This is a genomic window from Aestuariivirga litoralis (genome assembly GCF_015714715.1).
Classification (GTDB): Bacteria; Pseudomonadota; Alphaproteobacteria; order Rhizobiales; family Aestuariivirgaceae; genus Aestuariivirga; species Aestuariivirga litoralis_A.
This window is the reverse complement of the sequence record NZ_WAHS01000001.1, coordinates 1,572,874-1,628,722: the sequence shown is the minus strand read 5'-3', so window position 1 is coordinate 1,628,722 and position 55,849 is coordinate 1,572,874. Positions and strand designations below refer to the sequence as shown.

Genomic DNA, 55,849 nt, shown 5'->3' with positions numbered 1-55,849 from the left:
AGCCGACCTCTGCGCTCTCTGCCACCGAAGTCGAAGTGCTGTTCCGCGTGGTGCATGACCTCACGGCAAAAGGCGTCTCCATCGTTTACATTTCGCATCACCTCGAAGAGGCGTTGCTGATCACCAATTACGCCGTGGTGCTGCGCGATGGCGCGATGACGGCCTATGCACCGCGCAAGGATATTGATCTCGAATGGATCGTGCGCAACATGGTGGGCGAGAATTTCGATCTCGGCTCACCGCCGACTGGCTACAGGATGGGCGATGTGGCGCTCTCCATCGAAGACTTGACGGTTCCGGCGGCCGGGGGCGGTTACAATGTTGTTGATCACCTTTCGCTCTCGGTGAAATCCGGCGAAATTGTTTGCATCTATGGCCTGATGGGCGCAGGCCGCACCGAGCTTCTCGAATGTGTGGCAGGCCGCCTCAAGCCGGCATCCGGCCAGGTACTGCTGAAAGGCGAAGACGTTGCGCATCTGCGCATCGCCGAACGCATCGACAAGGGCCTCGCTCTTGTACCGGAAGACCGGCAGCGCGATGGCCTGGTGCAGACCATGTCTGTCGGACAAAATCTTTCACTCGCTTCGATTCGTGCTTTTGTCGAACGCCTCTTCGTTTCCAACCGCCGCGAGCAGGATCTGATCAGCGGCGCCATCAAGAAAGTGCATATCAAGACCGATGGTGGGCGCGCACCCATCGGCTCGCTCTCCGGCGGCAACCAGCAGAAGGTTGTCATAGGCAAGATGATGGCCACCAACCCGAAAGTGCTGCTGCTGGATGAACCGAGCCGCGGCATCGATGTCGGTGCCAAGGCGGAAGTGTTCAAGCTTCTGGCAGCGGGCGCCAAAGAGGGCCTGGCCGTCATCTATTCCACTTCGGAAGTGGGCGAATGCCTGAGCGTTGCGCATAGAATTATTGTTCTGCGCCGCGGCAATATCTCCGCCGAATTCACATCAGATACCACCAAGGAAAAAATCATGGCCGCTTCTGGCGAAGCCAAGGCGGCTTGAGGAAATTGAACCCATGTCGGATAGCAAAGTGACCAGCAGCAAGACCGGAACGGCCAAGCGCAAGCTGGATATCGGCGAGTTGTTCCTTGAGGGCCGCGCCTTCTTGGCGCTGATCGCAATCGTCATCGTGTTCTCGTTGCTGTCGCCCAACTATTTCACCGTGAGCAATTTCCTGATCATGGCATCGCATGTGGCGATCTATGGCCTGCTGGCCATCGGCATGCTGCTGGTTGTGCTGAATGGCGGCATCGATCTTTCGGTGGGCTCCATCCTCGGCCTGTCCGGCGTGATCGCCGGTTATCTGATGCAGGGCGTGCAGATCAAATCGCTCGGCATCATTCTGTTTGAACCTGTCTGGGCGGTGGCCATTCTGACATGCATTGCAGGCGCCTTGATGGGTGCGGTGAATGGCGTGCTGATTGCCTATTTCCGCGTGCCGGCTTTCGTGGCCACTCTGGGTGTGATGTATGTGGCGCGCGGCGTGGCGCTGCTGATCACGAATGGCCTCACCTTCAACAATCTCGGCGGCAAGCCCGAACTCGGCAATACCGGCTTTGACTGGCTGGGTTTCAACCGCCTGGTCGATGTGCCGATTGGCGTGCTGGTTCTGGGCCTGATTGCCATCTTGAGTGGCCTGCTTCTGTCGCGCACGGCTTTCGGCCGCTGGCTCTATGCGTCGGGCGGCAATATGCGCGCCGCTGAACTGTCCGGCGTTCCGGTAAAGCGCGTGCAAATGTCGGTTTACATGATGTCCGGCGTGTGTGCGGCCATTGCGGGTCTGGTGCTGTCCTCCCAGCTCACCTCCGCAGGCCCCACCGCCGGCACCTCTTACGAACTCACCGCCATCGCTGCGGTGGTGATCGGTGGTGCTGCCTTGACCGGTGGCCGCGGCACGGTGCGCGGCACCATGCTGGGCGCCTTCGTCATTGGCTTCCTTTCTGACGGCCTCGTCATCATCGGTGTCTCGTCTTACTGGCAGACGGTGTTCACCGGTGCCGTCATCGTGCTCGCCGTGCTTCTGAATTCCATCCAGTACAGCGGGAGAAAAAGATCGGCCTGAACAGGCCCACCACTTTCGTTACCGGGCGAGCCAGAAAAAAAAGAGGCTCTTTGGAAACGGAAACGACCGCCGGGCAAACCGGCAGATTAAAGGAAAACCCAAGGAGAAAATGATGTCTAAAACCGCAATCCGCATGCTTCTCGCCACCGCCGCAGTCTCGGCGATGCTCAGCAGCCAGGCTTTCGCTGCCGGCCTGATCTCGATCATCGTCAATGATCCGGCCAACCCCTATTGGCTCACTGAAGGCAACGTGGCCAAGGCCACCGCTGAAAAGCTGGGCTACACCGCCAATGTCGGCGCGCACAAGGGCGACACCAACGCCGAATCGACCATGATCGACACCGCGATCACCAACAAGTCGGTCGCCATCATTCTCGATCCGGCCAATGCTGATGGTTCGATCGGTGCGATAAAGAAGGCGGTTGCCGCCAACATTCCGGTATTCCTGGTGAATGCCGAAGTGAACCAGGAAGGTCTGGCCAAGGGCCAGCTTGTGTCGAACAACGCACAGGGTGCAGCACTCGGTGCCACCCAGTGGCAGAAGGCCATGGGCGACAAGGGCAACTACGTTGAACTGTTCGGCAACCCTGCCGACAACAACGCTGCCACCCGCTCCAACGGCTATGAAACCGTTCTGACCCAATATCCAGACCTGAAGAAAGTCGGCAAGGAAGTCGCTGACTGGGACCGCACCAAGGGCCACGACAAGACCCAGTCTCTGCTCCAGGCCAATCCTGACATTCAGGGCCTGATCAGCGGCAATGACGAAATGGCCCTCGGCGCCATCGCTGCGCTGAAGGAAGCCGGCAAGCTCGCCAATGTGAAAGTTGGTGGCTTCGACGGTTCGCCAGACGCAGTCGCTTCGGTGAAGGCTGGTGAAATGGCCTACACCGTGCTGCAGCCAGTGGCCGTGTTCTCGGAGAAGGCCGTTGAACAGGCCGATGCTTTCATCAAGACCGGCAAGACCGGCGCTGAGACTGAAAAGCAGCTGTTCGATTGCCTGCTCATCACCAAGGACAATGTGGACAAGTACACGGCACCGTTCACCCTGTCGCAGTAATTGAGCTAGTGATGTGGCGGGCCTCGATCTCCCTCGGCGCCCGCCATTTCTTTGAGTTTTCCTCATGCCAAGCCTCCTCGGAATTGATTGCGGCCTGACCGTCACCAAGGCGGTGGTTTTTGATGTGAGTGGCCGCCAGCTTTCCGTCGCGCGCCGCCGCATTCCGCAATTGATGCCGAAACCCCATCACGTGGAACGCGACATGCATGTGTTGTGGCAAGGTACCGCCGAGGCCATCAAGGAAGCCATCGCAGCTTCTGGAAGGCCAGCTTCGGATATTGCTGCGGTTGCCGCGACCGCCCATGGCGATGGGCTTTATCTTCTCGATCAAGACAAGAAGCCGTTAGGTGCTGGCATACTTTCACTCGATAGCCGCACGGCTGAGATCATTGCTGAATGGAACAGCAATGGCGTAGCCGAGCGCGCGCTGGAACTCACTGGCCAAATGCCGACGCCACCTGCCTATTCATCCTTGCTGGCCTGGATCAAGAGGCACGACCCTGAGCGCTTCGCGTGCATCGGCCATGTTCTCTCGTGCAAAGATTATCTGCGCTTCTGCCTGACGGGGCAGGTTGCCACTGATCGTACCGAAGCGAGCGTCTCATTCACTGATGTGAAGACTCAGAAATATTCGGATGAGGCACTGGCACTGTTCGGTCTGACGAATTTGCGCAATGCGCTGCCACCGGTTTTTGAATGCGCACAAGTGGCGGGGCAGGTGACTGCTGAAGCGGCGACATTGACCGGCCTCGTTGCGGGGACGCCTGTTGCGGCGGGCTTGCATGATGTCACCGCCTCGGCCCTTGGCATGGGCGGGCACAAGCCCGGCACAGTGGCCATCGTGGCCGGCACTTACTCGATCAACCAGGTTGTCTCCGATCATCCGGTCACCGGCGCAGGCTGGCTGTGCCGCAATGCCGTGACGCCCGGCTTATGGAACAGCATGGCGATCTCGCCAGCATCATCGGCCAATTATGATTGGTTCCTTGATACGCTGGCGAAACACGAACGCGACGCTGCAGGCGCATCGATCCATGAAATTGTCAGCCGTGAAATTGAGGCGGCACTGGCAAAGCCCTCGTCGGTGCTTTTCCATCCCTATCTGTTCGGCTCACCCTTCGGACCTGATGCGAGTGCCGCCTTCTTCGGCCTGCGCGGCTGGCATGATCGCGGCACCATGCTGCGCGCGGTGCTGGAAGGTGTGATCTTCAATCACCGCCTGCACATCGATGATCTGCGCGGGGCGTTCTCCTTCGCTGAGGCCCGGTTGACAGGCGGCCCCACGCGCAATCCGCTGTTCAACCAATTGTTCGCCGATATTCTGCAAATGCCAGTCACCGTGACTGAGACTGATGAGGCCGCATCATGGGGTGCCGCGCTGTGTGCTGGTGCTGCTGTAGGTCTCTATCCATCACCCTTGGCTGATCCGCGCGATCTCGCCGCCATCAGTAGGGTGTTCCAGCCTGATCCCGCCCGAGCGGCGGATGTGAATGCGCGCTACGCCTTGTTCCTTGATATGGCTGCAGCGATGCAGCCTTTCTGGCAGCGTCTTGAGGCGCTGTCATGATGCTCAAAGAGCAACAGCAACGTATCAAAGCGCTGGCCAAAAATGGCGTCGATGTTCTGATCATTGGCGCGGGCATCAATGGCGCGGGGCTCTACCGTGATCTTTGCGAGCAGGGCGTTACTTGCCTGATCGTGGACAAGTCCGACTTCGGTTCCGGCACCAGTGCGGCACCCTCCCGTCTGATCCATGGCGGCTTGAAATATCTGGAAACGGGCGAGTTCAGCCTGGTCGCGCAATCGACCTATGAACGCAACCTGCTGCTGCGCAACGCGCCCCATTGCGTGGAACCGCTGGAAACAGTGATCCCGATTTTCTCCTGGGCCAAGGGCATCGGCCCGGCACTGAAAACATTGTTCGGATGGAAGGCCACGGCACGTTCGCGCGGTGCATTGTTGATTAAGACGGGGTTGATGCTCTATGATTTCTACGGTGCCAAGGCGCGCGTGATGCCGCGCCATGCCATGTGGAGCAGGGCGCAGGCCTTGCGCGAAATCCCATCGTTCACGCCGCGCATCGTGGCGGCGGGCACTTACTATGATGCCAAGATCAGCCGGCCCGAGCGCCTGGTCTGGGAATTGATCAAGGATGGCTTCACGGCCCAACCGCTTTCCGCAGCGATGAACTATACCGCCATCATGGATACCAAGAATGGCGCTGTGTCATTCACGGGTACGGATGGCTTTGCCTTCACGGTGAAGCCAAAAATCGTGGTCAATGCCGCAGGGCCCTGGATTGATGCGGTGAATGCCAAGCTGGGCGCGCCCAGCAAACTGATCGGTGGCACCAAGGGCTCTCATATCATTCTGCATCATCCGCAGCTTTTGGCCGAACTCAACGGCCGCATGATTTACTTTGAGGCTGATGATGGCCGCATCCTTCTGGCCTATCCCTATGAAGGACATGTTCTGGTGGGCTCCACCGACCAGAAGGCCGATGATCCTGATAATGTGAAATGTGAAGACTGGGAGATCGATTACTTCATCGCCAGCCTGCGCAGCCTCTTGCCCGCGCTGGATTTCACGCACGAGCAGATCCTCTATGCCTATAGTGGCATTAGGCCCTTGCCCGCATCGGATGCGAAATCCGTGGGCCTGATCAGCCGCGATCATTCATCGCCAGCAATCGAACCGGATGGCACGCGTAGCTTCCCGATCATCTCGCTGGTGGGCGGCAAATGGACCACCTTCCGGGGCTTTGCCGAAGAAGTGGCTGATGCATTGCTGAAGCGCCTGTCGCGCCTGCGTGTCGTCTCGACAGCCAGTCTCGCCATCGGCGGCGGCAGGGATTTTGTAGTGGGCAAAGCTGATGCGCAAAATGCGCGTTACGGTTCCACGGCCAAAGAAATCTCCAAGACTGGTGAAGCTCTGCAGGATGCAAGCAGCTACCTCCTTTCAGAGTTTGAATGGATTGCGCGAAACGAAATGGTGCAATCGCTTTCTGACCTCGTGCTGCGCCGAACAGTCTTCGGCTTGGGCGGCGAAGTAAGTTTGCGCGATCTCGAAAGCGTCGCCGATGTGGCAGTCTGCGAACTGGGCTGGTCCAAGGCGCGGCGCGCTAGCGAACTGAAATCAGCGCTTGAAATCCTCACGGTGAAACACCGCGTGCGCCTCTTGCCAAGCGCGTCACCCAAGCCCAAATCAAAAATGATAAGGAGCACATGATGGCCCGCAAGATCCCATGGATCGGCACATCCTGGAAAATGAACAAGCTGCGGGCGGATGCGCAAAGCTTTGCCCGTACGCTTGCCGCTTCTCCGGTGGCGCAGGCGACGAATTGCCAGCCCTTCGTCATCCCGCCATTTCCTTACATCGCTGAAGTGGCGCAGTTGCTTTCCGGCACCAAAGTGAAAATCGGCGCGCAGAACATGCATTGGGCCGATCAGGGCGCATGGACCGGCGAAGTGTCTGCACCCATGGTGAAAGATTGCGGTGCCACTTTGGTCGAACTCGGCCATTCCGAACGGCGCGCGCATTTTGGTGAAACTGATGAAACCGTGGCTCTTAAAACCCAGGCCGCTTTGAAGCATGGGCTCACCGCACTGGTTTGCATCGGCGACACCAAGGCTGAATTTGATTCAGGCCAAACGGCAGAAGCCCTTGAACGCCAAGTGCGCGGCCTGCTCAAATATGTGAGCAAGGAAGCCAGCGGCAAAGTCATCATCGCTTATGAACCGGTCTGGTCGATCGGCGAAGGTGGCACGCCGGCCACACCGGAATTCGCCAATGAACAGCACATCAAGATCGCCGCTCTGGTGCAGAAGCTCACCGGCGGCTCTCTCCCCATTCTCTATGGTGGCAGCGTCAACCCGCAGAACTGCGTGGCCCTGGCCAACCAGTCACATATTGATGGCCTGTTCATTGGTCGTTCGGCGTGGGATGCCGCCTCATATATTTCCATTGTTCAATCAGTCACGGAGTCACTCTCATGAAAATCGCGGTAGCCGGAGACGGCGCAGGTAAGCCCCTTGTTGATGTGATCGAAGCGCATCTCAAAACCCACACCAAGCACGAAGTCACCAATTTGAGCGCTGCGGGCTTTTATGCCGATCTGGCCTCAGGCGTAGCCAAGGATGTGCTTGCGGGAAAATATGACCGCGCCATTCTGGCTTGCGGCACGGGCATTGGTGTTGCCATCTCGGCCAACAAAGTGCCGGGCATTCGCGCCGCGCAAACACATGACACTTATTCAGCAGAACGTGCTGCAAAATCCAATAATGCGCAGATCATCACCTTGGGTGCGCGTGTGGTCGGCCCGGAACTCGCCAAGGCGATTGTGGACATGTATCTCGCATCGGACTTCGATCCCAAGGGATCATCTGCCGGCAATGTCGAGGCCATCAACAAGCTGGACGCGGCCAAGGCACCTTAATCATCTTAAGTAACGAACAAAATTAGGGTCAACCGTAAGCATTCCATTGTGAACTTTTCAACCATATGCAATTGCGCGCCATGCTTGTAAGAATAGTGGCTTACGTCAGTGCAGGAGTTGAAAATGGAGAGTGTTTCGGATCGTCTTATGCGTTTGGTCGAGAAGCAGACCGGCAGGACCTTCACCGATTTGAAGCCCACCACCACGCTCGAGGAAATGGGTGTTGACTCATTTGATTTCATTGAGCTCGTGTTTCTCATTGAGGACGAATTTCATATTGAAGTTCAGGCCAATGCCAACGAACTTGGCGAAAATCTGAAGACCATCGGCGATGTCGTGACCTACGTGGAATCACTGGCCGTACAGCCTGCCGCTTCATGATGCGAGACATCGCTGTCACTGGGCTTGGCGTGATTGCGCCCGGCGGAACGTCGCTGGATCAGTTCTGGGATAACGTATCGGCCGGCCGTTCGGAAACCACCGAGCCACTCTCCATTCCGGGAAGCCCGTCGCGTGTTGCCGAAGTGCGAGACACCTCTTTCCTGGCTGCCTTGCCGGTAAAGGCGCAGGCGATGGACCGCAACGCCCAGTTTGCTGTTCACGCCGCCGGCCAAGCTCTGGCCATGGCTGGGATCAAGGCCAACAACGTCAATCCGGCGCGCGTCGCCGTAATCATCGGCAATGGCGGTGCAGGGCTTGTCACGCTCGATGAGCAATTCCAGCGCCTCTATGCCGACGGGAAAGACCGCGTCCATCCGATGACGGTTTCGAAATCCATGTCGAGCTCCAGCGCCAGCTGGGTGTCGATCGCCTATGGTTTGCGCGGCCCCACTTTCGTGATCGCCAGTGCCTGTGCATCAGGTGCCCATGCCATCGGCATTGCCGCGGAATTGATCAAGTCCGGAATGGCTGATGTGGCCGTGGCCGGTGGTGCGGAAGCGCCGCTCAACCGGGGCACGATTAATGCCTGGGAAAGCATGCGCATCCTGGCGCCGGATATCTGCCGGCCCTTCTCCAAGGGTCGCGTAGGCCTCACTTTGGGCGAAGGCGCTGGCCTATTGGTGCTGGAAAGCGAACAGCATGCCAAGGCTCGTGGTGCAAAAGTGCTGGCCAAACTGGCCGGATTTTCCTGCTCCGCCGATGCCGCAGATATGTTCAACCCCAGCGCAGACGGCATGTCCTTCGTCATGCGTGATGCGCTTGAAAAAGCCAATGTGGCTTCGCGTGACGTCAGCTATATCAATGCGCATGGCACCGGAACCCAGGCCAATGATCTGACTGAGACGGCGGCGGTGAAGGCCGTGTTCGGAAATTCTGCACCACCGATGAGCAGCACTAAAAGTGTAACGGGCCATGGCCTCGGCGCATCAGGTGGCATTGAAGCGGTGACCACCGTTCTGTCGATGATGCATGGCGTCATTCCGCCCACAGCGAATTATCTGGAGCCGGATCCGGAATGTGATCTGGACTATGTCCCGCTGCATTCCAGAACAGCAGATGTGCGCGCCGCGGTCTCGAATTCATTTGCCTTTGGCGGGCTGAACGCTTCGCTGGTCTTTACGGCCTGATCGCCCAATCCAGATCTTCCAGCAGGGCCGCGGCAGTCTTCTTCGCATTTGAATAGCTTTCCGCGCAGATTCAGGGCGTTATCGCTTCCGTCAGCAAGGCCGAGGGCGATACGGTCACCCGCGGCAAAGTGGTGGCAGAGCTTGCCAATGATGACCTGAAGGCGCTTGTCGCACAGGCGCAGTCTTCAGTGGACGTAGCAGCCGCGCGGTTGGCGCTCGTTGAAAAAGGCCCACGGCCGCAGGAAGTGGCGCGTGCCCAGGCCCAGTTCAAGGAAGAACAGAGCAATGCCAATCTGTTCGAAGTTCAGCTGCGCCGCCGCGAAGTGCTGGCGCAGAAGGGCGCCATCTCGCAGGAGCAGCTGGACGAAGCGCGCCGCTCGCTGGCAGCCAGCCAGCAACGCATGGCCGCGGCCCAGCAGCAGTTCGATATCCTGAAGCAGGGATCGCGCCGTGAAGAGATCGTAGAAGCGAAAGCCTCCTATAATCTTGTTGTCGACAAACTAACCGAGGCGCAGGCATCCCTCGCGAAATCCCAAATCAAATCCACCATCGATGGCGTGGTACTGCGGCAATATCTGCATCCGGGTGAGGCCTTGGCCACGCAGACCGGGCCCGCAGCCATCATGCAGATCGCCGACACCTCGCACCTTAAAGTGCGTGTTCAGATCGACGAGAATGACATCAGTGGTTTGAAAATCGGCCAGAAGGCCAAGATCATGGTGCCCGCTTTGCGCGGCAAGACGCTGGGAGGCACGATCACTAGCATCAGCCCGCGCCTGGGTGCAAAAACCGTAACTGCCAACGCAGCCACCGAAAAGCGAGACACACGCGTGCTGAAAGTTATCGTGACACTGCCCGCCGGTGTGCAATTGCCCGTCAACCTGCGGGTGGATGTGGTGATCGATCTGGACAGCGTGCAGCAGCCCGCCGAACTGCGTGTCCTAACTAATAAGAAACATACCTGAAATTCAGGCGATAGATAGCGCCATTCGAACGGAACTTCGGCGGGTCCAGGCGGTTCTCATCAAGGTGCTGAACAGCACTGGAATGGAGTTGGCAGTGGAATGGCACTTACTCGCAAGCGCAAATTGAAATCGGGCACGCCCGTTTGGCTCTTATCGCCGCCCAGGATTATATCGCACGGCCTATCCAGCGCAGCGTCACATGACATTGCAATTATCGGCACCGGCATATCTGGCGCTTTGATGGCAGATGCTCTGCAGCGGGTGGGCTTTTCGGTTCTGGTTCTCGATCGCCGCAACATCATGTCCGGTTCCACGCCCGCCAGCACAGCTTTGTTGCAATCCGAACTCGACGTCCCTTTGACACAGTTGGAGAAGCAGCTTGGCAAGTCTGACGCCGCACGGGCCTGGATCAGATCGGCTGAAGCCGTGCGCAGCCTTGAAGCGCGCGTGAGTGATCTTGGCATAGACTGCGATTGGAAACCGCGTGAAACCATTTATCTGCCAGGCAATGTTCTCAATAATGATGAGCTGAAACTTGAATGGGCGGCGCGCGCGGCGATTGGAATGCGGGCGCGTTATGTAAACCGTAAAGGCCTGGCCGATTTTTCCGGGCTCTCGAAAGCAGGCGCCATCATCACACGGGGTAATGCCGAGGCTGATCCGGTAAAGCTTGTGCAGGGCCTGTGGAAGCACTTCACCAATGAGGGCGGAACCTTGGTGAACCACACAGAGGTGGTCGATGTGGATCAGACACGGTTGCGCGTGCGCCTCACCACGGCTGATGGAAAGCATATCATGGTGAAGCATGCTGTGTTCTGCACAGGCTATGAGGTTTTGGAACGGGCGCGGCCCAAGGGTTACAGGATCATTTCTACTTGGGTATTGGCCACCAAACCGCAGCCTCGGAAAATCTGGAAAAGCGGCAGCCTGATCTGGGAAGCGGCCGACCCCTATCTCTATCTGCGCTCCACCGCAGACGGACGCATTATTGCCGGCGGAGAAGACGAAAGCTTCTCGAATGAGGAAAAGCGGGATGCTTTGACCCCCGCGAAAGTGGCGCGCATTGCCGCCAAGGCGCAGAAGCTTTTGCCGGAGGTGGATTTCACGCCGGAATTCGCCTGGAGCGGATGCTTTGGCGAAAGCCCCAAGGGCTTGCCTGCCATCGGACCCATCCCCGGCCTTTCGCGCTGCTATGCGGTGCTGGGATTCGGCGGAAACGGCATCACCTTCAGCATGCTGGCGGCCGAACTTGTCTCACGCCATATTCAGGGATTGAAAGATCCGGACGCGGAATTGTTTGGCCTTTAAGGCTGGTCGAACCCCGCATTCAAATTCTGAATTGTTGCGCGCGCACCATGGTCCAACAACGACTTCGCTTGTGTGATCAATAGCGAAATGAATGCCTCATGCTGCTTCAGGTCAGCGCCGAAAATTTCCTTCACCTGCAGCAAACCCCGCACCAATTGCTCCGCATCGCCACCGGCTTGTTCAGCAATCCTGCCCAGCTGCGTGGCAAGCGGGTCGCGCACGTCAATCACTTGTCCCTTCTCGTCGCGGCCCGTAAGGTAGCGCATCCATCCGGCCACACCCAGCGACAACCGGCTGACGGATTGCCCGTGGGAAAGGCGCTCCCTGATTGTGCCGAGCAGGCGCTGCGGCAGCTTCTGGCTGCCATCCATCGCGATTTGCCAGGTGCGGTGCTTCAGGGCTGGGTTTGAAAATCGCTGCAGCAACGCGTCACGATAGGCATTCACATCACCCAAGCCGGGCGGCAAGGTGGGCATCACCTCTTCTGTCATCAACCCATGGATCAAGGTTCGGATGCCGGGATCACCGATGGCCTGGCTGACGAATTCATGGCCCATGAGATAACCGAGATACGCCAGCGTGGAATGGCTGCCATTCAACATGCGAAGCTTCATGTGCTCAAAGGGTTTCACATCTGACACCATCTGCGCGCCTACCCGTGCAAAGTCCGGCCGGCCTGATGAAAAATCATCCTCGATCACCCATTGGCTGAAGGGCTCTGTCACCACCGGCCACGCGTCTTCCACCCCCGTTCTTTCGAGAACGTCCCGGCGATCTTCATATGTGGTGGCGGGGACAATGCGGTCCACCATTGTGGAAGGAAACGAAACATGCCTTGCAATATATTCTGCCAGCGCTTTGTCGCGCAGTGCGGCAAAGCCAGTGACCACGCGCGCTACGGTTTCGCCATTGGCGGGAAGATTATCGCAGCACAGAACCGTGAAGGGTTGAAGGCCAGCCGCGCGGCGCAGTTCGATTGCTCGGACCAGAAGGCCGGGTGCACTCATTGGCATTTCCGGATGGGCGAGATCATGCAGGATATCGTGGTGGCCGGGATCGATCTGGCCGGTTGTCGGATCATGACAATAGCCTTTCTCGGTCACGGTCAGCGAAACGATGAGCGTGTTTGGCGCACAAAGAGCCGCCATCAAGGCGTCATGCTGGGTATTTGCATCCAGCACATCCAGCAGGCTGCCGATCACCTTGATCTCGGTGCGCTCAGTGCCCCGGACGACATGGCTGTAAAGAAAATCCTGCGGTGCGAGAGCGTCTCGCGTATCAGGCCTGCGCAGGGACGCACCGGTGATGCCCCATGCGGGATCAAAGGCGAGTACATCGTCAATATAGGCGGCCATGTGCGCCCGGTGGAACGCACCGATGCCCAGATGCACGATGCCGGACGTGACAGCGCTCCTGTCATAGGGCAGGGGTTTTCCAAGCGTGGCGAGGGACAGTCTCTGGGGCAAAGGAGTTCAATCAATTTCCATCAGTCTTCCTTTTCGGTGGCCTGGCGTGGCAGGTCAAGGAGCATTGACGCCAAGCCAACTTGTGGGAGACAATGTGAAAATGAGCGCCATTGTTTTTGAACCTGATGTGAAAGTCCGCTGCCGCCAGTCCACCATCGGCTGCATAGGTGCCGGGATGATCATGGCGGAATGCCATCTCGCGGCTTACAAGGAAGCCGGCTTTAAAGTGGGCGCCATCGCATCGCGCACCAAGGCGAATGCGGAAAAAGTGGCCAGCCGTTGGGGCATTCCCCTTGTGCACGATACGCCGGAAAAATTGATCGAAGACAAATCGATTGAAATTCTGGATCTGGCTTTTCCGCCCGACTTGCAGCCAGCCCTGATCCGCCACGCCCTTAAGCAGCCGCATATCAAGGCCATCCTAGCGCAGAAGCCACTGGCCCTTTCGCTGAAGGACGCTATTGACCTGCGTGAGGAAGCCAAAAAGGCGGGCAAGATTGTCTCGGTCAATCAGAACATGCGTTACGACCAGTCGATGCGCGTACTGAAGCAGGTGATCGATAGCGGCGCGTTGGGGGAGATCGTCTTTGCCCAGATCGACATGCACGCCATCCCGCACTGGCAGCCTTTTCTGAAAGATTATGATCGCCTGACCTATTCCAACATGAGTGTGCATCACCTTGATGCGCTGCGCTTCCTGTTTGGCGATCCCACTGACATCACGGCGCTCACCCGCAAGGACCCGCGCACAACCTTTGCACACAAGGACGGTATTGTCGTTTCCACCCTCAATTTTCCTTCAGGTGTTATGGCGGTTTCGCTGGAGGATGTCTGGTCCGGCCCGCGCCAGGAGGGTTACGACAACGACCAGCATATCCATTTCCGGGTGGAAGGAACCGAGGGCGTGGCCAAGGGTTCGATCGGCTGGCCCAATGGCGCCCCCTCTACACTGAGCTACAATTCAGTGAAGCAAACCGCCGGAAAATGGGTCACGCCCAGTTGGAACACCATGTGGTTCCCGCAGGCCTTTATCGGCGTGATGGAACAGCTGCAACATGCAGTGGCCAGCGGTGAAGCACCTGCGCTTTCGATTGCCGACAATGTGAAGACCGTGGCGCTGGTGGAAGCGGGCTACCGCTCGATGGCCGAGCGGCGCACGGTTCTGCTGTCTGAAATCTCAACCGACGGCTAGAGCATCGGCCTCGATTTCGACTTCGTAGTTGCCGATGAGACCTGCCACTTTGACGAGCGTGTTGGCTGGCATGATGTTTCCGAACACACGGCCATGCGCCAGCGAGATCGGCTCACAATCGGCTTCGTCAACGATATAGATGCGGGTGCGCACCACATCTTCGATCCGGCTGCCCGCCGCCGTGAGTGCGCCTGCGATTTTGTCCAAGATATAAGTTGTTTGGGCGGCGGCATTGCCGGGCGCCACGCAGCGCCCATCGGTGTGAGTGGCTGTGGTCCCGGATACAAACAATGTGTCGTTCACCCGCATCGCACGGCTGTATCCGGCCATGGGTTCCCATGGGCTGCCGGATGACACGCGCGATCCATCGCGGTGTTGCAACGGAAATTTCGGATAGGCTGAAGGTATTGAACTCAAATGATGGCTGAGATCGCCCGAGGCAGTGAGAAAAGGCGGCTTGCGGTATTCATCGCCGCAATCACCGGGAATGGGCGTCATGCGTGTGAACACGGCTTCCAACGCTGCGTGATCTTCCGGCAGCAGCGTGAAGCCGAAAACCTCTCGGTTATCGTCATGATGCACATTCTCGCCGATCCGCGCGCCGATGATGATGGCGGCCACATGCGCTTGTTCCAAGATCCAGCGCGTGGCCACGTTGGAGAGCGAGACCTTGTGCTTGGCAGCGATCTTCGACAACGCGGTCAGCAGTTCCTGATAAATCGCCCAGCCGCCCGCTGCATCAATGAAGCGCTTGTATTTAGACTTGCTCCAATCGGCGATGGTTTCAGGCTCCGGCTTGCCCAGCCATTTTTCTGAAAGGAAGCCACCGTTCAGCGTGCCGTAAGCCAGCAGCTTCACGCCGCTCTCGGCGCAAAGCTTGGCAAGCGCGCCGCGCCCGCGCCGGTCCAGCACAGAGAATGAAACCTGGTTGGAGACAATCGGAATGCCATCAGCCAAAGCCAGTGCCAGATGGGCCGCATCAAAATTGGTAACACCAATGGCGCCGATCAGACCTTCCTCCTGCAGCTTCTTCATTTCATGCAGCGCGTCGAGCCATGCGGGATGCTCGAATGTCCACCAATGGAATTGCAGCAGGTCCACCTTCTTGACGCCCAGCCGGTCCAGCCGCTCTTGCACGCCAGCCCGCACGATGTCCGCAGTCATTATTCCGGGCGCGGGACACCATTTGGTAAAGGCCAAAGGCCTGTCGCCGTCCTGATAACGCTTCAGCAGCGTACCAGTAATGATCTCCGACGTTCCGTAATGATCGGCCATGTCAAAGGCGGTGAAGCCGGCCTTCACATAGTCTTGCAATGCATCAGCCCCGACCTGCGGATCAATGATCTTGCCGTCGCGTTCAATGTCCGCCACTTGCCACAACCCGCACACAATGCGCGGCAGCGAGAGCCCGCCCGCCAGAGTGGCGCGCGGAAGGTGTTTCATCGAAGTCATGATTTTGCTTTCTCAATATGGCGCGAAATAGTGCGCAACTCGCCCAATACGCCGCGCGGCCGCAACAGCAACACGGCGCAGATGGCAACGCCGATCATCACGATCTTCAACGCCGCGGCGCGGGCTTGTTGGTCGGGTGGCACTAGCGCAGAAATAGCAGCACCCGATGCAGCCCAAATGGCCCAGACCAGAACAGCGCCGAAGATTGCGCCGCGATTATTGCCGGAGCCACCGACAATCAACATGGCCCAAACCTGAAAGGTCAGCATTGGCACGTAATTCTCAGGAGAGATGAAGCCGATGAAATGGCCTTGAATGGCACCCGCCAGCCCCATGATACCGCCGCCCACCGCAAAGGCTTGCAGCCTGAAGCGCACGGCCTGCTTGCCCAGTGCCAAAGCGGCCTGCTCATCCTCGCGGATGGCGCGCAGCACGCGGCCCCAAGGGCTGCGCATCAGATGCTCCAGCGCAAGGTAAACCGCGAGCGTAACCGCCGCGACCAGAGCAAGACTGGCAAGGCCGAACCACAAAGGATTACCGGCCAACGATGGGAATGGCCGGGGGATGAAGCCAATGCCGAAGGGACCACCAGTCAAGGACTGCAGATTGAGTGCCGCGAGTTGTATCACAACGGCAAAGCCGAAAGTTGCAATCGCCAAATAATCCGCGCGCAGCCGCAAGGTGAGTGCACCCAGCAGTCCGGAAGCTATTGCGGTGACGATGGCAGCGGCGATCCAGCCCACAAAAATCGGCAGGTCAAATCCCCCAAAGCGGGCAGGGTCATCCGGCGTGGTGAGCAGCGCGGAAACATAGGCGCCAATCGCCACAAAACCGGCGATGCCCACATTGAACAATCCGGTCTGCCCCCATTGCACATTGAGGCCAAGGCACATCACGGCATAGGTCAATGCCAGTGTGAGGAAGAAGGCGCCATAGCTCACCAGCTCGATCATGATGATGCCTTTCCAAAAAGGCCTTGTGGCCTTGCGACCAGGATCGCAACCAGAATGAGGAAGGAGACCGCAGCGCGCCATTCAGCGCCGACAAATTGCACGCAGAGTGCTTCAGCCAGCCCCACGATCAAACCCGCAGTCATCGCACCGGGCACACTTCCGATGCCGCCCAGAATGGCCGCCGCAAACAGAGGCAACAGCAGATCGTGCCCCATATGCGGCCTGATCTGTACCAGCACGCCAGCCATCACGCCGGCAACCGCCGCAAGGCCTGCGCCGAACACCCAGACCAGCCGGATGGTGCGAGACACATCAATACCTGCCAAACCGGCCAGAGCCTGGTTCTCGCTCACCGCGCGCATGGCTCGGCCCGCTGCCGTGCGTGTCAGCACCAGATGCACACCAATCACCAGCACCACCGCAAGGGCAAGCCCCAGCAACTGGTCCGGCGTGGCGCGTGCGCCCGCAAAGATCGGCGCGGTGATCTGCAATTCTTCGGTGAAGTAGCGCGGCTTCGATGTGAAGATGAATTCGAGCAGGCTGCGGATCGTCAGCGCCGCGCCAAAGCCCGCCATGACCAGAATGATGATGGCACCCTTGCGCGCCCGCAGCCGTGCGAATAGCAGCTTGTCAATCAGCAAGGCCAGCAGGGCAGTGAGAATGATCGAGGCCACAAGAGCAATCGGCAATGACCAACCGAAGGAGAAGGGGCCGATGGGGGCTGAAAGGCCGGGCATGAAGGAGCCCAGCGCGCCTGCCACGGCGAAGGCAAAATAAGCGCCCCATGAAATCATGTCGCCATGGGCGAAATTGGCAAAGCGCAGGATTGAGTATGTGAGCGTGATGCCGATGGCGCCGAGGCCGATCATGCTGCCGGAGATCAAGCCATCAAGCAGGGTTTGTGCGATCATGCCCGCTTCCCCTTGCTGGCATGGCTGCCAAGGTAAAGCGCACCGAGCTCTGTGTCGTTGCCAAGTTCACTCGCCGTGCCCTGATGGCGCAGTACGCCTTCAACCAGGATCACGCCACGATCTGCAATCGCAAGCGCTGCTTTCACATTCTGTTCGACCAGCACAATGGTCACGCCGCTTTTGTTGATGTCGCGCAGCATTTGAAAAACGCTGCCGACGATCTTGGGCGACAAGCCTGCCGATGGCTCATCAAGGATCAGCACATGCGGCTCCACCATAAGTGCGCGTGCCACCGCCAGCATTTGCCGCTGTCCACCCGAAAGCGCACCCGCACGTGTGCCGGGCCGGCTGGCCAGATCGGGGAATGTGTCATTCAGCTTCTTGATGCGCGCCGCACGCAGACCCTTGGGCAGAATATCGGCGGCGAGTTGCAGATTTTCCGCAATGGTGAGACTGGCAAAAATGTTTTCCGTCTGCGGCACGAAGGCCAGCCCCTCGCGAATGCGGTTATGCAGCGGCGTGGAAGTGATGTCCTTGCCATCCAGCATGATCTTGCCACCGAATACCGGCACAGTTCCGGCAATGGCTTTGACGAAGGTGGATTTTCCCGCGCCATTAGGGCCGAGGATGGTGACCAGCTCGCCTTGTTTTATCTCCAGATTAATGCCGCGCACGATGGGCAGATCACGTTCATAACCGGCAACCAATCCCGCGGTGGAAAGAATGGCGCTCATGCCGCCCCCCCGAGATAGGCTTCCACCACCGCCTCATTGCGCGATACATCCTGCGGCTTTCCCTCGGTGAGGAACTTGCCCTGCGCCATCACCACCACGCGGCTGCACAGCCGGGTGATCATGTCCATGTTGTGCTCGATCAACAGGATCGATTTGCCTTGTGCATTCAGATCAAGAACCCGGCTCATGATGAATTCAAGAAGTGCAGGGTTCACACCCGCCGCCGGTTCATCGAGCAGGATGATCGAAGGATCTGCCATCAGGATGCGCGCCAGTTCCAGAAGTTTGCGCTGCCCGCCGGACAGTACGCGCGCCGGCTCCTGCGCGAGATGGGTGAGCGTAACGAACTCCAGAAGCCCGCGCGCCTTTTCAAGTGCGGCACGCTCCTGGGCGGCCACTTTGCCGAGTTGCAGAAAATTGGCGAACAGCCCTTCGCCCGCTTGGCCCTGCGCCCCAGTCAGCACATTTTCCAGCACGGTCATTTCCGGAAACGGTTTGGGGATTTGAAATGTGCGCCCCAATCCAAGGCCGATGCGGGCTGAAGCGGGGCGCGCTGCCGCTTCCGCGCCATTAATAAGAATGGAACCCGACTGCGGCCGGAACGCTCCTGCAAGCATATTGAAGAGCGTGGTTTTACCAGCACCGTTGGGGCCGATCAGACCGAGGAGTTCACCGCGCTGCAGGCTGATAGACATGCCGTCAACCGCCCGCACGCCGCCGAAATTTAACGCCAAGTCGCGCGCCAGAATGGACTGATGAGCCTTATTTTGCACTGCTTCCTGCATTTGGCCGTTTCGTGCCACCCAACGATCCCCAACAAGTTTGATCACAGATCACACTTTACTCGGATCGAGTTTGCAACTAGTTTTTTCCGCTGATGAGGACATCCGATGAACCGGCATGAACCGAGTGAGAAAGTTGTCGCGCTGAAGGGCAAACGCTTTGCCCCCATCGTGCGCGAGACTGTCAACGACAAGGTCTATGCCGAACTGCGCCGTTCGCTGATCCATGGAGAATTCTCTACTGGGGAGACTTTGCGCATCGCGGACCTTGCCGAAAAATTCCAGACCAGCACCATGCCGGTGCGTGATGCGCTGAGCCGGCTTGTCTCTGAACAGGCGCTGGAAGCTTTGCCCAATCGTTCCGTGCGCGTGCCGGTCACCACACGCGACCGGATTGATGACCTTGCCCGCGCGCGCTGCCTTGTCGAGGGGCAAGTGATCTTGCTGGCCATGCCCAATTTGACGCCGGCCGATTTTACCAAGCTCAAGCGCCTTAACGAGGAGTGCGAAAAGGCGTTTGGCGCACGTGACGAAAACAGCGTGCTGCTGGCCATCGAGACCAACCACGCCTTCCATTATCATATCTATCATGCCGCACATTCGCCGGTGCTGATTCCTATTGTTGAGAGCCTCTGGCTGCAATCCGGACCTTATGTACGCCAATCCGCAGCCCTTCATGATGAGCGCAACGACCCCGCAGGCACCGCGCATCACTGGAAACTGATCGCTGCATTGGAGCACGGCGATGGACCCGCTGCAGTGACGGCCCTCACCAACGACATCACCCGCGCTTTCAACCTGATCCGCGCGCAGTTTGAAAAAGACCAGCAGGCAAGGGTTGCCCATCATGGCTGATGCGAACGACGATTCATTCGAACTCTATGACCTGAAGGTCGAAGTGGTGGCCCCTCCAGGCGGACCCATTTATTGCGGTGCCAAGGTAGGGGATCATTTCGAGCTGCGCGGTGAAATGCTTTATCTGCCGCCGGGCCAGGGATTCTCGATCTATTCCCTAGGCTCGGTTTTGGCACTGCTGGCGGCGAAGCAGCGCGTAACGCATCCGCATGACTGGATGTCCACTGATGCCGATATTGCCTGCCCAGACCCGAACTGTTCCTCCAAACTGCGTATCACGCGACTGGGCCGGCGCACATTCAAGCACGCGGACACCACCGCCGTGCCCTTGCCGAATGATCTATAATGCAGCGGATTAAACTGGCCAGCGACTATGAAATCTCCCGCGTGATCCGCGGCGGCTGGCAATTGTCCGGCAGCCACAGCAACAATGTGAGCGATGACCCGGTGGCCGATATGGTGGCCTTTGCCGATGCGGGCATTACCACTTTTGACTGTGCTGACATCTATACAGGCGTTGAAGAACTGATCGGCAATTTCCGCGCGGAATATCTGAAGCTGCGCGGCGCTGAAGCTTTGGCGCTTGTTAAGGTGCACACCAAATTCGTGCCCGACATGGCCAAGCTTGCCACCATCTCGAAAGCCTATGTGCAGGATGTGATCGATACATCTCTGCGCCGCCTGAAAATGGACTGCCTGGATGTGGTGCAGTTCCACTGGTGGGATTACGGCATCGACAACTGGCTGCAAACGGCGCTTTGGCTGGAAGAGTTGCGCAAAGCCGGCAAAATCCACCGCATTGGCGGCACCAACTTCGACACACCGCATTTCCGTGCCATCAGTGAAACGGGCGTTCCGATGTCCTCCATGCAGGTGCAATATTCGTTACTGGATCGGAGGCCGGAAAATACTTTCATTGCCGAAGCGCAGACGCGTGACTTGGCGATCTTCTGCTACGGCACTGTGGCGGGTGGTTTCCTTGGCGACAAATGGCTGGGCGCGCCTGAACCCAAGGCGCCGCTCGAAAACCGATCGCTGGTCAAATACAAACTCATCATTGATGATTTCGGCGGCTGGGCGCTGTTCCAGGAATTGCTAGCTGCGCTGTCTGGCATCGCCAAGAAGAACAAAGTCGACATCGCCACAATAGCCAGCGCTGCCATGCTGCAGCGGCCGGGCGTTTCATCTGTCATCGTCGGTGCGCGCAACCGCTCGCATCTTGTCACCAATCTTAAGGTCGCCGACATTCAACTCGCGGCTGAAGATCTTGCGGCCATCGAAAAGGTGCTGGCGAAATCCACACCGCTCGAAGGCGATGTCTATGCGCTGGAGCGTGATGTGACCGGCCGGCACGGTTCGATCATGAAATACAATTTGAACGACGAAGCAAAGGAGAAGAGGGCTTAATATTGGGACCGTTTAGGAATTTTCGTGAAGGCTCATGCCGGCTGTGTCCGGCACAACAGGGAGAATAGAGCTATGAATAAGTTTGTTACGTCTATCGCATTGCTGGCGGCCGTTGTTGCCGCACCAGGTCTGGCGCGCGCCGCTGATTGCGACGTCACTATCGGCATGGTGCTTGAACTCACCGGTGAAGCTGGTGCTTACGGCACCGCCGGCGCTAAATCGGTCGAAATGGCACTCAAGGATTTCAATGATGCCGGCGGCCTGGGCAATGGCTGCAAGGTGGTCACCGATACGCGCGACAGCCAGACGCAGGGCACTGTTGCCGTCGATCAGGCAACCCAGCTGGTCAACATCAAGAAGGTTCCGTTGATCATCGGCGGCATCATTTCCCCGATGTCAATTCCGATGCTGACCTCGGTGACAGCGCCGGCTGGCATTGTGCAGATCTCGCCCGCCTCGTCTTCCCCCACGCTGACGGCTCTGGGCCGCGACGGCAAGACCAATGGCGTGTTCTTCCGCACCATCACTTCGGATGCGCTGCAGGGCACGGCCGCTGCCAAATACGCGCTCGACCAGGGCCTGAAGAAGATCGCCATCATTCACGTCAACAATGACTTCGGCGTAAACCTCGAAAAGGAATTCGAGGCGGCCTACAAGAAGCTTGGCGGCACCATCACTTCCGTCACCCCGTATAACGAAAAGCAGCCGAGCTATACCTCGGAAGCCAATGCCGCGATGAAGGATGCGCCTGAGGCGCTCTATCTCATCAGCTATCCGGTCGATGGCGCCACCATCGCACGCGCCTGGATTTCCGGCGGTGGCCCGGCCAAGTTCCTGCTCAATGACGGCATGAACTCGTCGGACTTCGTCAAGGCGGTTGGAGCCAAGTTCCTCAACGATGCTTATGGTACATCGTCGGGCACCACCGAGTCAGACTCGACCAAATACTTCAACGCCAACTACGAAGCCTTCTCGGGCCTGAAGCCCGACGCTCCTGCGGCTGACCGTTCTTACGATGCGGGCGCTATTGCAGCGCTTGCCATCGCCAAGGCGGGCAAGGCCGATCCTGCTGCTATCAAGGCCGCCATTCCGATGGTGACGGCCGCCGATGGAGCGCCCATCCATGCTGGCAAGGAAGAGTTCGCCAAGGCGCTGGCATTGATCAAGGAAGGCAAGTCGATCCGCTATGAAGGCGTGATCGGCCCGATCGCCTTTGACCAGTATGGCGACATTACCGGCCCCTTCCGTCTGTGGAAGATCAAGGACGGCGAGGTCACCACGGTGGGTGAAATGGGCGTTGATGAAGTGAACAAGATCAAGGCCTCGCTGAAGTAATATCGAAACCAATGATCCGCGGCGACCAAGTCGTCGCGGATTTTTATAGCGCCGTGCGCACCCGCCAGAGTTCGGGAAAAAGCTCCACTTCCAGCATCCGCTTCAGATAGCTCACGCCGCCTGTGCCACCCGTGCCGCGCTTGAAGCCGATCACGCGTTCCACCGTGGTCACATGGTTGAACCGCCAGCGCCGGAAATAATCCTCAAGATCAACAAGTTTTTCGGCCACTTCATAGAGCTGCCAGTTTTTCTCCGGTGCCTTGTAGATTTGCGCCCAGGCCGCCATCACCTCTTCACTGAACTGATGCGTCTGCCGCACATCGCGCGCTAACACGGCGTCAGGCATTTTCACACCACGCCGGTGGGCCAGGCGCAGCACTTCATCATAAAAGCTGGGAATGGCCAGTTCGGCCTCGAGCTTCTGGAGCAATTCGGGTCGGTGGCTGTGCGGCTGAAGCATCGCGGCATTGCGATTGCCCAGAATGTACTCGATCTGCCGGTATTGCAGCGATTGAAAGCCCGAAGACTGGCCCAGCTGGGTGCGGAAGTTGGTGTAGTCCGACGGCGTCATCGTCCGCAGCACATCCCAGGCATTGTTCAATTGTTCGAAGATGCGCGACACGCGGGCCAGCATTTTCATTGCTGGTGCCGGATCATCTGCCGCGATGAGCAAGCGCGCGGCGGTCAACTCGTGAATGGCAAGGTTCATCCACAATTCGGATGTCTGGTGCTGGATAATGAAGAGCAGCTCGTCATGCGCATGGCTGAGCGGCTTCTGGGCGTTTAGAATTTTATCAAGGCCCAGATAGTCGCTGTAAGACATGCGGCCATCAAAATTCATCTGGGCGCCTTCGCCGGCGGGATTGTAATCTTGGGTCATGATCCTCGTTCATAACGCAAGCGCGGCGTGGCTGGAAGCGCCGGATTTTCTCTACTTGATGTGAAACGCCTCGGTGTGGCCGTCCACTGCAATGTCCTGGCCATTGATCATGAAAGCCTGGGGCGAGGCGAGGAACAGGGCGAGGTCTGCCACTTCGCTTGCTTTCACAAAGCGCTCCAGCGATTGCGTCACCACATGTTCTTTGGCGACTGTTTCAAACGAAACGCCGCGCAGTTTGGCTTCGCCCTCAATCACCCGGTCGATCCGCGCACCTTTGACTGAGCCGGGGCAAATGGCATTTGCGCACACCGTAAGGCCCAAGCTCGGAGGGCGTGGCAGATGTCGAAGACATCGACGCCGCAATCGTCAATGGCCCCGGGCTTAGATGGGCCACCGTAGGCCCGCACATGGCCTATCATCTGGGCGGGGGCCCCGGCGGGATAGAACACTATTTGAAACATCTGGGCCCCAGCCAGGAACGGCGCTGGGCCACGCTGGGCAACCCCGCACTCACCGATCATGTCTGCAAGGCGATCGTCGAAGGCGTTGGCCGTGAAGCGCAGGGCCGCTCCATCGCAGAGCTTGAAGCCGAGCGCGATAGAAACATCCAAGACATTTTGAACACACGCAAAGGATAGAACATGGCCTGGGATTCAGAACCCGTTATCATCACCATTGCGCCGGTGGGCGCCGAAGTAACGCGCGATAATCACCCCAGTGTGCCTTACACGCCAGCAGAAATTGCGGCCGCCTCGCTCGATGCGGTGGCTGCCGGGGCCAGCGTGGTCCATCTGCATGCGCGTGAGCCGGACGGGAAACCCAGCGGCGATCCCAAGCTCTTTGCGGAAGCCATCGCACTCATAAGAGCAAAGGCAAATCCCATCATCATGGTTTCAACCGGTGGTGCGGTCTGGATGACCATTGAACAGAGAACGCTCTCGCTCGAAGCGAACCCTGATATGTGTTCGCTGGAAACAGGTTCGATGAATTTTGGTGATGATCTCTTCCTCACGTCCCGGCCGGACAGTATCTCGTCCGCAAAGCTCGCCTATCAGAAATCCATCGTGCCAGAGATCGAGTTGTTCGATGTCGGCCATGCTGTTGCAGCATCCCGCATGTTGGGCGAGGGGCATTTGAAAGGCCCGCTCAACGTAAACCTGGTGCTCGGCGTGCCGGGCGGCATTGATGCAGTGCCTGAGGCCATTCCGCATCTCTTGCGTCCCTTGCCGGGTGATGTGCGCTGGGCCGTCACCGCAGTGGGCCGCCACCAAAGGCGTATGCTCGCCGTTGCCATGCTGCTGGGTGCTTATGGCGTACGCGTCGGCTTCGAAGACAATGTCTATTTGCGCAAAGGCCAACTGGCCAAATCCAACGCAGAACTGGTGGAAGACATTGCAGCTTTGGCCCGCCAACTGGGTCGCCAGGTGGCCACGCCACAACAGGCCCGGAGCATCCTGCAAGTGAAATAAGCCCTCATCTTTGGGAGTTGATCTTAAAATAGCTGGGCGCGCTGTGCAGGAGCAGATCAACCCAATTCAAGAATCAGATTGTCGCAGTATTGACGGTCTGGAGCACTCACTCCATCGTTGACTGAGTATCTGCTTGCGCCTTCTTTTCCCGAGCAAGGTAGCTCTGATAGCGAAATGCCGCCGTCCGGTAGGCATCCAGAATGGAAAGGCCATAGACCAGAAAGCCACCGATATGGCGGCCGAAAAAATCGGCCTGTGGCGGCATGAGCCTGAAACTAAGCCAGCCCAGAATGATCATGAAGAAAATGAAAACCAGCCCGCGTGAAGCGAGGCCCAGCAGGACATGGCCGAAGCCAGGGAAAAGGGCTGCAGCCAAAAGCAGGCGGGGATGCATTGGCTTGTCAGATGTTTGCATGTGCTTTCCCATTTGAGATCTCTGCCCGCACATCGTCCTCCAATTGAATGAGCGCATCCAGCAATTGCTGGGCCAGGCTTTCACTCACAACAGGCGCACCAAAATCAGCCTGACGGAAAACGCCGTAGCGCGCGCGATTGGCTTCGGCCAGCAACACCACGAAGCGCAAGCCTTTCGGATCCACCAGAAGTTCCTTGGTGGTTTCGTCGCGGAATAATGGTGCCTGCTTTTCCAGCGATTGCCATGGGATCAATCCGGCTGGCTGGTCCGAACGCGCTGAAACCTGCGGCGGAAACCCGGATGGAGATGGCACCTGGTGCGTCAACAAATCGAAATTGGAAAAGGCGGTGGGCGCAGTCGCGCGGGCCATCAGGTCAATCACTTGGACCACCGGTTGGGGTGCTGGCCTCGTCACCATCAACCACAGGCCGGGCAGCTTGCGCGCCGTCATGCTGTCAACGATCACCTTGAACTGGAAAAACCTGTCTCGATAAATGCCATCCAGTTTGTACACGCCACTGGCGTCGCCAGCCGCAACCGTCGCATCCGCCAGCAGAGGCATCACATCTGCAAAGATCCGCTGCGGCTCTCGTGCTTCGCTTTGCTGTGCACGGCGAAAGCTGCTGATCCAATAGACAGCCAAAATGATTGCCACCGCGATAACGGCGATGAATTGAGTGCTGGCCCAGTCGAAGCTCATGGAAGGGATGATCGCCAAAGAAAAGACCCGCCGCAAGGGCGGGTCTCGAGTTCACAGGTAAAATCAGTAACCCTTCGGCTTGGGCCAGGGCATGGTGAACTGGTCACCGCGCCGCACATACTTGTAGCGGTAGAAGTGGAACCACAGCGAAACCACCAGATAGAACACTGTCATCGCCGTCAACTGCGCGCCATAGCCCAGGAAGATCGCGAAATAGGTGATCACGCAGAGGACGAAGAGCACGATGGCCGGGATCGGGTGGAACGGGTGAGTGTAACCGCGCCGGATTGAACCCAGGGGCCACTTGTTCCTGAACATCATGATGTTGATGCTCATGAACGTATATTGCAGCACGCCGGACAGGATCGAGAAGGTGATCGCCTGGTTCAGGTCCGAAATGAAGGCGAAGGCCAGCGCGATCGGCAGCAGGAACAGGATTGACCTATAGGGCGTGCGGTATTTCGGATGCACCGCCGAGAACCAGGTCGGCAAGTAACGATCACGGCCCAGGGAGAACCAGGCACGCGCGGCATCGTTGATGCAGCCATTGGCGGAAGCGATGGCAGAAAGCAGGGTGGCGAAGAACATCATGTTCTCCAGCAGTGGGCTGCCGGTAAGTTTGCCTGCATCCCAGAGCGGATAATAGGTGATGCCCAGATATTGCCACGGCATAAGGCTGGCGCAGACATACCAGGTCAAGGCGGCACCGATCAGCAGCGTGATCATGCCGGACATGGTGCCCAGCGGCAGCGCGCGCGCCGGCGAGCGCACTTCTTCTGCCGCCTGCGTCGTGCCTTCGATGCCGAGATAATACCAGATGCCGAAGTGGAACGCGGCGATCACACCCAGCCAGCCATAAGGCAGGGCGTTGTCAGTCGTGACCATTTCCCCGAGCTTCAACACAGTGCCCTGAGACCAGGGCATCACACTGAGGAACAGGATGACGATGGCCACATAGGCAAGTGCAGTGATGACGAAGTTCACATTGAGCGTCATCAGCACGCCGCGGTAATTCAACCAGGCCAGACCGACGATGGTCACGGCAAGGAAGGCATTATGCGTAAGCCCCTCGGTTCCAGCCTTCGCCACGATCGTGTCACCGACGAGAATCGCGTCGGAAACTTCGAGCATAGTGTAGGCAAAGACCAGATAGAGCGCCACGTTGAAAGCCATCAGCGGGCCAACGATGTGCTTGGCTTGTGCATATTGGCCACCGGCGGCGGCCACTGTCGAAGTCACTTCTGAGTCGATCATGGCGACCGACGTATAGAGAAGGCCGATTACCCAGCAGACGATGAGGGCAGCAAGCGTGCCGCCCTTGTCGGCCGAGAAATTCCAACCGGTATATTCACCGACGAGAACGATGCCGACGCCGAGCGCCCAAACCTGGGCGGGCCCCAGTACACGTGAGAGGGAAATTCTTTGCGGAGCCGATCCAGCTGTTGCCTGTGACATGTCCGTTCCCTCAGATCTTGTGCTTTTCGGATGCCGCTTCGATCTCGCCTTCGCGCGAGGATGTCAGCGTTTCTTCCGAATAGGTTGAGTCAATCTTGTACCAGTCATAGAGCATCCACAGTACGAGCACTGCAGACACCACCCAGCAAATATATGAAAGAGTCATCCACATGATTTGGCCCTCACTTCGTGTTGCCGAATTTCTCTTCGATCACATCGCGGTATTCTTTCGCGGATGCCCGGAAGAGAAAAATGAAATAGCCAAGAACCACTACGACCATGATCAGGAGCTGCGTCCAGTCGATGGAATAGTGGAAGTGATTCTGGATCACGTCATGGGCCGCAGCCGCATCGGCATAGCCCAGCTTCACCCATTGTTCGACTTGCGCAGGCGTCTGCTTCAGTGATTCCCAGGTCGGGTTGTCGATCTTGTCGATCGATTTGGAAACGCCGGCCCAGCCCATTTTCAGCGGCAGCCAGAGTGCCACGAAGATGGCGATGATCAGGCAAGCCACGTCAAATAGCTGCAGGATGCGAGGCTGTTCAGGGGGAGTGTATTTTGCCATGGATCAGGCCTTTCCCTGCTCGGAGGCATCGAGATGCTTGATGTCGAGGCCATAGATGAAATGCTTGTCTTCCGCGTAGTGGCGCACCATCGCGCTGATCGAAGCGGTATTGAAAATCAACACGGCCGCGGCGGCAAGAAGCGCTACGATCCTGACACCGCTATCGGGGATGTAGGGCCAGGACATGAAAAGTACGAAAAGAATGGCGATCCAGAGGAAGGCCACGAGGATCCACGCCGCCCGCACATCGGATCGGTACATGGCCTCAATACGGTCATCGAGGTCAGACATTTCATTTCCTCCGCAGTCCCGGCTATTGTCCCCGTCAGACCGGTCTGCCCATTTATTATTTTCTGCGAGGCAACTTTATTTGATGGCAGGAAATATCCACTGGAGCGCTTTGTCAAGGGCTGGTAAACAAAAGTGAAGGATATTCAATTGCGCAAAAATGAGGCAGACAACCGGAGCGCGTTCCAAAACCCGCATAAAGCGGACGAAGGACAGGGGCGTTACCTTGAGGAAGCCATTGGGCGCGAGGTCCGGCGCTACCGTGAAAAGGCCAATCTGACGATTGCTGATCTGGCGCGCTCGGCTGATTTGTCTGCCGGCATGTTGTCCAAAATTGAAAATGGTGCCACCTCAGCCTCGCTCGGAACGTTGCAGGCGTTGAGCAAGGCTCTGCAGGTTCCTTTCACGGCTTTGTTCAAATCCTATGAGGAAATCCGCGACGCCACTTTCGTCAAAGCCGGGCAGGGCCTCACCATTGAACGCCGCGGCACGCGCGCCGGGCACCAATATCAATTGCTGGGGCATACAACCCATGGCCCGGTGATGGTGGAGCCCTATCTCATCACCCTGCGCCACGAATCGGACGTCTTCCCCACCTTCCAGCATGCCGGCATGGAGTTCCTCTATATGCTGGAAGGCAATGTGCTTTACCGGCACGGCGAGAAAACCTACGATATGCATCCGGGTGATGCTCTTTTCTTTGATGCCGAGGCACCGCATGGGCCGGAAGAGATGCGCAAGCTGCCGGCGCGCTATCTCTCCATTATCAGCTATCGCCGGGACGAATAGCAGACATTCCTTTCGTGAAATAAATGTTCCTGTCAGTTGACGGGGTCTTTTGCACTGCTATCATGGGGTCAGACCAAGAGGTGACCCCATGTGTGGAATTGTCGGACTTTACCTGAAGAATCCCAAGCTGAAGCCCAAGCTGGGCAAGATGTTCAAACCCATGATCTTGGAGATGACCAGGCGCGGGCCGGACTCCGCCGGCGTGGCCATCTACCGCGATCCGGTGAAGAAAGCCGAGACCAAGTTTTCGCTCGCCCATGACGATGCCGCCTTTGACTGGAAGAAGCTGGGTGCGGCCCTCGGCAAAGCGCTGAAGAGCACGGTGAAGACCGAGAAAATCGGCAATCACTGCATCCTGATCACGTCCGCGAAAGAGGAAGCAGTCACTCAATGGCTCAGCCAAAATCATCCGGCAGTGCGCGTGGTTGGCTCCGGCCACACGATTGAGATTTTCAAGGAAGTAGGCCTTCCGGCTAATGTCTATGAAAAGTTTGAACTGGATAGCGCCTCGGGCACGCATATGATCGGTCATACGCGCATGGCCACCGAAAGCGCCGTCACCACCGCAGGCTCGCATCCCTTCGCCACCGGCGCTGATCTTTGCCTCGTGCACAACGGCTCGCTCTCCAATCACAATCGGCTGCGCGAGAACCTGAAAAAGGTTGGCATGAAGTTCCAGACCGAGAACGACACCGAAGTGGCGGCTGCCTACATGACGCACAAACTACGCTCAGGCGCGACACTGAAAGAAGCAATGCAGGACAGCCTGAAGGATCTCGATGGCTTCTTCACTTTCCTGGTTGGCACGCAGGATGGCTTTGCCGTGGTGCGCGATCCCATCGCCTGCAAGCATGCGGTGATCGCCGAAACCGATGACTGGGTGGCGATGGCCACCGAATACAGCGCCATTGCGCATCTTCCCGGTGCCGACAAGGCGAAGATCTGGGAACCTGAGCCCAGCACCGTTTACGTGTGGGGCGGCGAGGGGAAGGCGGCAGCATGAACCTGCACGAACTTGACCTCGGCAAGATTGGCGTGCGCGGTATCAATGCCGCACTTCAGGCCCTGCCGCTCAACACCAACGAAAAACACTGGGTGGTGCAGAACCCGATGGGCCAGCATTCGATCGCGGTGGGCTTGCAAGCGCCCGTGCAAATCGATGTGCGCGGCCATGTCGGTTTCTATTGCGGCGGCATGAACAAGGATGCGCAGATCACCATTCACGGCCATGCCGGTGTCGGCGTGGCGGAAAACATGATGTCCGGCCTCGTCTGGATCAAGGGCAATGCCTCTGAATCAGCCGGTGCCACTGGCAATGGCGGGCTTCTGGTGATTGATGGCGATGCCTCGTCACGCTGCGGCATTTCGATGAAGGGCATCGATATCGTGGTGGGCGGCAATGTCGGCCACATGTCGGCCTTCATGGCGCAGCGCGGCAACCTTGTTGTCTGCGGCGATGCTGGTGAAGCGCTTGGAGACTCGATTTACGAAGCGCGGCTCTATGTGAAGGGCAAGGCGCCCAATCTGGGTGCAGACTGTATCGAGAAGGAAGTGCGCGCGGAGCATCTGGAAGATCTGGCCAAGCTTCTGGAACGCGCAGGGCGCAAGGACCGCCCGCAGGATTTCCGCCGCTACGGTTCCGCCCGCAAGCTTTACACCTTCAACGTCGATCACGCCGACTCTTACTGAGAGCCATCATGGACCCTAACGTTCCACGCACACTGCCCCGCAAGTCGGCCACTTTCGACGATCACACTTTGTCGGAAATTCGCCGTGCAGCCACCACCGGCATCTATGACATCCGCGGCGCCGGCGCTAAGCGCAAGCTGCCCAGCCTCGATGATCTTTTGTTCCTCGGCGCATCGATCTCACGTTACCCGCTGGAAGGCTACCGCGAAAAATGCGGCACCGACGTTGTGCTGGGTTCGCGCTTTGCCAAGAAGCCATTGGAACTCAAAATTCCGATCACCATTGCCGGCATGAGCTTTGGCTCGCTCTCCGCCAATGCCAAGGAAGCACTGGGCCGTGGCGCATCAGCAGCCGGCACCTCCACGACAACGGGCGATGGCGGCATGACGCCAGAAGAACGCGGCCAGTCCCGCCATCTTGTCTATCAATATCTGCCGTCGCGCTACGGCATGAATCCCGATGATCTGCGCAAGGCCGATGCCATTGAAGTGGTGGTGGGCCAGGGTGCCAAGCCGGGCGGCGGCGGCATGCTGCTGGGCCAGAAGATTTCGGACCGCGTGGCCGCGATGCGTTGCCTGCCCAAGGGCATCGACCAGCGCTCGGCTTCGCGTCATCCGGATTGGACCGGGCCTGATGATCTTGAAATCAAGATTCAGGAACTGCGTGAAATCACCGCTTGGGAAAAGCCGATCTATGTGAAGGTCGGTGGTTCGCGCCCCTATTACGACACGGCGCTGGCTGTAAAGGCGGGTGCGGATGTGGTCGTGGTTGACGGCATGCAGGGCGGCACGGCGGCGACACAGGAAGTCTTCATCGAACATGTCGGCATGCCCACGCTCGCTTGTATTCGCCCTGCCGTGCGCGCGCTGCAGGAATTGAACATGCACCGCAAGGTGCAGCTCATCGTGTCGGGCGGAATCCGCAATGGCGCTGATGTGGCCAAGGCCTTGGCTTTGGGTGCAGATGCTGTGTCAATCGGTACCGCAGCATTGGTGGCGCTGGGTGACAATGACCCGCATTATGAAGATGAATACCAGAAGCTCGGTTCCACCGCCGGTGCCTATGACGACTGGCACGAAGGCCGCGATCCCGCGGGCATCACCACCCAGGACCCCGAGCTGATGAAGCGGCTTGATCCGGTCAAGGCTGGCAAGCGCCTTTATAACTATCTCAAGGTGCTGACGCTGGAAGCGCAGACCATCGCGCGCGCTAACGGTAAATCGCATGTGCATAATCTGGAGCCCGAAGACCTTTGCGCGCTTACTATCGAAGCTGCGGCCATGGCGGGTGTTCCACTGGCCGGCACCAGCTGGATTCCGGGACAGGGAAATTACTAATTCGCACCAACGACAATAATAAGAGAGGGAACTATGGCGACTGATCTTGAGGCCTATGCCAAGAAAAACGGGGTTAAGTTTTTCCTGTTCAACTACACGGATCTTTTCGGCACGCAGCGTGCCAAGCTGGTGCCTGCCGAAGCGGTGAAGAAGATGCAGAAGGCCGGTGCCGGTTTTGCCGGCTTTGCCACCTGGCTCGATCAGACGCCCGCCCATCCTGATATTCTCGTCATGCCCGATCCTGAATCAGTGATCCAATTGCCCTGGCGGCCAGAAGTGGCCTGGATGGCCGGCGATCCGTGGATGGAAGGAAAGCCGCTCGCACAAGCCCCGCGCCATGTACTGAAGACAGCCTCCGCTGCGGCTGCCGCGAAGAACATGACCTTGATGGTGGGCTGCGAACCGGAATTCCATCTGATCAATGCCGACGGCTCCGCCGTTTCCGATGCGCGCGATGCGCAGGAGAAACCCTGTTACGACCAGTCCGCCATCATGCGCCGGCTGGATGTGATCGGCGAAATCTGCACAATCATGAACACGCTAGGCTGGGGGCCGTATCAGAACGACCATGAAGACGCCAACGGCCAGTTCGAGATCAACTGGAACTTCAATGAAGCTGTGACCACGGCGGACCAGCTGGCCTTCTTCAAATTCATGGTGAAGTCGATTGCCGAAAAGCACGGCATGCGCGCCACCTTCATGCCGAAGCCTTTCATCAATCTCACCGGCAATGGTTGCCATGCGCATATTTCAGTGTGGGACAAGGCGCGCAAGAACAACCTGTTCGAAGATGACAAGGATGAAAAGGGCCTCTCACCTTTGGCCTATCAGTTCATTGGTGGCCTGATCGAGCACGCAGATTCACTGGTGGCGATCACCAATCCCACGGTGAACTCTTATAAACGCATTAACGCACCGCGCACGCTTTCTGGCGCCACCTGGTCGCCCAACACGGTGACCTATGGGGGCAACAACCGCACCCATATGGTGCGCATCCCCGATGCGGGCCGCATCGAGTTCCGCCTGCCCGATCCATCAGCCAATCCCTATCTCATGCTCACCGGCATCCTGGCCTGCGGCATGGATGGCATCGATCGCAAGCTTGATCCGGGCAAGCGCCTGGACATCGACATGTATACGCAAGGCCACACGGTCAAGAACGCCAAGAAGCTGCCGCTCAATCTGCTGGACGCTTTGCGCAATCTGGAAAAGAGCACGGTGATCCGCAGGGCTTTTGGCGACGAAGCCTTTGATGGCTACTTGAAGCTCAGGCACAATGAGTGGAATCAATATTGCCGCCACCTCACCCAGTGGGAACGCGACACAACATTGGACTGCTAGTTGAAATATTCAGTCTTTTCTCTGCTGCGCCAATCTCTGACGGGCCACAAGAACTGGCCTGCGGCCTGGCGCGACCCTGCACCCAAGCCTGCCTATGACATCGTGATCGTGGGCGGTGGTGGCCATGGCTTGGCCACCGCCTACTACCTCGCCAAGGAACACGGGCTGAAGAATATTGCGGTGCTGGAAAAAGGCTGGCTGGGCTCGGGCAATATCGGCCGCAACACCACCATCATCCGATCCAACTACATGCTGCCCGGCAACAACCCGTTCTACGAATTGTCGATGAAACTGTGGGAAGGGCTGGAGCAGGATTTCAATTTCAACGCCATGGTCTCGCAGCGCGGCGTGCTCAACCTCTGTCATACCGATCCGCAGCGCGATGCCTTCGCAAGGCGCGGCAACGCCATGCGCATCGATGGCGTGGATGCGGAGCTGCTGGACCGCGAGGCGGTGCGCGAAATGTATCCGTTCTTCGACTACGACAACGCCCGCTTTCCCATAAAGGGTGGCCTGCTGCAAAGGCGCGGCGGCACAGTGCGCCACGATGCGGTGGCCTGGGGTTACGCCCGCGGGGCTGATTTGCGCGGCGTGGACATCATCCAAAATTGTGAAGTCACCGGCATCAAGACTGTCGGCGGCAAGGTGACTGGCGTTGAAACCTCGAAAGGCTTCATCGGCTGTACCAAGTTGGCTCTGGCGGCGGCGGGCAATACATCCGTCGTCGCGTCTAAAGCGGGCCTGCGGTTGCCCATCGAAAGCCATGTGCTGCAGGCTTTTGTGTCGGAAGGCTTGAAGCCGTTCATTGATGGCGTGGTTACCTTCGGTGCGGGGCATTTCTATGTGTCGCAATCCGACAAGGGCGGGCTTGTCTTCGGCGGCGATCTGGATGGATATAATTCTTACGCGCAGCGCGGCAATTTGCCGATGGTCGAGCATGTGGTGGAAGCCGGTGTTGCGATGATCCCCGCACTGTCGCGCATCCGGCTGCTGCGGTCTTGGGGCGGGGTGATGGACATGTCGATGGATGGCTCGCCGATCATAGATCACACGCCTGTCTCGGGCCTCTATCTGAACGCCGGCTGGTGCTATGGCGGCTTCAAGGCCACGCCGGCCTCTGGCTTCTGCTACGCGCATCTGATCGCCAAGGGTGAGCCACATCCAAAAGCCACGGCCTTCCGACTGGACCGTTTCCGTCGCGGTTACCAGATGGACGAAAAAGGGCAGGGCGCCACGCCCAATTTGCATTGAGGATGCCATGCTGATCACCTGCCCCCATTGCGGCACGCGCCCGGTCGAGGAGTTCACCTTCCTCGGCGACGCGAAACCTGTGCGCCCCACCAGCAATGATCCAGCTTCGATGGATCAATGGTTCGACTATGTGTACTTGCGCGACAATCCTCGCGGCGCGTTTGAAGAATATGTGCATCACTCAGGCGGCTGCCGGTCCTGGCTCGTCGTCTCGCGCGATACCGTCACGCATGGGATCAAGAGCACGGTGATGGCCGGCGCCTATAAGAGGAAGCGCGGATGACCAGCTTCCGTCTCAGCAAGGGTGGCCTGATCGACCGTAGCAAGCCGGTGGGCTTCAGTTTCGATGGCAAGCCTCAATCGGGCTTTGCCGGCGACACGCTCGCCTCCGCCTTGATCGCCAATGGCCAGCATCTGATGGCGCGCTCGTTCAAATATCATCGCCCGCGCGGTGTGATTTCGGCGGGAAGTTCCGAACCCAATGCCCTGGTTGAGTTGCGCGAAGGCGGCCGCAAGGAAGCCAACACCCGCGCCACGATGGTTGAGCTGTTCGAGGGGCTGACAGCGAAAAGCCAGAACCGCTGGCCATCGCTGGAATTCGATGTGATGTCGGTCACATCGCTGGCCTCCTTCATGTTCGTGGCCGGATTTTACTACAAGACCTTCATGTGGCCAAAGAGCTTCTGGGAAAAGATTTATGAGCCGCTGATCCGCCGCTCGGCGGGCCTCGGAAGGGCCAGCCACGAAGGTGATCCCGACACGTACGAAAAAGCCTATGCGCATTGTGATCTGCTGGTGATCGGCGCAGGCCCATCGGGCCTCATGGCAGCACTCGCTGCTGCGCGTTCCGGCGCACGTGTCATCTTGGCCGATGAACAATTCAAACTCGGCGGTTCACTGCTGTTTGAAAATGAAGAGATTGATGGCAAACCGGGCCGCGAATGGGCCGGTAGTGTGATCGCCGAGCTGACATCCCTGCCCAATGTCACGCTGATGCGCCGCACGACGGTGTTCGGTTGGTATGACGGCAATGTGTTCGGCGCAGTCGAACGGGTGAATGACCATGTGGCGGTGCCTCCGCCCTTCCAGCCCCGCCAGCGCTATTGGCGCATCTTTGCCGCCAAGGCCGTTCTGGCAGCAGGTGCGGAAGAACGGCCGCTGGTATTTGGTGGAAATGATGTTCCAGGTGTGATGCTGGCTTCCGCCATGCGTCACTATGCCAACCGCTTTGCCGTCAGCGCCGGCCGCAGCATTGCGGTCTTTGGCAACAACAGTTCGATTTCGCGCACGGTGGCCGACATGAAGGCGCATGGCGTGAACATTGCGGCAGTGCTCGATCCGAAGTCGGCGCGCATCGTGGATATCAAAGGTGGCAAGGGCGTGAGGGCGATCAAGCTCAGCGACGGCCACACATTGCCTTGTGATGCCGTCGCCATGTCTGGCGGCTGGAGCCCGGTCGTCAATCTCATGTGCCATCGCGGCGCCAAGCCGGTGTGGAACGAAAAGCTCGCCGCCTTCACCCCGCCGGATGTAGGTGCGCAATTCGTGGCAATTGGTGCCGCCAAGGGATCGATGCTGCTTTCGGAGGCGCTGCGCGAAGGAGCAGCGGCAGGAACTTTGAAAGGCCGCTTTTCTGCCGCGCCCAAATGCAATGACAGCGCCTATGAAATCACACCCTTCTGGTGGGTAGCAGAGAGTACGGGCAAGGCGTTTGTTGATTACCAGAACGACGCCACGGCCAAGGACATCGGCCTTGCGTCGCGCGAAGGTTACAAAGATATCGAACTCACCAAGCGCTACACCACCACCGGCATGGCCACCGACCAGGGCAAGCTGGGCAATGTGAATGCCATTGCGCTTCTCGCTGAAGCAACCGGAAAATCGATTGCCCAGGTGGGCACCACCACCTTCCGCCCCTTCTACACGCCGGTGTCCTTCGGTGCGCTGGCTGGTGCATCGGTAGGCCATCATTTCCAGCCGGTGCGCAAAACGCCGCTGCATGAATGGGCGGCGGAACTCGGCGCAGAGTTTGTTGAGACGGGCCTCTGGATGCGCTCGTCCTGGTTCCCGAAGGTGGGTGAGGATTGGCTGGCTGCCGCCTCGCGTGAAGTGCTCGCCACGCGTGCTGGTGTGGGCATCTGCGATGTCTCGACACTGGGCAAGATTGACATTCAGGGCAAGGATGCCGGTGCGTTTCTGGACAGACTTTATTGCAACACCTTCTCGACGCTCAGCGTTGGCAAGGCGCGCTATGGCCTGATGCTGCGTGAAGACGGCATTGTATTTGATGACGGTACAACCTCCCGTCTCGCCGAAGATCATTTCCTGATGACCACCACGACCGCCAATGCGGCGCGTGTCATGTCCAACATCGAATTTGCCCATCAAGCGCTTTGGCCGGAGCTTGACGTCACCTACACCTCCGTCACTGAGCAATGGGCGCAAGTGGCCGTGGCGGGGCCGAAGTCACGCGCCACCCTGCAAAAAATTGTTGATAGGATTGAGCTCAATGATGAGACCGTTCCCTATCTGGCGGCAAAAGAGATCAACGTACTCGGTGGCATTCCGGCTCGCCTGTTCCGCATCTCGTTTTCGGGCGAGCATGCCTATGAGCTCGCTGTGCCGGCTGACTATGGCAACATGCTGGGCCGTGCCCTCATGCATGCGGGTGCGGAATTTGGTGCCGTACCTTACGGCATTGAGGCCCTCTCCATCATGCGCGTCGAAAAGGGCCATGTGGCGGGTGGCGAACTGAACGGCACCACCACGGCGGGTGATCTGGGCCTAGGCAAGATGATGTCGCAGAAAAAGGATTATATTGGCCGCATGATGGCCACGCGTGAGGGCCTGGTGGCCGCGGATAGGCAAAGCATCGTCGGCATTCGCGCGGCTGACGGATCAACTCGCCTGCGGGCCGGTGCCCATCTGCTGACCTTGGGTACATCGCCCTCGATGGCGGCGGACCAAGGCTATATCACTTCGGTGGCATGGTCCCCGATGCTGGGTCAATGGGTCGGCCTGGCGTTGCTGTCCTGTGGCCGAACGCGCATCGGTGAAACGGTGCAGGTATTCGATGGCCTGCGCAATCTTCCGATGAAGGCGGTGATCTGCGAACCGATGCATTTTGATCCGGAGAATGCGAGGTTGCATGCCTGACCATCGCTCACTTGAACTCAGGAGCCTTGCACGGCAGGGCCGCTTTGGTGCGAGCATCGGCGAAGCTGGCGTCTCCCTTGAACTCCTTCATCCTGTTTCACTGGTGCAGGTGCTGGTCCGCAAGGGCGGTGCTAAGGTGGTTGAGACTGGCTTGGCAAGGTTCAAGACTGCGCGCGTGATGCAGGCAGGCCCTGGCCAGTATTATGTGCAGGCTGAAGGCAAGGCTGAGAGTGCGCTCTCCGCCGAGTTGAAGAAAATACTGGGCACATCAGCCTCCATCGTCGATCAAAGTCACGGCCGCGTGGTGATCAGGATTAGCGGAACAAAGGCCCGTGTCATGCTGGCCAAAGGGATGCCGCTCGATCTGCATCCGGATGTCTTCGCAGTGGGCCAGTCCGCGCAAACACAGATGGCGCATGTGGGTATTCACGTCACCCGCACAGCGAAAGATGAATTCGAGATTTCAGTCTTCCGTGGTTTTTCCGAAAGCCTGTGGGAGTGGCTCTGCACGGCTTCCGCGGAATTCGGATATCTGGTGCGTTAGAAGAACGCTTTCTGTGCATGCCCTTTCAAGGTTCAGCCTTTCCAACACCGCCGTGCCGTTTGATCCCCCATACATTGAGTTCTTCACTGATGGCGGATTAATCGCTGGTCGATCATCGCCGCCCGCATCGCATTGCGGTGGCGCAGATCAAGCGGCTCATCATGGATCGGCTCATAAGTGGGCGTGTTGCGCACTATGGCAAACTCGTCAGCGGGTGCCGCACTTTCATCGGTGCGCCGGTTAGGCTGTTGTAGTCTTCACCCGTTGTCCTTGGCGCGTAGACCAAGATTTTCTGAGAGCAAAATCTCGATGCGGATTTCCTCTTGCGAGGCGATGGGCAAGCGGTTGTCGCATCTGGCGCGCAACACACGGATGGCGCTGCGCACGAGGTGGCCGGGATTTTGCGCAATCACCGCGTCAAGTTGGCCTTCGACCAGAAGTTGCTCCGAAAAGGTCGTGCGTTCATGCGCGATGAGAACTTGCTTCTGCGGGTGCGGCGCATGGGCGATGGCTTCCAGCGAGAGGCGCGCTTCCGAACTCAGAATGTAGGCGCCGATGATGCTGGGGTGGTTCGCATAGGCGCCCTTGATCACCATCTTGGTGCGCTCCGCATCGCCATAGGTTTCAATCGAGGGCAGGGTTTTGAGATGGGGATAGTCACGGGTGATGACCAGATCAAAACCGTGCCGCCGCTCCAGACTGTCGCGCGCCTTCATGGTTTCGGTGACCACCAGGATTTCACCTGCGCGCCCGCCGCAGAACCGCCCCATCAACCGGCCCGCCGTGGCACCGGCAGCACTATTGTCGAGCCCCACGAAATCCAGATCATTCACACCGGGCTGGCCTGAGACAAACAGCACCACTTGCACATCACGTTCTCTCAGGCGCGTGATCGCATCGCGCACCTGTGGTGATTCCGGTGCCATCAGCGCTATGCCATCCACCTTGTCGCCGTTGATGGTGGAGAGCAGCTGTGAAATCTGGTGCGGATCGGTCTCAATATTCCGCCGGCACGAAATCTCAATGTGTTCCATCCGGAATGCGGCGCGCGCTTCCTCGACATGGGTGATCACCGTTTCCAGAAACTGGTCACCCGCTTTCGGCAACAGGAATTGAAAGCGATAGACTTTGCCCTTGGCCAGGTTGGCCGCCGAGAGGTTGCGCACAAAGCCCAGCTTATCGATCGCTTTGTTGACTGCATCGACAGCCGCGCGGCTGACGCGTGGGCGGCCATTCAGCACGCGGTCCACCGTGGCAAGGCTCACCCCTGCCGCTTTGGCGATGTCTCTGGTCGTTGGACGCATGCTCTTCATTTCTCAGGGATTCTGATCAAATGCAAGATTTGTGAGGCACGTGCCTCACTTTTCACTTGCCATGAGGTACGTGCCTCACATATGGTCACCTCGTCAACGAATTACAGCGGCACCAATGCCGCGAGAAAAAGGGAGATAAATCAATATGAAACGGAAATTTGCACTTTATTCTGCAGTGGCCGCCCTGGCTGCAGGAATCGGCACCGGCCAAGCCAAAGCTGACGATTTGACCCTTTGCTGGGCAGCATGGGATCCTGCAAACGCTCTTGTAGAACTCTCCAAGGACTTCGAAAAGGCATCTGGCAACAAGATGCATTTCGAATTCGTGCCATGGCCGAATTTCGCCGACCGCATGCTGAATGAGCTGAATTCAGGTGGCCATCTGTGCGACCTGATGATCGGTGACAGCCAGTGGATCGGTGGCGCCGCCGAAAACGGCCAGTACATCAAGCTCAATGACTTCTTTGATGCCAACAAGATCAAGATGGATGATTTCATCCCCGCCACCGTTGTCGGCTATGCCGAATGGCCGAAGAACACACCGAACTATTGGGCCTTGCCGGCCTTCGGTGACGTGGTGGGCTGGACCTACCGCAAGGATTGGTTCTCGAAGCCTGAACTGCAAAAGGAATTCAAGGAAAAGTACAAGCGCGATCTCGCCGTGCCGAAGTCTCTTGATGAGCTGAAAGATATTGCCACCTTCTTCCAGGGCCGCGAAATCGACGGCAAGAAAGTTTATGGTGCTGCCATCTATACCGAGCGCGGCTCGGAAGGCATTACCATGGGCGTCACCAACGCGCTCTATAATTACGGCTTCGAATACCAGAATCCGAACAAACCCTATGACCTGCAGGGTTTCGTGAACTCTCCCGACGCGGCCAAGGGCCTGGAATACTACAAGGCACTCTACGATTGCTGCGTACCGCCGGGTTCCTCCGATTGGTACATGTCGCAGAACATCGATGCCTATAAATCCGGCCAGGTCGCCATGCAGATGAACTTCGCCTTCATCTGGCCCGGCGTGAATGCCGATCCGAACGTTGGCGGTGATAAATCCGGTTATTTCCCCAACCCCGCCGGACCGAAGGGCCACTTCGCCCAATTGGGTGGCCAAGGTATTTCGGTCGTCGCCAACACCACACACAAGGATGCAGCGCTGACCTACATCAAGTGGTTCGCCCAACCTGAAGTGCAGAAGAAGTGGTGGTCAGTCGGCGGTTACTCGGCGCTGAAGGCGGTGGTTGACGATCCAAGCTTCGCAACCTCGCAGCCCTATGCGCAAACCTTCCTCGACAGCATGGCCATCGTGAAGGACTTCTGGGCAGAACCCTCCTACGCCCAGCTGCTCCTTGCGATGCAGAAGCGCGTTCACGACTATGTCGTGGCCGGCCATGGCACCGCGCAGGAAGCCCTTGATGGCCTCGTCGCTGATTGGACCAAGGTCTTCAAGGAAGAAGGCAAGATCTAAACTTCCGCCAATCCGCCTTAACACAATAATGGTGGCACGGAGCTTTCATGCTCCGTGCCGGCCTAGGCGCGACCGCATTCAGGGAATAGTATGAGCAGCGTGGGAATCGATAAACTGGCCGTAAGCACACCGCCGGAGATAGGCCGCCGCATCAGGGGCCTGTCGGACCGCGCGATTGCCTGGATCTTTGTGGCTCCCACCATTGTGCTGCTTCTGGCGATCAACATTTTCCCGCTGATCTGGACCATTAGGCTCAGCTTCACCAATTTCCGCGTCAACCGCCCGAACGAAGTGGTGAAATGGGTTGGCCTTGCGAATTACGAGAACATCCTCACCGACCCCGATGTCTGGCACACGATGCAGGCCACGGCGCACTTTCTGTTCTGGACTCTGTTTTTCCAGATATTGATCGGCTTCAGCCTGGCGTGGCTGATCAACCGCAAATTCAAAGGCAGTGATCTTTGGACGACGATCATCGTTCTGCCGATGATGCTGTCTCCCGCCGTGGTCGGCAATTTCTGGACATTTTTGTACCAGCCACAAATCGGTCTGTTCAACTATGCCGTGGCATTGGTCACCGGCGTTGATGCGTCGAGCTTCACCATGATTGGCAACGTGAACCTCGCACCCTGGGCCATCGTGATTGTGGACACCTGGATGTGGACGCCGTTTGTGATGTTGATCTGCCTCGCCGGCCTACGCTCCATTCCGGACTCGATCTATGAAGCCGCCGAATGCGACCGCGCCTCCAACTGGCGCCAGTTCTGGACCATCACCATTCCCATGGTATTGCCCTTCCTGATGCTGGCCGTGTTGTTCCGCGGCATCGAGAATTTCAAGATGTTCGATCTGGTCACGCTGCTCACTGGCGGCGGTCCGGGTGACACAACGCTTGTCACCTCCATCAACCTGAAGCGCGAAGCCTTCGAAAAATGGCGCACTGGTTACGCCTCGGCCTATGCCGTCATTCTCTTCGTCACGATTTACGGCCTCGCTTCCATCTATGTGAAGGCGCTCAACCGGGTGAAGCAAAGATGAGCAACACCGTCACCGATCCCACACCCACGCAAAAATGGTTCGCTGGCATTCTGGTCGCCATCTATGCCATCGTCACTCTGCTGCCGTTGCTATGGATCATCGCCACCGGCTTCAAGACGCCGGCTGACAGCATCGCCTATCCTCCCAAAGTCGCGTTCCAGCCCACGTTGGAAGGCTATGTAAATCTGTTCACCACCCGCACGCGTCAAACGCCGGAATTCATGGCCGCCAATCCACCGCACACTTGGTATGAGCGCATCGTCGCGCAATATGATATGTCCATTGTCGGGCCATCGCGCTTCGGCTCGCGCTTCCTGAATTCCATCATCATCGGCTTCGGCTCGACATTCCTGTCGGTGTTCCTCGGCACACTCGCGGCTTATGGCTTCTCGCGCTTCAAGGTGCCGCTGAAGGACGACCTCCTGTTCTTCATCCTATCCACGCGCATGATGCCACCAATTGCCGTGGCGATCCCGATCTTCCTAATGTACCGCGCCGTTGGCCTTTCCGACACGCATGCCGGCATGATCCTGCTCTACACGGCCGTGAATTTGTCGATGTCAGTGTGGCTGCTCAAAGGTTTCATCGATGAAATCCCGGTGGAATACGAGGAGGCAGCTCTCATCGATGGCTACACCCGCTTCCAGGCCTTCCGCAAAGTGGTTCTGCCGCAGGCTGCCACCGGCATCGCTTCCACCGCCATCTTCTGCCTGATCTTCGCCTGGAATGAATATGCCTTCGCCGTGCTGCTCACCTCGGGCCAGGCGCAGACGGCACCACCCTTCATCCCGACGATCATCGGTGTGGGCGGCCAGGATTGGCCGGCGGTCGCTGCAGGTGCCACACTGTTCCTGCTGCCGGTGATGATCTTCACCATTTTCCTGCGCAAGCATCTGCTGCGCGGCATTACCTTCGGAGCAGTTCGTAAATGACGCGCTTTCTCTTAGACATTGGCGGCTTCCGGCGCGGGGCTTGGGAAATGCTCGCCTCTATCCTGATTGCACTTGGCATCGTCATGCTGATGCAGCCCTGGGTAATGCTGGCTTATACCTATTCCTTCCTCGTCATCCTGATCGGCACGGTGAGCTTCATCGTCGCCACGAAATTCCGCGAGTAGGGCATGGCGCAAATCCGCATTGAAAATCTCAAGAAGGAATTCGGCTCTTTCACAGCCGTGCAGTCTTCGACTTTTACGATTGAGGACGGCGAGTTCTTCATGCTGCTCGGCCCCTCGGGTTGCGGCAAGACCACCACGCTGCGCATGATGGCGGGGCTTGAGCTTCCCACCTCCGGCCAGATCTTCATCGATGGCGAGGAAGTGGCACAGAAGCGCGCCAGCCAGCGCGACATCGCTTTCGTCTTCCAGATGTTTGCACTCTACCCGCATATGAATGTGCGCCGGAACATTGCGTATCCCTTGCGGAGCCAGGGTGTGGGCCGCGAGGAAGTTCAGAAGCGCGTGGCCGAAGTGGCCAGGATCCTCGACATCACCCACATTCTCGACAAGCCAGTGGGTGGGCTTTCCGGTGGTGACCGGCAGCGCGTGGCTTTGGGCCGCGCCATCGTGCGCCGTCCCAAGGCCTTCTTCATGGATGAACCGCTGGGCGCGCTTGATGCAGAGTTCCGTGAACATATGGCGGAAGAACTGCGCGCCCTGCACGACCGCATGCATGCCACCACGGTTTACGTCACGCATGACCAGCTTGAAGCGATGCAGATGGGCGACAAGATCGTGGTGATGAACCATGGCGTGGTCGAACAATTTGGCCGCCCGCAGGAAATCTATGATTGGCCATCCACCATGTTCGTGGCCAATTTCCTTGGTTCACCGCCGATGAATTTTCTCAACATGAATGGCACGCTTGCGCCGGGGGATTCTGACATCATGTTGTCTGGCAGCAAGGTCGCGGTACCGGCCTTGCGCGAGGGTGCGTCGGGCAAACTGGCCTTGGGCGTGCGGCCCGAGCACGTTTCTTTCGATGATGCATCGAAGCTGCGGGCCGAAGTGATCGGCGTTGAATATCTGGGCACCACCCAGATCATCACGCTCACCTCGCCGCATGGAGACCTGAAGGCGCGGATGAGCTCAGCGAAGAAAGTTGGACTAGGGGAAAATGTCGGCCTCACGCTCGATCCGCGAAACATCACCATGTTCAGGCATGACGGAACCGCCAGCGTAGGCCGCGCCCTTGTTTCTGCCGGCAATGAAAAGGTGCTGCGCCATGGCTGAGATCAGGCTGGAAAATGTGTCCCGCAGCTTTGGCGCTACCAAGGCACTCAGCGATGTGTCGATGACGGTGCCGGATGGCAGCTTCGTTGTACTATTGGGGCCTACCGGTGCCGGCAAGACCACCATGCTGCGCATGGTTTCCGGCCTCAGCCTGCCGGACTCTGGTGAAGTCTTTTTCGGTGGCCACAGCGTCACTAAACTGGAACCGGCACAGCGCAATGTTGCGATGGTGTTTCAGCAATACTCTCTTTATCCGCATCTCACTGTGCGTGAAAACCTGGCTTTCCCGCTGAAGTCACCATTACTTAAAACGTCCAGGAGTGAAATTGAGCGCCATGTTTCGGAAGTGGCCGAAGTCCTTCAGATCAGCCACAAGCTGGACAACAAGGCCACCAAGCTCTCGGGCGGTGAAATGCAACGTGTCTCCATCGGCCGCGCACTGGTGCGCAATCCGTCCGTCTTCCTGATGGACGAGCCGCTGTCTTCGCTCGACGCAAAACTCCGCGCCGATTTGCGCCTGGAATTGAAGCGCATCCAGTCAGACCGTGGCGCCACCTTCCTGTATGTCACCCATGATCAGGTGGAAGCCATGACCATGGCCACACATGTGGGCGTTCTCGATCACGGTGCGCTGGTGCAATTTGGCTCACCGCGCGAAATCTACGAAAATCCCGTCTCAGTCTATGCTGCAAGCCGCCTCGGCCAGCCGCGCATCAACCTGTTGCCTGCCGATCTGTTTGGCCGGGCGCCTGGTGGTGCGAAGACCATCGGTCTACGGCCCGAGCAAATTCACCAGGGGGAGGGGTTCGAAAGCACGGTCAAGCGCGTCGAGCGCCTGGGCGACCAGACACGCCTGCATCTCAGCCTGCTGAATCACGACATCATCACCGTCACTGAAGCGCACACGCCACTGCGCACCGGCGACAAGGTGAAGGTGAAACCAGAACGTCCCTTCTATTTCGATGCCGCCGGTGCGCGCATCCACGAGTGAGAAAGCCATGACCCAATTCATCAACAAGCGGGAAGACATCGTTGCCGAAGCCATCGATGGGTTGGTGGCGGCCAGTGGCGGCAAGCTGGCGCGGCTGGATGGTTATCCACATATTCGCGTCGTGGTGCGGGCCGATTGGAACAAGTCGAAAGTCGCCATCGTCTCGGGCGGTGGTGCGGGCCATGAACCCGCCCATGCGGGCTTTGTCGGCAAGGGCATGTTGACGGCAGCCGTGTGTGGTGATGTCTTCGCCAGCCCTTCGGTTGATGCGGTGCTCGCTGGCATTCTCGCGGTGACCGGCCCGGCGGGCTGCCTCCTCGTGGTGAAGAACTACACGGGCGACCGCTTGAATTTCGGCCTTGCCGCAGAGCGCGCGCGCGCCTTCGGTTTGAATGTGCGTGTGGTGATTGTCGACGACGATATTGCTTTGCCGGATTTGCCGCAGGCCCGTGGCCTCGCCGGCACATTGTTTGTGCATAAGATCGCCGGCGCTCTCGCCGAAAATGGCGCGGATCTGGCAACCGTGAGTGCTGCGGCAGAGCGTGTCATTGCCGGCACACATTCCATCGGCATGTCGCTTGACACCTGCACCATTCCAGGCGCGCCGAAGGAAAGCCGCATCCCGCATGGCAAGGCTGAACTGGGCCTCGGCATTCATGGTGAGGCCGGTGTCAATCAGGTGGATTATCTGGATGCGCGCGGCGCCATGGCCATGGTGGCGGAAAAGCTTTCGCATTACATGATCAAGGGTAAGAAGCACGTGGTGCTGCTCAACAATCTCGGCGGCGCGTCGGTCCTGGAATCCATGGTGCTGGCGCGCGAGCTTTCGCACTCCGCCATAGCGGACCGCGCCGGATTCATCGTCGGTCCCGCTTCCATGATGACCTCGCTCGACATGCGTGGTTTTTCCGTGTCGGTCTATGCCGCCAATGAAGAAGATATCGCAGCATTGAAAGCGCCGGTCTCTCTCTCGGCATGGCCCGGCATTCACGAACTTTCCGCTCCGAAAATTCGCGATCTTCCCGATGGCCTGAAACCCATCCGGCCGCTGGCTTCACCGCATGCCCCCACGCGCGATTTCATCACCCGGTGCTGCCAGATTCTGATTGCAGCGGAGGCCGATCTCAACGCACTCGATGCCAAAGCCGGTGATGGCGATACTGGCTCTACCCTGGCCACCGCTGCACGCGCGCTGATCACTGCGCTGGATGATTTGCCGCTGGCTGATCACACGCAATTGCTGCGCGCCATCGGCCTTGAACTGAGCCAGACCATGGGCGGCTCGTCTGGCGTCCTGCTGGCCATCTTCTTTTCCGCCGCAGGCGATGCAACTTCGTCCGGCATGTCGCTCACTGATGCATTGAAGGCGGGCCTCAACCGCATGCAGGAAATTGGTGGCGCTCAGCCGGGGGATCGCACCATGGTGGATGCGCTGGTTCCGGCTCTTGCCGCGCTATCGTCTGGTAGCATTGCGGGTGCCGCGTCGGCAGCGCGCCAGGGTGCTTCACACACTGCTTCAATCGCGCGCGCAAAAGCTGGCCGCTCCGCCTATATCAGCGCCGAACATTTGCTGGGCCATGTTGATCCCGGCGCCGAAGCTGTGGCGCGCCTTTTCGAACATTTGGCAGCAGACTAGCGCGACGATTGAGGTTCAGATTTAATTTGCAATCCGCTCATTTCGTTTTAGAACGAAAGGCGAACATGACAACTTACACAATTGCAAAAACTTCAGATCTTGAGCGACGCAGCCAAGTATGATGCGTCTTGCGCATCAAGCGGAACAACCAAGAGAAATTCCTCAGGTGGCGGACTTGGCTCCACCGAAGGGCGCGGCATCTGCCACGCCTATGCGCCGGATGGGCGCTGCATTTCGCTTCTCAAAATCCTGATGACAAATTTTTGTACTTTTGATTGCGCCTTTTGCATCAACCGCGCGTCCAGCAATGTGGAGCGGGCGCGTTTTTCGGTGGAGGAGGTTGTATCTCTCACCATAGAATTTTACCGCCGCAACTATATTGAGGGCCTGTTCCTCTCATCCGGGATTATCAAGTCTCCCGACAAGACGATGGAAGACATGGTACGCATCGTTAAAACGCTGCGGATCGACCGCGCTTTCAAAGGCTACATCCATTTAAAAGCCATTCCAGGCGCCTCGCCAAAGCTGGTGGAGGAGGCCGGCCTCTATGTGGACCGTCTTTCCGTCAATATCGAATTGCCCAGCGATCAGTCGCTGCAGAATTTCGCTCCTGAAAAAGATGCCGTGGAGATCAAAAAGGCTATGGCGGATATCAAGGGCAGTATCGCGTCGGCCTCGGAAAAAACGCTGCAGACCAAAAGATCGAAGACCTTCGCGCCGGCCGGGCAGAGCACGCAGATGATTGTCGGAGCCGATGCCTCCAACGATACATTGATCCTGCAACGCTCTGCTTCGCTTTATTCCGGCTACGGCTTGCGGCGTGTTTATTATTCGGCCTTCAGCCCCATTCCGGATTCGTCCAAAGCATTACCCCTGATCAAACCGCCGCTCATGCGTGAGCACCGGCTTTATCAGGCGGACTGGCTCATGCGATTTTACGATTTTAGGTTTGATGAAGTGGCGAGCGCCACCAAAGACGGCATGCTGGATCTGGAGGTTGATCCCAAACTCGCCTGGGCGCTTGGCAATCGCGGACGCTTCCCCGTGGATGTCAACCGCGCGGCGCGCGAAGTGCTGCTGCGCGTTCCCGGCTTCGGCACGCGGACAGTAGAGCGGATTCTCAGCGCCAGGGTCATCAAATCGCTGGCCTATGATGATCTCGCGCGCCTGGGCGCCGTGATGAAAAAGGCCAAACCGTTCATTAGCGCCAGAGGATGGTCACCGCGCATGCTGGACGAGGAAGGCCTGCGCAGCCGTTTCGTGGCAAGCCAGCAGTTATCGCTCCTGTGACACATCAGGTAGTCATTCCGGTTTTCGGTGCTTTCGAAGCGTGGCGCGAAAAGGCGCGCTTGTTGGCGCTGAATGGTGTCAGCCCTGCTGATATTCAGTGGTGCCGGAAAGCAGGGGTGTCAGATCTTTTTGAGGCTAAGAGAAACATCGTTCAAAACCCTTCCGGCAGCCTCAAGGTGCCACGGGACTTTTTGGGCCTCGCCGAGGAGGTGGTCTGCAGCGCCGACATGGCTGCGTTTTCTTTGCTCTACCGTGTTCTGCTGCGGCTGCAGGATGATTGCACATTTCTATCCAACCCTGCGGACGGCGACGTCCACGCGTTGAGCAAGATTGACGTCAGCGTTCCTCAGGAATGTCCGGCTGACGTATTTCTCGTTGCGCCGGACCTGGGCTCACTACCTGCCGGAGGGGAGTTTGACAATTGCCGCCACTCGTGTGCACTCCCTTTCGAAACCGAGTGCAATGCGTGCGCAAAGAGAGGTGGAAATCGGAAGAAACGTGTGCGAATTGATCGAAAAACAGCGCACACATTTTACTTTTGTTCACTTGGAAAACATGGATAAAATACTGAATTGCAAGGATAAAACCTTCGCCATAGCACCCATGATGGATTGGACCGACCGGCACTGCCGTGTCTTCCACCGGGTGCTGACGCGCAGTGCTGTGCTCTATACCGAGATGGTCACGGCGCAGGCGGTTATTCATGGCAACCGTGAAAAGCTGGTGGGTTTTGACAAGGTCGAACACCCGGTGGTGCTGCAGCTGGGTGGTAGCGATCCTGCGCTGCTGGCCGAGGCTTGCCGCATCGGTGAGGGCTTTGGCTATGATGCCATCAACCTCAATGTCGGTTGCCCGTCAGACCGCGTGCAGGGTGGCCATTTCGGCGCCTGCCTGATGGCGGAGCCGCAATTGGTCGCCGATTGCTTCACCGCGATGCAAGCGGCGGTGAAAATCCCCATCACCATCAAATGCCGCATCGGCATCGATGACCAGGACGAAGAAACGGCACTGGATGAATTTGTGCGCGTGGTGTCGGCTGCGGGCTGCAAGACCTTTATCATTCATGCCCGCAAGGCATGGCTGCAGGGCCTGTCGCCGAAGGAAAACCGTGAAATTCCACCTCTGAATTATGACCGCGTATATCGGCTGAAAGCCGCCAATCCGCATCTGAACATCAGCCTCAATGGTGGCCTGCAAAATGTGGAGCAGGGCCTACCGCATATTGAAATGCTGGATGGCATCATGCTCGGCCGCGCCGCCTATCACACGCCGTGGGATCTCACCAATGTGGATGCGGTGTTCAGTGCCACGCCCGCAACAATCACTTCCCGCCGCGAAGCGGTGGAAGCGATGCTGCCTTACATTTCGCGCCACATTGCCACTGGCGCACCGTTGCATCACGTCACGCGCCACATGCTGGGGCTTTATCACGCGCAGGCCGGCGGCCGTTTCTGGCGGCAGGTGCTCACTGTCGAAGGCTCGAAATATGGCGCAGGGCTAAACGTGCTGCATCAGGCGCTGGCCGTGGTGGAAGAGCAAGCTGCGCGACTGGCTGCGGCTTAAACTTCTGAACCGTTGCGCGCCGCCATGCGGCCCGCGCGTCCGCCACGCCGCGTCTTGCGCTGGGTGAGGGTGTTCAGGCGCTCCGGCAGATCGAGAACAATCTTGTGCCGTTCATCCGGGCTCATGCCCAGCCAGCGGCCGATTTCCAGCCGGGTGCGCCCGCAGCCGATGCACAGCTGGGTTTCAGGGTCCACCACGCACACCTTCACACACGGTGTTTCAATCTGGTCGCGTAGAATCTGGTCCATGGCCTATTGAACCAAAATTGCGGCTTGTGTCAGCGGCTGAAATCGTCGTGAATATGCGGAATGCGCCAAAGTGAAACCAGTTTGGCGAAGCAATTCCGCACCAATTGAGAAAGGCGATCGGCACTTCATGCCGATCTTGCCAAAATTCGTCAATTCTTCAACGTCAGCGTGCCGTTTTCCGAGCCGAAGCTCGAGAGGCGCGACAAGAAGCTCATGCCGAGCAATGTGCCGGTGAGGGCGCCTTGCGGCAGAACCAGCGCATCCACATTGTCCACACGCACATTGTCGATCTCGACGCGCGACAGTTTTACCCGTGCCGCCTTGGTGGCGCCATTGGCAGTGTTCACGCCCACATCATAGGTCAGCAGGCGCGGGCGCAAACCTACCCGGTCAGCATCTTCATAAGACAGCGCCACGGCAGAAGCCCCGGTATCGACCAGCACTTGTATAGTCTGGCTGTTCACATAGGCCTGCGTCACGAAATGTCCGCCCTGGCCGCCCTTGATTTCGGTCACCGCCATCAGATCAATATTGTTCTTCACATGGATCGGCGGGCGCAAGCCCGGCAGGCCAGCCCCAAGGGTCAGCAGAATAGCAAGGGCAACGCTGGGCAAGGGTTGGATGCTGCGCATGGAAACTCCGAAAACAGGAGCTCAAGGTAAACGCCCGGTGCGTGAAGAAGCGTTGACGCCAGCGAGAAACTGGAAAGGAGAGTTAATGAATGCTTGCGAAGAAAGTCGCCAGCATGCCGATTTCGGTCAGCACTTGCACGGCGCCACAAATGTCACCGGTCTGCCCGCCCACCAGCCGCGTGGCCGCGCGCCGCATCAGGGCGGTAATGAGCAGTGCAACTGCCATCGCTTCAACGCCTGAAATCGGGTTGATGAACCAACCCGCCCAGACAGTCAGCGCACCACCGGTCACGATTGAAAACAGCGCCGCTGCCCGGCTGGGCCGCCCGGCCATGCTGGCCAGCCCATCACTGCGGGCCGAACGCGTGGCCCACATCATGTCCACCACCATGGCGCGCGAGAAAGCACCGGTGGCAGCGAGCATCAGTATGGCTTGCCAGGGTTTGACTTCACCCAGCGTGTGATAGGCGGAAGCCTTGCACAGAATAGCGAGAATGAGAGCCGAAGCCCCATAGGTGCCAATGCGGCTGTCGCGCATGATTTCCAAACGGCGCTCGCGGGTCTTGCCGCCTAGCAAGCCATCGGCGGTGTCGGCCAATCCGTCTTCATGAATGGCCCCGGTGAGGAACAGGCCAAAGCCAATCGCAAGTGCAGCCGCCATCACATCAGGCAGCTGCAAATAAGACAAAGCGGTAAGGACCACGCCATTGACTGCGCCGATCAGGGCACCCGCCAAGGCAAAAAGCCGCATGCTCTGCGCCAGCGGCACGGGATCAACGGTGCGCACAAAGGGAATGGGCAAACGGGTGAGAAACTGCAGGGCCACCAGCAGTTCGGAAACCGGGCGAAGCGGTTTCGAAGGAGTCTGCGGTGGGTCTGAAATGTCGCTCATGGACGGCTGGCTTGTGGTTTTCCCTGCCACCCGTGATAAACGCAAGTTCTGTTCAGTTACAAGATTAAAGGATCATTCCATGACCACCGGCCTTCCCTTTGATGACATCCGTCACCTGATTGCATCAATGCCGGGGCCGGATGAGCAAGCGGAGGCACAGGCGAAAGCCCATGATGCCATCCTGACGAAGCCGCCCGGTGCGCTGGGCAAACTGGAAATGATCGCAGAATTCATGGCCCGCTGGCAGCATCATTACCCGCCGCGCGCGGATCGCACGGTGGTTGCGGTGTTCGCTGGCAATCATGGCGTGGTGAAGCAGGGCGTGGCCGCCTATCCGCCGGAAGTGACAATGCAGATGGTCGCCAATTTCCAGGGCGGCGGCGCGGCGGTAAATCAGATTTGCAAAGCCTATGATCTGGGCCTCAAGGTATTTGAATTGGCACTCGAACAGCCCACGGGTGACATTACCCAGGATGCCGCACTCAGCGAGAAGGACTGCGCCGCCACGATTGCCTACGGCATGGAAGCAATCGCCGGCGGCTGTGACCTCCTCTGTGTCGGCGAAATGGGGATCGGCAATACCACAATTGCATCAGCTCTCGCTTGCGCACTGTTCGGCGGCAAGGGCGCCGATTGGGTGGGCATCGGAACGGGCGTGGATGCTGCCGGCCTGAAGCGCAAGGCCGATGCCGTGGACCGTGCCATGGCCTTCCACCAGGGCCATCTAAGCGATCCACTGGAAGTGCTGCGCCGTGTCGGCGGGCGCGAATTCGCCGCCATGGCAGGCGCCATTCTGGCGGGCCGCATGCAGAATGTGCCGGTGATCGTGGATGGCTTCGTGGCCAGCGCCGCCGCCGCCGTGCTTTATAAGGCCGACAAGTCAGCCCTTGATCATTGCCTCTTCGGCCATTGCTCGGCTGAAAATGCCCATCGCAAATTGCTGGCTGCCATGGGCAAGGAGCCGCTGCTTGATCTGGGCATGCGTCTGGGCGAAGCTTCCGGTGCCGCGATGGCAGCGGGTGTCGTGAAAGCCGCACTCGCCTGCCACAATGGCATGGCGACGTTTGAGAGTGCAGGCGTTTCCAATAAGGACTAGCCGGTCAGTTTCAGCAGCCGCTTCTGGCTTTCGCTGGAAATCGCTGCTCCGGATTCGAGCTCGCTCATAGGTCCGGACAGCACGCGTTTGGCGGGGAAGGTGCACAGGATATTTGTGCCAAGACCCACCATGCTTTCAATTTCGATTGTGCCTTCGTGCAGCTCCATGATGCCTTTGACGATCGCCAAGCCCAGGCCAACGCCATCGATTGCCTTGTCGGTGGAGCGCCGCCCGCGCGTGAAAGACATCAGCACTGATTTCAGCTCTTGCGGTGGAATGCCAGGACCATTGTCTTTCACAAAGATTTGCAGTGCGCCGTTGGAAACGCGCTTGGCGCCAATTTCGATCTGGCCGCCCTCGGGCGTGAATTTCACCGCATTGGTGAGAAGGTTAATCGCCACCTGTTGAATGGACCGGCTGTCACCCCGCAGGCGTGGCAGTTCAGGGTCGATAGAGAGGGTGACAGAAACTTTTTTCTCCGCTGCCACGGGTGCAGCGAAGGCCATCGCGTCTTCAAGCGGCTTCGAGATGGTGATCACAGTGTCCATGATCTCGCGCCGTCCGGCCTCAATGCGCGAAATATCGAGAATATCGTTGATCAATCCCAGCAGGTAGCGGCCGGAGGAATTGATGTCAGCGGCATAGTCCTTGTAGGTATCGTTCTTGATGGGGCCGAACATCTCGGTGTGCAGGATTTCGGAAAAGCCAAGAATTGCGTTGAGCGGTGTGCGCAGTTCATGGCTCATATTCGCGAGAAAAACGGTTTTGGCCTGGCTGGCACTTTCCGCCTTGCCGCGCTCTTTTTCGGCAAGATCGCGCGCGGCGCGCAGCTCTTCAATCAGAGCATCCTTTTGCGCGCGGAACAGCAGCATGTCGCGGGCTGTATCTTGCAGGCGGCGCGCCACCAGAAGGAAAAGCACCTCCAAGAACACCAGAATGCAACCAACTGTGCTGTTGAAAACATCAAACTCGACAAAACAGCGCAAGGCCGCCCCAAGCACAATGATTCCAGTGCCGGCCACCAGGACGGGCATGAAATTGTTTGCGATGAGAAAGCGAAGCGCCGCTACGGCCAGCACCGTGGCAATCAGGAAGGTCCCATGCTGATGCACGCCTTCCGGTGTGAACAGGAACAGCGGCAAGACCCAGAACAGGCCCTGCATGAATTCGGTTGCTGTTGCCATGCCCAGCCAGTCGCCAAACACGCCGTGCATTCCACTGCCGTGCAACGGCTTCGACTTGAAATAATACCAGCACAGGTAAATTTGGATTAAGCTGGTGCCGACGGTACCGAGCAACCAGGGCAAAACCACATTCCAGCCGCACCAGGGAGCGACAGTAAAGGCGAGGAACATCGCAAGCGCAGGCATCACGACAGCCAGTTTGAGCTGGTTGCGCAGGAAGAGCTCAAGCAGCTCGCGCTGCCAGGGCGAATTCTGTGGCTTGGCAGCCATGGCAAAATCAGCAGAGTCCGGCCGACTGTTCAGCTTGGAAGTCAGGCCCTCGCGGGCAAGTGGCGATACGTCATCGGACATTGCCTGGTCCTACCAACAAGCTCTAAACCTTCAGTTGGGAAATTCGCTAAAATCATTTGGATTAAATGCAGTTGGACTTCCCGCTTGCCCTTCAATAATCCCTTCACCATATCAACCTGCCAGAACAACCAACGGTTTACTCTCCCATGCCCGCACTTTCCCAAGACCTGATCCTCGCCGAACTGAAACACATTGCCGCCCCGGACGGGCGCGGCAACATTGTGAGTGCGGGGCTTGTGTCCGAAATCGCCATCCAGGACGGCGAGGTAATGTTCGCCCTCAATGTGAACCCTGCCCATGCCAAATCCATGGAGCAGCTGGCCGCCTTTGTGCAGGACCGTGTGTCGAAGATCGACGGCGTCAAGAAAGCCCGTGTGGTGTTGACAGCGGAACGCGCACCTGAGCGTACCCCCGGCCCAAAGCAGCAACAGGCCGCTTCGCTGCGCAACGGCATCCCAGGTGTGAAGCATTTGATCGCCGTGGCCTCCGGCAAGGGTGGCGTAGGCAAATCCACCACCGCGATCAACCTGGCGCTGGGCTTCAAGGCTAATGGCCTGCGCGTGGCGGTGCTGGATGCCGATGTCTATGGCCCCTCGATGCCCAAGCTATTCGGCATCCACGGCAAGCCTGAAGCTTCCGATGAGGAAGGCAAGCGCATGAAGCCGATGAACCGCTTCGGCGTCGAAGTCGCCTCCATTGGCTTCCTCGTTGATGAAGCCACCCCGATGATCTGGCGCGGGCCGATGGTCATGTCGGCCCTCACCCAGCTTTTGCGCGAAGTGTCCTGGGGTGAAACCGATGTGATGGTGATCGATATGCCGCCCGGCACTGGCGATGCGCAATTGACGCTGGCGCAGCAAACCCCGCTCTCCGGCGCGGTCATTGTCTCCACCCCACAGGATCTCGCGCTGATCGATGCGCGCAAGGGCCTCAACATGTTTGTGAAGGTCAATGTGCCGGTGCTCGGCATTATCGAGAATATGAGCTATTTCATTTGCGACCAATGCGGCAAGCGCCACGAAATCTTCGGCCATGGTGGCGCGCGCAAGGAAGCGGAGAAACTGAGCCTGCCTTTCCTGGGCGAAATTCCGCTTGATCTGGAGATTCGTGAACGCTCTGATGCAGGCGAGCCCATCGTGGCCAGCCTGCCGGATTCACCCCATGCAGCAGTGTACCGGGGCATCGCCGCCAACATCTGGGCCAGGCTGGAAGCGGGCCAATTGACCAAGGCCCCGCCGCGCATCGTTATTGAATAGGATCAACAGATTAGCCCTTCGCCCCGGCCCTGAGTTGACTTATGATCGCAATTGGTTGATTCAATTCAACAGCGGAACTCGACAGAGGGGATGAGATGTCGAATTTGATGAAGCTATTGGGGACGGTGTTGGCCCTGCTGGGTCTGGTGCTGGGGGCCTTGTCCTTCGTACAGCCGGGCCGCATGGCGGTTTACGGAATTCAATTGGATACGGCAGTGTTCCTGCTGGTGGGCGGCATCTTGGCCGTGGGCCTCGGCGGCGTGATTGACGCGTTCCGGGTCAATGCAC

At 58.3% G+C, this 55,849-nt stretch carries 59 protein-coding genes (2 of these 59 running past the window's edge); 40 read left to right on the top strand and 19 right to left on the bottom strand.

All coding sequences use genetic code 11. The features are described from left to right. The 11 genes from F8B91_RS08370 to F8B91_RS08320 form a co-directional block, all read left to right on the top strand. Nucleotides 1-1,010 carry the 3' portion of a sugar ABC transporter ATP-binding protein gene (locus F8B91_RS08370; RefSeq protein ID WP_196503257.1) on the top strand. The gene continues 529 nt to the left of window position 1, outside the view, so 1,010 of the gene's 1,539 nt are visible here — the last part of the coding sequence; its start codon lies off the left edge, out of view; it ends in the stop codon at nt 1,008-1,010. 13 nt (nt 1,011-1,023) lie between these two features. Beyond that, the gene (locus F8B91_RS08365) at nt 1,024-2,070 is read left to right on the top strand and encodes an ABC transporter permease (RefSeq protein ID WP_210324343.1); all 1,047 of its coding nucleotides are present in this window, start codon (nt 1,024-1,026) and stop codon (nt 2,068-2,070) included. 112 nt (nt 2,071-2,182) lie between these two features. After that, nucleotides 2,183-3,130: a D-ribose ABC transporter substrate-binding protein gene (locus F8B91_RS08360; protein ID WP_196503256.1), complete on the top strand. Its 948-nt coding sequence runs from the start codon at nt 2,183-2,185 to the stop codon at nt 3,128-3,130. Between the two features lie 64 nt (nt 3,131-3,194). Then, nucleotides 3,195-4,697: an FGGY-family carbohydrate kinase gene (locus F8B91_RS08355; protein WP_196503255.1), complete on the top strand. Its 1,503-nt coding sequence runs from the start codon at nt 3,195-3,197 to the stop codon at nt 4,695-4,697. Continuing rightward, entirely contained in the window at nt 4,697-6,358 is a 1,662-nt protein-coding gene (locus F8B91_RS08350; protein WP_196503938.1) for a glycerol-3-phosphate dehydrogenase/oxidase, read from the top strand. Before F8B91_RS08355 ends, F8B91_RS08350 begins: the two co-directional genes overlap by 1 nt. After that, on the top strand, nt 6,358-7,125 hold the full coding sequence (locus tag F8B91_RS08345) for a triose-phosphate isomerase (protein WP_196503253.1): 768 nt from the start codon (nt 6,358-6,360) through the stop codon (nt 7,123-7,125). Before F8B91_RS08350 ends, F8B91_RS08345 begins: the two co-directional genes overlap by 1 nt. Beyond that, nucleotides 7,122-7,565, top strand: a complete 444-nt coding sequence (locus F8B91_RS08340; protein ID WP_196503252.1) for an RpiB/LacA/LacB family sugar-phosphate isomerase — start codon at nt 7,122-7,124, stop codon at nt 7,563-7,565. The genes F8B91_RS08345 and F8B91_RS08340 overlap by 4 nt, the downstream gene beginning before the upstream one ends. A 123-nt stretch (nt 7,566-7,688) precedes the next feature. Next, nucleotides 7,689-7,946 (top strand): acyl carrier protein, encoded by a 258-nt coding sequence (locus tag F8B91_RS08335; RefSeq protein WP_196503251.1) that lies wholly within the window; start codon nt 7,689-7,691, stop codon nt 7,944-7,946. Continuing rightward, nucleotides 7,943-9,133: a beta-ketoacyl-[acyl-carrier-protein] synthase family protein gene (locus tag F8B91_RS08330; RefSeq protein WP_246714994.1), complete on the top strand. Its 1,191-nt coding sequence runs from the start codon at nt 7,943-7,945 to the stop codon at nt 9,131-9,133. Before F8B91_RS08335 ends, F8B91_RS08330 begins: the two co-directional genes overlap by 4 nt. Nucleotides 9,134-9,201: 68 nt before the next feature. Next, nucleotides 9,202-10,098 carry an efflux RND transporter periplasmic adaptor subunit gene (locus F8B91_RS08325; RefSeq protein ID WP_196503936.1) on the top strand — a complete coding sequence of 299 codons (897 nt, stop codon included), beginning with the start codon at nt 9,202-9,204 and terminating at the stop codon, nt 10,096-10,098. 99 nt (nt 10,099-10,197) lie between these two features. Further along, nucleotides 10,198-11,406 (top strand): NAD(P)/FAD-dependent oxidoreductase, encoded by a 1,209-nt coding sequence (locus F8B91_RS08320; protein ID WP_281432905.1) that lies wholly within the window; start codon nt 10,198-10,200, stop codon nt 11,404-11,406. On the opposite strand, the gene F8B91_RS08315 is transcribed toward F8B91_RS08320, so the two are convergent. Beyond that, entirely contained in the window at nt 11,403-12,872 is a 1,470-nt protein-coding gene (locus tag F8B91_RS08315) for a mannitol dehydrogenase family protein (RefSeq protein ID WP_246714993.1), read from the bottom strand. The two genes, F8B91_RS08320 and F8B91_RS08315, sit on opposite strands and share 4 nt — an antisense overlap. Before the next feature lie 100 nt (nt 12,873-12,972). Between F8B91_RS08315 and F8B91_RS08310 the strand changes: the two genes are divergently transcribed. Next, a complete protein-coding gene (locus F8B91_RS08310; RefSeq protein WP_196503248.1) occupies nt 12,973-14,064 on the top strand; it encodes a Gfo/Idh/MocA family protein in 1,092 nt (363 codons plus the stop codon). On the opposite strand, the gene F8B91_RS08305 is transcribed toward F8B91_RS08310, so the two are convergent. Genes F8B91_RS08305 through F8B91_RS08285 form a run of 5 tightly spaced genes read right to left on the bottom strand, consistent with a single transcriptional unit; the run spans nt 14,050 to nt 18,899 of the window. After that, nucleotides 14,050-15,516 (bottom strand): aldo/keto reductase, encoded by a 1,467-nt coding sequence (locus F8B91_RS08305; protein WP_196503247.1) that lies wholly within the window; start codon nt 15,514-15,516, stop codon nt 14,050-14,052. The two genes, F8B91_RS08310 and F8B91_RS08305, sit on opposite strands and share 15 nt — an antisense overlap. Further along, nucleotides 15,513-16,469, bottom strand: a complete 957-nt coding sequence (locus F8B91_RS08300; RefSeq protein ID WP_196503245.1) for a branched-chain amino acid ABC transporter permease — start codon at nt 16,467-16,469, stop codon at nt 15,513-15,515. Before F8B91_RS08300 ends, F8B91_RS08305 begins: the two co-directional genes overlap by 4 nt. Then, nucleotides 16,466-17,380 (bottom strand): branched-chain amino acid ABC transporter permease, encoded by a 915-nt coding sequence (locus F8B91_RS08295; protein ID WP_196503243.1) that lies wholly within the window; start codon nt 17,378-17,380, stop codon nt 16,466-16,468. The genes F8B91_RS08300 and F8B91_RS08295 overlap by 4 nt, the downstream gene beginning before the upstream one ends. Beyond that, complete coding sequence (locus F8B91_RS08290; RefSeq protein ID WP_196503242.1) at nt 17,377-18,114, bottom strand: branched-chain amino acid ABC transporter ATP-binding protein; 738 nt, start codon at nt 18,112-18,114, stop codon at nt 17,377-17,379. The genes F8B91_RS08295 and F8B91_RS08290 overlap by 4 nt, the downstream gene beginning before the upstream one ends. Further along, complete coding sequence (locus tag F8B91_RS08285) at nt 18,111-18,899, bottom strand: ABC transporter ATP-binding protein (RefSeq protein ID WP_196503240.1); 789 nt, start codon at nt 18,897-18,899, stop codon at nt 18,111-18,113. Before F8B91_RS08285 ends, F8B91_RS08290 begins: the two co-directional genes overlap by 4 nt. A gap of 105 nt (nt 18,900-19,004) precedes the next feature. On the opposite strand from F8B91_RS08285, the gene F8B91_RS08280 reads away from it, so the two are divergent. From F8B91_RS08280 to F8B91_RS08265, 4 genes are all read left to right on the top strand, one after another. Further along, a complete protein-coding gene (locus tag F8B91_RS08280) occupies nt 19,005-19,751 on the top strand; it encodes a GntR family transcriptional regulator (RefSeq protein ID WP_196503238.1) in 747 nt (248 codons plus the stop codon). Further along, a complete protein-coding gene (locus F8B91_RS08275; RefSeq protein WP_196503237.1) occupies nt 19,744-20,097 on the top strand; it encodes a TIGR04076 family protein in 354 nt (117 codons plus the stop codon). Before F8B91_RS08280 ends, F8B91_RS08275 begins: the two co-directional genes overlap by 8 nt. Next, the gene (locus F8B91_RS08270) at nt 20,097-21,158 is read left to right on the top strand and encodes an aldo/keto reductase (protein ID WP_196503236.1); all 1,062 of its coding nucleotides are present in this window, start codon (nt 20,097-20,099) and stop codon (nt 21,156-21,158) included. Before F8B91_RS08275 ends, F8B91_RS08270 begins: the two co-directional genes overlap by 1 nt. 72 nt (nt 21,159-21,230) lie before the next feature. Beyond that, complete coding sequence (locus tag F8B91_RS08265; protein ID WP_196503235.1) at nt 21,231-22,493, top strand: ABC transporter substrate-binding protein; 1,263 nt, start codon at nt 21,231-21,233, stop codon at nt 22,491-22,493. Between the two features lie 43 nt (nt 22,494-22,536). Here the strand turns inward: F8B91_RS08265 and kynA are convergent, their stop codons facing one another. Together kynA and F8B91_RS16920 are read right to left on the bottom strand one after the other, a co-directional pair. Next, complete coding sequence (gene kynA, locus F8B91_RS08260; RefSeq protein ID WP_210324342.1) at nt 22,537-23,373, bottom strand: tryptophan 2,3-dioxygenase; 837 nt, start codon at nt 23,371-23,373, stop codon at nt 22,537-22,539. 51 nt (nt 23,374-23,424) lie between these two features. Further along, nucleotides 23,425-23,682 (bottom strand): SDR family oxidoreductase, encoded by a 258-nt coding sequence (locus F8B91_RS16920; protein ID WP_348641728.1) that lies wholly within the window; start codon nt 23,680-23,682, stop codon nt 23,425-23,427. A 23-nt stretch (nt 23,683-23,705) separates the two neighbouring features. Between F8B91_RS16920 and F8B91_RS16915 the strand changes: the two genes are divergently transcribed. Beyond that, complete coding sequence (locus F8B91_RS16915) at nt 23,706-24,011, top strand: hypothetical protein (RefSeq protein ID WP_348641727.1); 306 nt, start codon at nt 23,706-23,708, stop codon at nt 24,009-24,011. Nucleotides 24,012-24,014: 3 nt separating this feature from the next. Then, on the top strand, nt 24,015-24,842 hold the full coding sequence (locus tag F8B91_RS08250; protein ID WP_196503234.1) for a 3-keto-5-aminohexanoate cleavage protein: 828 nt from the start codon (nt 24,015-24,017) through the stop codon (nt 24,840-24,842). Nucleotides 24,843-24,948: 106 nt separating this feature from the next. Here the strand turns inward: F8B91_RS08250 and F8B91_RS08245 are convergent, their stop codons facing one another. The 6 genes from F8B91_RS08245 to F8B91_RS08220 form a co-directional block, all read right to left on the bottom strand. After that, a complete protein-coding gene (locus F8B91_RS08245; protein ID WP_196503233.1) occupies nt 24,949-25,257 on the bottom strand; it encodes a hypothetical protein in 309 nt (102 codons plus the stop codon). Then, on the bottom strand, nt 25,244-25,957 hold the full coding sequence (locus F8B91_RS08240) for a hypothetical protein (protein ID WP_196503232.1): 714 nt from the start codon (nt 25,955-25,957) through the stop codon (nt 25,244-25,246). The genes F8B91_RS08245 and F8B91_RS08240 overlap by 14 nt, the downstream gene beginning before the upstream one ends. Nucleotides 25,958-26,020: 63 nt before the next feature. Next, a complete protein-coding gene (locus tag F8B91_RS08235) occupies nt 26,021-27,412 on the bottom strand; it encodes an APC family permease (protein WP_196503231.1) in 1,392 nt (463 codons plus the stop codon). A gap of 10 nt (nt 27,413-27,422) precedes the next feature. After that, nucleotides 27,423-27,584, bottom strand: coding sequence for a hypothetical protein (locus F8B91_RS08230; RefSeq protein WP_196503230.1), 162 nt, complete (start codon nt 27,582-27,584; stop codon nt 27,423-27,425). A 10-nt stretch (nt 27,585-27,594) separates the two neighbouring features. Then, complete coding sequence (locus tag F8B91_RS08225; RefSeq protein ID WP_196503229.1) at nt 27,595-27,978, bottom strand: hypothetical protein; 384 nt, start codon at nt 27,976-27,978, stop codon at nt 27,595-27,597. Between the two features lie 3 nt (nt 27,979-27,981). Continuing rightward, nucleotides 27,982-28,269 (bottom strand): hypothetical protein, encoded by a 288-nt coding sequence (locus tag F8B91_RS08220; RefSeq protein WP_196503228.1) that lies wholly within the window; start codon nt 28,267-28,269, stop codon nt 27,982-27,984. A gap of 147 nt (nt 28,270-28,416) precedes the next feature. Here F8B91_RS08220 and F8B91_RS08215 point away from each other — a divergent pair, with 147 nt between their 5' ends. The 9 genes from F8B91_RS08215 (at nt 28,417) to F8B91_RS08175 (ending at nt 38,373) form a co-directional block, all read left to right on the top strand. Continuing rightward, nucleotides 28,417-29,055, top strand: coding sequence for an XRE family transcriptional regulator (locus F8B91_RS08215; RefSeq protein ID WP_210324341.1), 639 nt, complete (start codon nt 28,417-28,419; stop codon nt 29,053-29,055). Between the two features lie 88 nt (nt 29,056-29,143). Beyond that, the gene (locus F8B91_RS08210; protein WP_196503226.1) at nt 29,144-30,058 is read left to right on the top strand and encodes a class II glutamine amidotransferase; all 915 of its coding nucleotides are present in this window, start codon (nt 29,144-29,146) and stop codon (nt 30,056-30,058) included. Further along, nucleotides 30,055-30,744: a protein GlxC gene (locus F8B91_RS08205; RefSeq protein WP_196503225.1), complete on the top strand. Its 690-nt coding sequence runs from the start codon at nt 30,055-30,057 to the stop codon at nt 30,742-30,744. The genes F8B91_RS08210 and F8B91_RS08205 overlap by 4 nt, the downstream gene beginning before the upstream one ends. Before the next feature lie 8 nt (nt 30,745-30,752). Beyond that, nucleotides 30,753-32,081, top strand: a complete 1,329-nt coding sequence (locus tag F8B91_RS08200; protein ID WP_196503224.1) for an FMN-binding glutamate synthase family protein — start codon at nt 30,753-30,755, stop codon at nt 32,079-32,081. 33 nt (nt 32,082-32,114) lie between these two features. Further along, on the top strand, nt 32,115-33,422 hold the full coding sequence (gene glnT / locus F8B91_RS08195; protein WP_196503223.1) for a type III glutamate--ammonia ligase: 1,308 nt from the start codon (nt 32,115-32,117) through the stop codon (nt 33,420-33,422). Next, entirely contained in the window at nt 33,423-34,673 is a 1,251-nt protein-coding gene (locus F8B91_RS08190; protein WP_196503222.1) for a sarcosine oxidase subunit beta family protein, read from the top strand. It begins immediately after the preceding gene. A gap of 7 nt (nt 34,674-34,680) precedes the next feature. Continuing rightward, complete coding sequence (locus tag F8B91_RS08185) at nt 34,681-34,956, top strand: sarcosine oxidase subunit delta (RefSeq protein ID WP_196503221.1); 276 nt, start codon at nt 34,681-34,683, stop codon at nt 34,954-34,956. Further along, nucleotides 34,953-37,829, top strand: coding sequence for a sarcosine oxidase subunit alpha family protein (locus F8B91_RS08180; RefSeq protein ID WP_196503220.1), 2,877 nt, complete (start codon nt 34,953-34,955; stop codon nt 37,827-37,829). Before F8B91_RS08185 ends, F8B91_RS08180 begins: the two co-directional genes overlap by 4 nt. After that, nucleotides 37,822-38,373, top strand: a complete 552-nt coding sequence (locus F8B91_RS08175) for a sarcosine oxidase subunit gamma (RefSeq protein ID WP_196503219.1) — start codon at nt 37,822-37,824, stop codon at nt 38,371-38,373. The genes F8B91_RS08180 and F8B91_RS08175 overlap by 8 nt, the downstream gene beginning before the upstream one ends. A 257-nt stretch (nt 38,374-38,630) precedes the next feature. Here F8B91_RS08175 and F8B91_RS08170 read toward each other — a convergent pair whose 3' ends face one another. Continuing rightward, entirely contained in the window at nt 38,631-39,677 is a 1,047-nt protein-coding gene (locus F8B91_RS08170; RefSeq protein WP_196503218.1) for a LacI family DNA-binding transcriptional regulator, read from the bottom strand. Between the two features lie 154 nt (nt 39,678-39,831). On the opposite strand from F8B91_RS08170, the gene F8B91_RS08165 reads away from it, so the two are divergent. From F8B91_RS08165 to dusA, 10 genes are all read left to right on the top strand, one after another. Continuing rightward, nucleotides 39,832-41,154 carry an ABC transporter substrate-binding protein gene (locus F8B91_RS08165; protein ID WP_196503217.1) on the top strand — a complete coding sequence of 441 codons (1,323 nt, stop codon included), beginning with the start codon at nt 39,832-39,834 and terminating at the stop codon, nt 41,152-41,154. A gap of 90 nt (nt 41,155-41,244) precedes the next feature. Further along, nucleotides 41,245-42,192: a carbohydrate ABC transporter permease gene (locus tag F8B91_RS08160; protein ID WP_196503216.1), complete on the top strand. Its 948-nt coding sequence runs from the start codon at nt 41,245-41,247 to the stop codon at nt 42,190-42,192. After that, nucleotides 42,189-43,124 (top strand): carbohydrate ABC transporter permease, encoded by a 936-nt coding sequence (locus F8B91_RS08155; protein ID WP_196503215.1) that lies wholly within the window; start codon nt 42,189-42,191, stop codon nt 43,122-43,124. Before F8B91_RS08160 ends, F8B91_RS08155 begins: the two co-directional genes overlap by 4 nt. Beyond that, nucleotides 43,121-43,309 carry a hypothetical protein gene (locus tag F8B91_RS08150; protein ID WP_196503214.1) on the top strand — a complete coding sequence of 63 codons (189 nt, stop codon included), beginning with the start codon at nt 43,121-43,123 and terminating at the stop codon, nt 43,307-43,309. The genes F8B91_RS08155 and F8B91_RS08150 overlap by 4 nt, the downstream gene beginning before the upstream one ends. Nucleotides 43,310-43,312: 3 nt before the next feature. After that, nucleotides 43,313-44,422 carry an ABC transporter ATP-binding protein gene (locus F8B91_RS08145; RefSeq protein ID WP_196503213.1) on the top strand — a complete coding sequence of 370 codons (1,110 nt, stop codon included), beginning with the start codon at nt 43,313-43,315 and terminating at the stop codon, nt 44,420-44,422. Continuing rightward, nucleotides 44,415-45,413: an ABC transporter ATP-binding protein gene (locus F8B91_RS08140; RefSeq protein ID WP_196503212.1), complete on the top strand. Its 999-nt coding sequence runs from the start codon at nt 44,415-44,417 to the stop codon at nt 45,411-45,413. Before F8B91_RS08145 ends, F8B91_RS08140 begins: the two co-directional genes overlap by 8 nt. 7 nt (nt 45,414-45,420) lie before the next feature. Then, nucleotides 45,421-47,049, top strand: a complete 1,629-nt coding sequence (locus tag F8B91_RS08135; RefSeq protein ID WP_196503211.1) for a dihydroxyacetone kinase subunit DhaK — start codon at nt 45,421-45,423, stop codon at nt 47,047-47,049. A gap of 81 nt (nt 47,050-47,130) precedes the next feature. After that, nucleotides 47,131-48,339, top strand: a complete 1,209-nt coding sequence (locus F8B91_RS08130) for a putative DNA modification/repair radical SAM protein (protein ID WP_196503210.1) — start codon at nt 47,131-47,133, stop codon at nt 48,337-48,339. After that, nucleotides 48,336-48,902, top strand: a complete 567-nt coding sequence (locus F8B91_RS08125) for a hypothetical protein (RefSeq protein ID WP_196503209.1) — start codon at nt 48,336-48,338, stop codon at nt 48,900-48,902. The genes F8B91_RS08130 and F8B91_RS08125 overlap by 4 nt, the downstream gene beginning before the upstream one ends. Continuing rightward, nucleotides 48,895-49,902 carry a tRNA dihydrouridine(20/20a) synthase DusA gene (dusA, locus tag F8B91_RS08120; RefSeq protein ID WP_196503208.1) on the top strand — a complete coding sequence of 336 codons (1,008 nt, stop codon included), beginning with the start codon at nt 48,895-48,897 and terminating at the stop codon, nt 49,900-49,902. Before F8B91_RS08125 ends, dusA begins: the two co-directional genes overlap by 8 nt. Here the strand turns inward: dusA and F8B91_RS08115 are convergent. From F8B91_RS08115 to cobS, 3 genes are all read right to left on the bottom strand, one after another. Further along, complete coding sequence (locus tag F8B91_RS08115; protein ID WP_210324340.1) at nt 49,899-50,150, bottom strand: DUF1289 domain-containing protein; 252 nt, start codon at nt 50,148-50,150, stop codon at nt 49,899-49,901. The two genes, dusA and F8B91_RS08115, sit on opposite strands and share 4 nt — an antisense overlap. Before the next feature lie 149 nt (nt 50,151-50,299). Then, nucleotides 50,300-50,782, bottom strand: a complete 483-nt coding sequence (locus F8B91_RS08110; RefSeq protein ID WP_196503207.1) for a TIGR02281 family clan AA aspartic protease — start codon at nt 50,780-50,782, stop codon at nt 50,300-50,302. An 82-nt stretch (nt 50,783-50,864) separates the two neighbouring features. Further along, nucleotides 50,865-51,674 (bottom strand): adenosylcobinamide-GDP ribazoletransferase, encoded by an 810-nt coding sequence (gene cobS / locus F8B91_RS08105; protein ID WP_196503206.1) that lies wholly within the window; start codon nt 51,672-51,674, stop codon nt 50,865-50,867. A 79-nt stretch (nt 51,675-51,753) separates the two neighbouring features. Between cobS and cobT the strand changes: the two genes are divergently transcribed. Further along, complete coding sequence (cobT, locus tag F8B91_RS08100; RefSeq protein ID WP_196503205.1) at nt 51,754-52,770, top strand: nicotinate-nucleotide--dimethylbenzimidazole phosphoribosyltransferase; 1,017 nt, start codon at nt 51,754-51,756, stop codon at nt 52,768-52,770. Here cobT and F8B91_RS08095 read toward each other — a convergent pair. Next, nucleotides 52,767-54,305 (bottom strand): sensor histidine kinase, encoded by a 1,539-nt coding sequence (locus tag F8B91_RS08095; RefSeq protein WP_196503204.1) that lies wholly within the window; start codon nt 54,303-54,305, stop codon nt 52,767-52,769. The genes cobT and F8B91_RS08095 overlap by 4 nt on opposite strands. A 146-nt stretch (nt 54,306-54,451) precedes the next feature. Between F8B91_RS08095 and apbC the strand changes: the two genes are divergently transcribed. Both apbC and F8B91_RS08085 read left to right on the top strand, forming a co-directional pair. Continuing rightward, the gene (gene apbC, locus F8B91_RS08090; protein WP_196503203.1) at nt 54,452-55,561 is read left to right on the top strand and encodes an iron-sulfur cluster carrier protein ApbC; all 1,110 of its coding nucleotides are present in this window, start codon (nt 54,452-54,454) and stop codon (nt 55,559-55,561) included. A gap of 95 nt (nt 55,562-55,656) precedes the next feature. Beyond that, nucleotides 55,657-55,849: the start of a hypothetical protein gene (locus tag F8B91_RS08085; RefSeq protein ID WP_196503202.1), read on the top strand. It continues 530 nt past the right edge of the window; 193 of the gene's 723 nt are visible here — the first part of the coding sequence; the start codon lies at nt 55,657-55,659; the stop codon falls past the right edge of the window.

Excerpts from the sequence above, each read along its gene's own strand:
- F8B91_RS08365 (WP_210324343.1), top strand. The coding sequence starts at position 1,024 with ATGTCGGATAGCAAAGTGACCAGCAGCAAGACCGGAACGGCCAAGCGC.
- F8B91_RS08360 (WP_196503256.1), top strand. The coding sequence starts at position 2,183 with ATGTCTAAAACCGCAATCCGCATGCTTCTCGCCACCGCCGCAGTCTCG.
- F8B91_RS08355 (WP_196503255.1), top strand. The coding sequence starts at position 3,195 with ATGCCAAGCCTCCTCGGAATTGATTGCGGCCTGACCGTCACCAAGGCG.
- F8B91_RS08350 (WP_196503938.1), top strand. The coding sequence starts at position 4,697 with ATGCTCAAAGAGCAACAGCAACGTATCAAAGCGCTGGCCAAAAATGGC.
- F8B91_RS08345 (WP_196503253.1), top strand. The coding sequence starts at position 6,358 with ATGGCCCGCAAGATCCCATGGATCGGCACATCCTGGAAAATGAACAAG.
- F8B91_RS08340 (WP_196503252.1), top strand. The coding sequence starts at position 7,122 with ATGAAAATCGCGGTAGCCGGAGACGGCGCAGGTAAGCCCCTTGTTGAT.
- F8B91_RS08335 (WP_196503251.1), top strand. The coding sequence starts at position 7,689 with ATGGAGAGTGTTTCGGATCGTCTTATGCGTTTGGTCGAGAAGCAGACC.
- F8B91_RS08330 (WP_246714994.1), top strand. The coding sequence starts at position 7,943 with ATGATGCGAGACATCGCTGTCACTGGGCTTGGCGTGATTGCGCCCGGC.
- F8B91_RS08320 (WP_281432905.1), top strand. The coding sequence starts at position 10,198 with ATGGCACTTACTCGCAAGCGCAAATTGAAATCGGGCACGCCCGTTTGG.
- F8B91_RS08310 (WP_196503248.1), top strand. The coding sequence starts at position 12,973 with ATGAGCGCCATTGTTTTTGAACCTGATGTGAAAGTCCGCTGCCGCCAG.
- F8B91_RS08305 (WP_196503247.1), bottom strand. The coding sequence starts at position 15,516 with ATGACTTCGATGAAACACCTTCCGCGCGCCACTCTGGCGGGCGGGCTC.
- F8B91_RS08300 (WP_196503245.1), bottom strand. The coding sequence starts at position 16,469 with ATGATCGAGCTGGTGAGCTATGGCGCCTTCTTCCTCACACTGGCATTG.
- F8B91_RS08295 (WP_196503243.1), bottom strand. The coding sequence starts at position 17,380 with ATGATCGCACAAACCCTGCTTGATGGCTTGATCTCCGGCAGCATGATC.
- F8B91_RS08290 (WP_196503242.1), bottom strand. The coding sequence starts at position 18,114 with ATGAGCGCCATTCTTTCCACCGCGGGATTGGTTGCCGGTTATGAACGT.
- F8B91_RS08285 (WP_196503240.1), bottom strand. The coding sequence starts at position 18,899 with ATGCAGGAAGCAGTGCAAAATAAGGCTCATCAGTCCATTCTGGCGCGC.
- F8B91_RS08280 (WP_196503238.1), top strand. The coding sequence starts at position 19,005 with ATGAACCGGCATGAACCGAGTGAGAAAGTTGTCGCGCTGAAGGGCAAA.
- F8B91_RS08275 (WP_196503237.1), top strand. The coding sequence starts at position 19,744 with ATGGCTGATGCGAACGACGATTCATTCGAACTCTATGACCTGAAGGTC.
- F8B91_RS08270 (WP_196503236.1), top strand. The coding sequence starts at position 20,097 with ATGCAGCGGATTAAACTGGCCAGCGACTATGAAATCTCCCGCGTGATC.
- F8B91_RS08265 (WP_196503235.1), top strand. The coding sequence starts at position 21,231 with ATGAATAAGTTTGTTACGTCTATCGCATTGCTGGCGGCCGTTGTTGCC.
- kynA (WP_210324342.1), bottom strand. The coding sequence starts at position 23,373 with ATGACCCAAGATTACAATCCCGCCGGCGAAGGCGCCCAGATGAATTTT.
- F8B91_RS08250 (WP_196503234.1), top strand. The coding sequence starts at position 24,015 with ATGGCCTGGGATTCAGAACCCGTTATCATCACCATTGCGCCGGTGGGC.
- F8B91_RS08245 (WP_196503233.1), bottom strand. The coding sequence starts at position 25,257 with ATGCAAACATCTGACAAGCCAATGCATCCCCGCCTGCTTTTGGCTGCA.
- F8B91_RS08240 (WP_196503232.1), bottom strand. The coding sequence starts at position 25,957 with ATGAGCTTCGACTGGGCCAGCACTCAATTCATCGCCGTTATCGCGGTG.
- F8B91_RS08235 (WP_196503231.1), bottom strand. The coding sequence starts at position 27,412 with ATGTCACAGGCAACAGCTGGATCGGCTCCGCAAAGAATTTCCCTCTCA.
- F8B91_RS08230 (WP_196503230.1), bottom strand. The coding sequence starts at position 27,584 with ATGTGGATGACTCTTTCATATATTTGCTGGGTGGTGTCTGCAGTGCTC.
- F8B91_RS08225 (WP_196503229.1), bottom strand. The coding sequence starts at position 27,978 with ATGGCAAAATACACTCCCCCTGAACAGCCTCGCATCCTGCAGCTATTT.
- F8B91_RS08220 (WP_196503228.1), bottom strand. The coding sequence starts at position 28,269 with ATGTCTGACCTCGATGACCGTATTGAGGCCATGTACCGATCCGATGTG.
- F8B91_RS08210 (WP_196503226.1), top strand. The coding sequence starts at position 29,144 with ATGTGTGGAATTGTCGGACTTTACCTGAAGAATCCCAAGCTGAAGCCC.
- F8B91_RS08205 (WP_196503225.1), top strand. The coding sequence starts at position 30,055 with ATGAACCTGCACGAACTTGACCTCGGCAAGATTGGCGTGCGCGGTATC.
- F8B91_RS08200 (WP_196503224.1), top strand. The coding sequence starts at position 30,753 with ATGGACCCTAACGTTCCACGCACACTGCCCCGCAAGTCGGCCACTTTC.
- glnT (WP_196503223.1), top strand. The coding sequence starts at position 32,115 with ATGGCGACTGATCTTGAGGCCTATGCCAAGAAAAACGGGGTTAAGTTT.
- F8B91_RS08185 (WP_196503221.1), top strand. The coding sequence starts at position 34,681 with ATGCTGATCACCTGCCCCCATTGCGGCACGCGCCCGGTCGAGGAGTTC.
- F8B91_RS08180 (WP_196503220.1), top strand. The coding sequence starts at position 34,953 with ATGACCAGCTTCCGTCTCAGCAAGGGTGGCCTGATCGACCGTAGCAAG.
- F8B91_RS08175 (WP_196503219.1), top strand. The coding sequence starts at position 37,822 with ATGCCTGACCATCGCTCACTTGAACTCAGGAGCCTTGCACGGCAGGGC.
- F8B91_RS08170 (WP_196503218.1), bottom strand. The coding sequence starts at position 39,677 with ATGCGTCCAACGACCAGAGACATCGCCAAAGCGGCAGGGGTGAGCCTT.
- F8B91_RS08165 (WP_196503217.1), top strand. The coding sequence starts at position 39,832 with ATGAAACGGAAATTTGCACTTTATTCTGCAGTGGCCGCCCTGGCTGCA.
- F8B91_RS08160 (WP_196503216.1), top strand. The coding sequence starts at position 41,245 with ATGAGCAGCGTGGGAATCGATAAACTGGCCGTAAGCACACCGCCGGAG.
- F8B91_RS08155 (WP_196503215.1), top strand. The coding sequence starts at position 42,189 with ATGAGCAACACCGTCACCGATCCCACACCCACGCAAAAATGGTTCGCT.
- F8B91_RS08150 (WP_196503214.1), top strand. The coding sequence starts at position 43,121 with ATGACGCGCTTTCTCTTAGACATTGGCGGCTTCCGGCGCGGGGCTTGG.
- F8B91_RS08145 (WP_196503213.1), top strand. The coding sequence starts at position 43,313 with ATGGCGCAAATCCGCATTGAAAATCTCAAGAAGGAATTCGGCTCTTTC.
- F8B91_RS08140 (WP_196503212.1), top strand. The coding sequence starts at position 44,415 with ATGGCTGAGATCAGGCTGGAAAATGTGTCCCGCAGCTTTGGCGCTACC.
- F8B91_RS08135 (WP_196503211.1), top strand. The coding sequence starts at position 45,421 with ATGACCCAATTCATCAACAAGCGGGAAGACATCGTTGCCGAAGCCATC.
- dusA (WP_196503208.1), top strand. The coding sequence starts at position 48,895 with ATGGATAAAATACTGAATTGCAAGGATAAAACCTTCGCCATAGCACCC.
- F8B91_RS08115 (WP_210324340.1), bottom strand. The coding sequence starts at position 50,150 with ATGGACCAGATTCTACGCGACCAGATTGAAACACCGTGTGTGAAGGTG.
- F8B91_RS08110 (WP_196503207.1), bottom strand. The coding sequence starts at position 50,782 with ATGCGCAGCATCCAACCCTTGCCCAGCGTTGCCCTTGCTATTCTGCTG.
- cobS (WP_196503206.1), bottom strand. The coding sequence starts at position 51,674 with ATGAGCGACATTTCAGACCCACCGCAGACTCCTTCGAAACCGCTTCGC.
- cobT (WP_196503205.1), top strand. The coding sequence starts at position 51,754 with ATGACCACCGGCCTTCCCTTTGATGACATCCGTCACCTGATTGCATCA.
- F8B91_RS08095 (WP_196503204.1), bottom strand. The coding sequence starts at position 54,305 with ATGTCCGATGACGTATCGCCACTTGCCCGCGAGGGCCTGACTTCCAAG.
- apbC (WP_196503203.1), top strand. The coding sequence starts at position 54,452 with ATGCCCGCACTTTCCCAAGACCTGATCCTCGCCGAACTGAAACACATT.